This is a genomic window from Aeromonas sp. EERV15, from assembly GCF_900079845.1.
Classification (GTDB): Bacteria; Pseudomonadota; Gammaproteobacteria; order Enterobacterales; family Aeromonadaceae; genus Aeromonas; species Aeromonas sobria.
The window spans coordinates 343251-400921 of the sequence record NZ_FKKY02000001.1; the positions used below are offsets into that span (position 1 = coordinate 343251).

The 57671-nt window shown below is 58.9% G+C and carries 43 protein-coding genes, 8 tRNA genes and 2 riboswitches (2 of these 53 cut by a window edge); of the genes, 21 read left to right on the forward strand and 30 right to left on the reverse strand.

What is annotated here, in order from left to right; all coding sequences use genetic code 11:
- Positions 1-564: the 5' portion of a FlgO family outer membrane protein gene (locus BN4575_RS01565; protein ID WP_068976853.1), read on the reverse strand. 57 nt of this gene lie to the left of the window's left edge; the window shows 564 of its 621 coding nt (coding positions 1-564); its start codon is at positions 562-564; its stop codon lies beyond the left edge, outside the window.
- Positions 565-771: 207 nt separating this feature from the next.
- Here BN4575_RS01565 and BN4575_RS01570 point away from each other — a divergent pair, with 207 nt between their 5' ends.
- Together BN4575_RS01570 and BN4575_RS01575 are read left to right on the forward strand one after the other, a co-directional pair.
- Entirely contained in the window at positions 772-1926 is a 1155-nt protein-coding gene (locus tag BN4575_RS01570; protein WP_068976854.1) for a flagellar assembly protein FlgT, read from the forward strand.
- A gap of 50 nt (positions 1927-1976) precedes the next feature.
- A tRNA-Arg gene (locus BN4575_RS01575) sits at positions 1977-2053 on the forward strand.
- A 173-nt stretch (positions 2054-2226) separates the two neighbouring features.
- On the opposite strand, the gene BN4575_RS01580 is transcribed toward BN4575_RS01575, so the two are convergent.
- Together BN4575_RS01580 and BN4575_RS01585 are read right to left on the reverse strand one after the other, a co-directional pair.
- The gene (locus BN4575_RS01580) at positions 2227-2775 is read right to left on the reverse strand and encodes a cytochrome b/b6 domain-containing protein (protein WP_068976855.1); all 549 of its coding nucleotides are present in this window, start codon (positions 2773-2775) and stop codon (positions 2227-2229) included.
- A gap of 64 nt (positions 2776-2839) precedes the next feature.
- Positions 2840-3412 carry a hypothetical protein gene (locus tag BN4575_RS01585; RefSeq protein ID WP_068976856.1) on the reverse strand — a complete coding sequence of 191 codons (573 nt, stop codon included), beginning with the start codon at positions 3410-3412 and terminating at the stop codon, positions 2840-2842.
- A gap of 321 nt (positions 3413-3733) precedes the next feature.
- Here BN4575_RS01585 and BN4575_RS01590 point away from each other — a divergent pair, with 321 nt between their 5' ends.
- Both BN4575_RS01590 and BN4575_RS01595 read left to right on the forward strand, forming a co-directional pair.
- Positions 3734-5362 (forward strand): MCR-3-related phosphoethanolamine--lipid A transferase, encoded by a 1629-nt coding sequence (locus BN4575_RS01590; RefSeq protein ID WP_068976857.1) that lies wholly within the window; start codon positions 3734-3736, stop codon positions 5360-5362.
- Between the two features lie 145 nt (positions 5363-5507).
- On the forward strand, positions 5508-5888 hold the full coding sequence (locus BN4575_RS01595; protein ID WP_068976858.1) for a diacylglycerol kinase: 381 nt from the start codon (positions 5508-5510) through the stop codon (positions 5886-5888).
- 77 nt (positions 5889-5965) lie between these two features.
- Here the strand turns inward: BN4575_RS01595 and BN4575_RS01600 are convergent, their stop codons facing one another.
- The 15 genes from BN4575_RS01600 to BN4575_RS01675 form a co-directional block, all read right to left on the reverse strand.
- The gene (locus BN4575_RS01600; RefSeq protein WP_068976859.1) at positions 5966-6670 is read right to left on the reverse strand and encodes an AcvB/VirJ family lysyl-phosphatidylglycerol hydrolase; all 705 of its coding nucleotides are present in this window, start codon (positions 6668-6670) and stop codon (positions 5966-5968) included.
- 11 nt (positions 6671-6681) lie between these two features.
- Positions 6682-9231, reverse strand: a complete 2550-nt coding sequence (gene mprF / locus BN4575_RS01605; RefSeq protein ID WP_068976860.1) for a bifunctional lysylphosphatidylglycerol flippase/synthetase MprF — start codon at positions 9229-9231, stop codon at positions 6682-6684.
- A 153-nt stretch (positions 9232-9384) separates the two neighbouring features.
- Positions 9385-9567: a hypothetical protein gene (locus tag BN4575_RS01610; RefSeq protein ID WP_005359970.1), complete on the reverse strand. Its 183-nt coding sequence runs from the start codon at positions 9565-9567 to the stop codon at positions 9385-9387.
- Positions 9568-9621: 54 nt separating this feature from the next.
- Positions 9622-10947 carry a two-component system sensor histidine kinase RstB gene (gene rstB, locus BN4575_RS01615; RefSeq protein WP_068976861.1) on the reverse strand — a complete coding sequence of 442 codons (1326 nt, stop codon included), beginning with the start codon at positions 10945-10947 and terminating at the stop codon, positions 9622-9624.
- Positions 10948-10968: 21 nt separating this feature from the next.
- On the reverse strand, positions 10969-11679 hold the full coding sequence (gene rstA, locus BN4575_RS01620; RefSeq protein WP_068976862.1) for a two-component system response regulator RstA: 711 nt from the start codon (positions 11677-11679) through the stop codon (positions 10969-10971).
- Between the two features lie 160 nt (positions 11680-11839).
- The gene (yajD, locus tag BN4575_RS21095; protein WP_042021689.1) at positions 11840-12187 is read right to left on the reverse strand and encodes an HNH nuclease YajD; all 348 of its coding nucleotides are present in this window, start codon (positions 12185-12187) and stop codon (positions 11840-11842) included.
- A 140-nt stretch (positions 12188-12327) separates the two neighbouring features.
- A tRNA-Ala gene (locus tag BN4575_RS01630) sits at positions 12328-12403 on the reverse strand.
- A 34-nt stretch (positions 12404-12437) separates the two neighbouring features.
- Positions 12438-12513 (reverse strand) — tRNA-Ala (locus tag BN4575_RS01635).
- 48 nt (positions 12514-12561) lie between these two features.
- Positions 12562-12637, reverse strand: a tRNA-Ala gene (locus BN4575_RS01640).
- Positions 12638-12700: 63 nt separating this feature from the next.
- Positions 12701-12776 (reverse strand) — tRNA-Ala (locus tag BN4575_RS01645).
- Between the two features lie 27 nt (positions 12777-12803).
- Positions 12804-12879 (reverse strand) — tRNA-Ala (locus BN4575_RS01650).
- Positions 12880-13657: 778 nt separating this feature from the next.
- The gene (locus BN4575_RS01660) at positions 13658-15583 is read right to left on the reverse strand and encodes a glycoside hydrolase family 19 protein (protein ID WP_068976865.1); all 1926 of its coding nucleotides are present in this window, start codon (positions 15581-15583) and stop codon (positions 13658-13660) included.
- A gap of 78 nt (positions 15584-15661) precedes the next feature.
- The gene (locus BN4575_RS01665; RefSeq protein ID WP_068976866.1) at positions 15662-18283 is read right to left on the reverse strand and encodes a glycosyl hydrolase family 18 protein; all 2622 of its coding nucleotides are present in this window, start codon (positions 18281-18283) and stop codon (positions 15662-15664) included.
- 99 nt (positions 18284-18382) lie between these two features.
- A riboswitch (cyclic di-GMP riboswitch) is annotated at positions 18383-18470 on the reverse strand.
- Positions 18471-18977: 507 nt separating this feature from the next.
- Entirely contained in the window at positions 18978-21572 is a 2595-nt protein-coding gene (locus BN4575_RS01670; RefSeq protein WP_068976867.1) for a glycosyl hydrolase family 18 protein, read from the reverse strand.
- 105 nt (positions 21573-21677) lie between these two features.
- Positions 21678-21765: riboswitch (cyclic di-GMP riboswitch) on the reverse strand.
- Between the two features lie 233 nt (positions 21766-21998).
- Positions 21999-25454 (reverse strand): hybrid sensor histidine kinase/response regulator, encoded by a 3456-nt coding sequence (locus BN4575_RS01675; RefSeq protein WP_068976868.1) that lies wholly within the window; start codon positions 25452-25454, stop codon positions 21999-22001.
- Between the two features lie 215 nt (positions 25455-25669).
- On the opposite strand from BN4575_RS01675, the gene BN4575_RS01680 reads away from it, so the two are divergent.
- Genes BN4575_RS01680 through BN4575_RS01690 form a run of 3 tightly spaced genes read left to right on the forward strand, consistent with a single transcriptional unit; the run spans position 25670 to position 27660 of the window.
- Positions 25670-26218, forward strand: coding sequence for a DUF2975 domain-containing protein (locus tag BN4575_RS01680; protein ID WP_068976869.1), 549 nt, complete (start codon positions 25670-25672; stop codon positions 26216-26218).
- Between the two features lie 7 nt (positions 26219-26225).
- Complete coding sequence (locus BN4575_RS01685; protein ID WP_005348179.1) at positions 26226-26435, forward strand: helix-turn-helix domain-containing protein; 210 nt, start codon at positions 26226-26228, stop codon at positions 26433-26435.
- A gap of 7 nt (positions 26436-26442) precedes the next feature.
- Positions 26443-27660 carry a hypothetical protein gene (locus BN4575_RS01690; RefSeq protein WP_068976870.1) on the forward strand — a complete coding sequence of 406 codons (1218 nt, stop codon included), beginning with the start codon at positions 26443-26445 and terminating at the stop codon, positions 27658-27660.
- A gap of 77 nt (positions 27661-27737) precedes the next feature.
- On the opposite strand, the gene BN4575_RS01695 is transcribed toward BN4575_RS01690, so the two are convergent.
- The gene (locus BN4575_RS01695) at positions 27738-28892 is read right to left on the reverse strand and encodes a 3-phenylpropionate MFS transporter (protein ID WP_068976871.1); all 1155 of its coding nucleotides are present in this window, start codon (positions 28890-28892) and stop codon (positions 27738-27740) included.
- 290 nt (positions 28893-29182) lie between these two features.
- A complete protein-coding gene (locus BN4575_RS01700; RefSeq protein WP_068976872.1) occupies positions 29183-31288 on the reverse strand; it encodes a TonB-dependent hemoglobin/transferrin/lactoferrin family receptor in 2106 nt (701 codons plus the stop codon).
- 188 nt (positions 31289-31476) lie between these two features.
- On the opposite strand from BN4575_RS01700, the gene BN4575_RS01705 reads away from it, so the two are divergent.
- Genes BN4575_RS01705 through BN4575_RS01715 form a run of 3 tightly spaced genes read left to right on the forward strand, consistent with a single transcriptional unit; the run spans position 31477 to position 33449 of the window.
- Positions 31477-32448, forward strand: a complete 972-nt coding sequence (locus BN4575_RS01705; protein ID WP_068976873.1) for a ChaN family lipoprotein — start codon at positions 31477-31479, stop codon at positions 32446-32448.
- 25 nt (positions 32449-32473) lie between these two features.
- Complete coding sequence (locus tag BN4575_RS01710) at positions 32474-33028, forward strand: cysteine hydrolase family protein (RefSeq protein WP_068976874.1); 555 nt, start codon at positions 32474-32476, stop codon at positions 33026-33028.
- A 37-nt stretch (positions 33029-33065) separates the two neighbouring features.
- Complete coding sequence (locus BN4575_RS01715; RefSeq protein ID WP_068976875.1) at positions 33066-33449, forward strand: hypothetical protein; 384 nt, start codon at positions 33066-33068, stop codon at positions 33447-33449.
- 91 nt (positions 33450-33540) lie between these two features.
- On the opposite strand, the gene hutZ is transcribed toward BN4575_RS01715, so the two are convergent.
- A complete protein-coding gene (gene hutZ, locus BN4575_RS01720) occupies positions 33541-34098 on the reverse strand; it encodes a heme utilization protein HutZ (RefSeq protein WP_068976876.1) in 558 nt (185 codons plus the stop codon).
- Entirely contained in the window at positions 34095-34607 is a 513-nt protein-coding gene (gene hutX, locus BN4575_RS01725; protein ID WP_068976877.1) for a heme utilization cystosolic carrier protein HutX, read from the reverse strand. Before hutX ends, hutZ begins: the two co-directional genes overlap by 4 nt.
- Before the next feature lie 171 nt (positions 34608-34778).
- On the opposite strand from hutX, the gene BN4575_RS01730 reads away from it, so the two are divergent.
- From BN4575_RS01730 to pepE, 8 genes are all read left to right on the forward strand, one after another.
- Positions 34779-35630, forward strand: coding sequence for a heme/hemin ABC transporter substrate-binding protein (locus tag BN4575_RS01730; protein ID WP_068976878.1), 852 nt, complete (start codon positions 34779-34781; stop codon positions 35628-35630).
- Positions 35627-36670: a FecCD family ABC transporter permease gene (locus BN4575_RS01735; protein ID WP_068976879.1), complete on the forward strand. Its 1044-nt coding sequence runs from the start codon at positions 35627-35629 to the stop codon at positions 36668-36670. Before BN4575_RS01730 ends, BN4575_RS01735 begins: the two co-directional genes overlap by 4 nt.
- A gap of 11 nt (positions 36671-36681) precedes the next feature.
- On the forward strand, positions 36682-37494 hold the full coding sequence (locus BN4575_RS01740) for a heme ABC transporter ATP-binding protein (protein ID WP_068976880.1): 813 nt from the start codon (positions 36682-36684) through the stop codon (positions 37492-37494).
- A gap of 80 nt (positions 37495-37574) precedes the next feature.
- Positions 37575-38843, forward strand: a complete 1269-nt coding sequence (locus tag BN4575_RS01745) for an endonuclease/exonuclease/phosphatase family protein (protein WP_068976881.1) — start codon at positions 37575-37577, stop codon at positions 38841-38843.
- A 237-nt stretch (positions 38844-39080) separates the two neighbouring features.
- Complete coding sequence (locus BN4575_RS01755; protein ID WP_068976883.1) at positions 39081-40775, forward strand: sensor histidine kinase; 1695 nt, start codon at positions 39081-39083, stop codon at positions 40773-40775.
- Positions 40769-41506 (forward strand): two-component system response regulator BtsR, encoded by a 738-nt coding sequence (gene btsR / locus BN4575_RS01760; RefSeq protein WP_068976884.1) that lies wholly within the window; start codon positions 40769-40771, stop codon positions 41504-41506. The genes BN4575_RS01755 and btsR overlap by 7 nt, the downstream gene beginning before the upstream one ends.
- A 222-nt stretch (positions 41507-41728) precedes the next feature.
- A complete protein-coding gene (locus BN4575_RS01765; RefSeq protein WP_068976885.1) occupies positions 41729-43537 on the forward strand; it encodes a carbon starvation CstA family protein in 1809 nt (602 codons plus the stop codon).
- Positions 43538-43798: 261 nt separating this feature from the next.
- The gene (gene pepE / locus BN4575_RS01770; protein ID WP_068976886.1) at positions 43799-44536 is read left to right on the forward strand and encodes a dipeptidase PepE; all 738 of its coding nucleotides are present in this window, start codon (positions 43799-43801) and stop codon (positions 44534-44536) included.
- A 117-nt stretch (positions 44537-44653) separates the two neighbouring features.
- On the opposite strand, the gene BN4575_RS01775 is transcribed toward pepE, so the two are convergent.
- From BN4575_RS01775 to dnaB, 3 genes are all read right to left on the reverse strand, one after another.
- On the reverse strand, positions 44654-45073 hold the full coding sequence (locus tag BN4575_RS01775; RefSeq protein ID WP_068976887.1) for a secondary thiamine-phosphate synthase enzyme YjbQ: 420 nt from the start codon (positions 45071-45073) through the stop codon (positions 44654-44656).
- Entirely contained in the window at positions 45073-46146 is a 1074-nt protein-coding gene (gene alr, locus BN4575_RS01780; RefSeq protein ID WP_068976888.1) for an alanine racemase, read from the reverse strand. Before alr ends, BN4575_RS01775 begins: the two co-directional genes overlap by 1 nt.
- Before the next feature lie 196 nt (positions 46147-46342).
- Entirely contained in the window at positions 46343-47737 is a 1395-nt protein-coding gene (gene dnaB, locus BN4575_RS01785; protein WP_042021740.1) for a replicative DNA helicase, read from the reverse strand.
- A gap of 363 nt (positions 47738-48100) precedes the next feature.
- Between dnaB and BN4575_RS01790 the strand changes: the two genes are divergently transcribed.
- Positions 48101-48961 carry a Tim44 domain-containing protein gene (locus tag BN4575_RS01790; protein WP_068976889.1) on the forward strand — a complete coding sequence of 287 codons (861 nt, stop codon included), beginning with the start codon at positions 48101-48103 and terminating at the stop codon, positions 48959-48961.
- 178 nt (positions 48962-49139) lie between these two features.
- Here the strand turns inward: BN4575_RS01790 and BN4575_RS01795 are convergent, their stop codons facing one another.
- The 3 genes from BN4575_RS01795 to BN4575_RS01805 all read right to left on the reverse strand — a co-directional run bounded on the left by BN4575_RS01795 (position 49140) and on the right by BN4575_RS01805 (position 50997).
- Positions 49140-50414: an alpha/beta hydrolase gene (locus tag BN4575_RS01795; RefSeq protein ID WP_068976890.1), complete on the reverse strand. Its 1275-nt coding sequence runs from the start codon at positions 50412-50414 to the stop codon at positions 49140-49142.
- 427 nt (positions 50415-50841) lie between these two features.
- Positions 50842-50917: transfer RNA gene (locus BN4575_RS01800), tRNA-Asn, on the reverse strand.
- A 4-nt stretch (positions 50918-50921) separates the two neighbouring features.
- Positions 50922-50997, reverse strand: a tRNA-Phe gene (locus BN4575_RS01805).
- A gap of 264 nt (positions 50998-51261) precedes the next feature.
- On the opposite strand from BN4575_RS01805, the gene rraB reads away from it, so the two are divergent.
- On the forward strand, positions 51262-51597 hold the full coding sequence (rraB, locus tag BN4575_RS01810) for a ribonuclease E inhibitor RraB (protein WP_068976903.1): 336 nt from the start codon (positions 51262-51264) through the stop codon (positions 51595-51597).
- Positions 51598-51687: 90 nt separating this feature from the next.
- Here rraB and BN4575_RS01815 read toward each other — a convergent pair whose 3' ends face one another.
- The gene (locus BN4575_RS01815) at positions 51688-53643 is read right to left on the reverse strand and encodes a sensor domain-containing protein (RefSeq protein WP_068976904.1); all 1956 of its coding nucleotides are present in this window, start codon (positions 53641-53643) and stop codon (positions 51688-51690) included.
- A 184-nt stretch (positions 53644-53827) separates the two neighbouring features.
- Between BN4575_RS01815 and BN4575_RS01820 the strand changes: the two genes are divergently transcribed.
- Positions 53828-54322, forward strand: coding sequence for a hypothetical protein (locus BN4575_RS01820; RefSeq protein ID WP_068976891.1), 495 nt, complete (start codon positions 53828-53830; stop codon positions 54320-54322).
- A 70-nt stretch (positions 54323-54392) separates the two neighbouring features.
- Here BN4575_RS01820 and BN4575_RS01825 read toward each other — a convergent pair whose 3' ends face one another.
- Positions 54393-57671, reverse strand: the 3' portion of a protein-coding gene (locus BN4575_RS01825) for a VWA domain-containing protein (protein WP_068976892.1). The gene runs 1899 nt beyond the window's last position; only the last 3279 of its 5178 coding nucleotides appear in the window; its start codon lies off the right edge, out of view — the gene reads right to left on this strand; the stop codon is at positions 54393-54395.

Here is a 57671-nt window from a genome sequence, read left to right on the forward strand (position 1 = left end):
ATAACCGCGATTGATCGATGCCCGACCAAACGAGTTGTTGGCACCGAACAGATATTTTTGCGGGATCAGGCTCTGGGCCGTGGTCTCCACCATCTTGGTGCGCATGTCGATAACGCGGGCGTTGACCAGGATCCCCTTGTTATTGCGGCTGAAGGTACCGACCAGAATGCGGGAGATCGGCAAACGGGAAGAGAGCTCCTTGTAGTTGCGGCTCAGCACGAAGTCCCCCTGCGGCGTCACCTTGATGCTGCCGGTCAGCTTGAAGTCCACCACCACCTCGCCGCGGCGGTTGAGCTCGTAGATAAAGCTCTCTTCAATCTGTTGCCCCATCCAGTTGGTATCCTGCAGGGTATCGAGATCGACAAAGGAAGCCACTGCTATGGGTTCGGTCAGGGTAGTCAGCGATTTGCGCTCCATCAGCTGATCGGTCATGCGCGCCACCAGCCAGTTGAGCTCCATCCCCTGCGCCGCCTGGCGGGGGTCCCCCTGATCCCGATTGATAGGGTCGGAGCCGCACCCGGCCAATGCCAAGGCGAGCGCCAACGCCGTGATGAGTTTGTTCATGGATACCTTTCCTGTATCTGCACCTGACTTATTATCGGACGCGCCGGACAAAGCTTGAGCCGGGAATGAGGCATGATTCTTGCTTTTTAATGGTCATTGTCAGCGCCAGCGTGCGCTGCCACCCGGCAAGTGTTGTGAACCATGTCGGCCAGCGGGCGCCATTTCCTCAAAAATGGCGCGGCTGCCCGCCAACTCAAGGTATCTGTTATGAAATTACCGCTGCTGTTGACCCTGCTGCTGGCCAGCCTGAGCGCCCGCGCCGAGCTTATCGAAGCACAGGGCAGCGCCGCCATTCTGGGGGGCGATGAAGTCTATGCCCGCGAGCAGGCAACCCGCGATGCCCTGCGTCAGGCCTTGCTGGCAAGCGGTGCCGCCGTCTCCAGCGTCCAGCGTCTGGAAAATGGCAGCCTGCGCTCCGAGCAGATCCAGATCCGCTCCGGCGGCGACATTCGCCAATACCGGCTCAAGCGGGAAGAGGTGCGCAACGGCCGCATGTATATCACCCTGGTAGCCGACATTCAGGCCGAGCGCCAGATCTGCCAGACCCAGCACTTCGCCAAGGATTTGACACTGGTGCGGCTGCGGATGCGCTATCCGGATCAGGCCAGCTACGGCGCCATGGACGACATGCCGGAAAACCTCTCGCGACGGCTGTTCGAAACCCTCGCCAATGCGCCGCAAGGGGTCGCGGTGCGCCAGTGGCTGGATGAAAACCTGCGCATCGACCCGCTCCATCTGCAACAGGGGGATCGCAGTGCCCTCGAGGAGATCAAGGCGCTCAGCCTGCGTACCGACAGCCAGTATCTGGTGCTCGGCAGCATCGATGATCTCTCTATCGAGCCGCAGGGCAATAAGCTGACCAGCTGGTATGAGGATCCGGTGCGCAACTTTCGCATGCAGCTCTACCTGTTCGACGGCATCAATGGCAGCCTGATCAACCGCAAGGTCTACGAAGGGCGCGCCACCTGGACCTTTGGCAAGCGGGAGCAGGTGGGCAGCAGCAGCGGCCAGTTCTGGCAGTCAAGCTACGGCCAGGAGGTCAGCTACCAGTTGCAGCAAGCAGCTCAGGATCTGGTGGCCCAGCTCACCTGCGCCCCGGTCACCGCCCGGGTGGTCGGCCAGAACGAGCGCGGCCCCTACATCAATCTGGGGCGGCGCAACGGCGTCAAGCTCGGCGACCAGTTCCGCATCCAGCACAACGCCGACTTCATCGACCCCTACGGCAAGTCGCGCATGATGCGCAACCCGGCCGACGGCCTGTTCGAAGTGGTGCAGGTATTCGACGATGGCGCCATCATCAGCAGCCAGAACAAATATTCACCGTTTAACATCCAGAATGGGGATTTGGCAGTATTGGAATAAAAATCAAGGGTTTAAAAGGGAGTTGCTTCTTGTATAATGCCCGCCACAAGGCTCCCGTAGCTCAGTAGGATAGAGCGGTCCCCTCCTAAGGGACAGGCCACTGGTTCGACTCCAGTCGGGAGCACCATATAAAACAAGGGGTTAGCATCTTCATGGTGCTAACCCCTTGGTCGTTTGTGGCGCGGGGTACCACATGGGGTACCACAGGAAACATTCCATGCCACCCTCTTATACCTCTTGAGGCATCTCATCACCGTACCCGTCCGGTAATCCCCCAACTACGCAGTAAATGAAATGGATCTAACGATCGACAACATCTACTCCAGATGGCACACGTTTCTTGCCAGAAATCATCGCCCGGATTAAGTCGCCATGAGTCAAGCGGTCAATCGCAATGACAGCCACTACATGAACGAAAATCGCCACCTGCAGCGCTTTGGCAAAAAACTCATGGATACCTTCCATGACCTCATCACCAAACAGATGCTCATAGTTAGTCAGAATCCCAGTAACAGCAGTGCCAACCAAACAGGTCAGTAACAGGAGAATCATCAAGGATCCCATCGGGTTATGCCCTGCGTGATAGGGATGTTTCCCTTTCATGCTCGCTTGCACGTAACCCGTTACACGGGCTGGAGTGGGAAACCACTGAGTGAACTTCGCGTAATGAGATCCAATGAAACCCCACGCAATTCGGATCACCAACAATCCAGACAAGATATAGCCGACATAACGATGATTACGATGCCCCTCTTCGAGAATAAATAGATTGAGTACACATAATACGACCGTCGCCCAGTGAAAAAATCTGACGACAAGATCCCAAACTTTTATTTCATCATGTTTCATAACACTCTCCACACCATTGCAATGTGGCACAAACAACATTGAAGTCGCTTGTGCCACCATTAAATTATTCCGTGTCCAGATCTTGCTGTTCCGTGACTTTATTTTCCAGGGTTGATAGATATACGAGCAGCACGATTGCCGCCAACAAACTAAAAGAAGCTGAATATCTGCTCAATTCCAACCCACCGCTTTTTAGTGGTTTATCCAGAAAATCGCCCACTACAGCGCCTAATGGCCGAGTCATGATAAAAGCCGCCCAAAACAGCAAGGTGCGAGATACTGAGGTGAAAAAATAAGTTGCGACGATGGCCAGCAATATGGCACCAAACAGGATCATGCTACTGGTGTAACCAAATCCGCCATCATCAGCAACCCAATCACCTAATGCCGTGCCCAGGGTTTGGGAAAACATAATGGTGGTCCAATAAAGTGCGCTGCTGGCTGAAATTTGAGCGCTAACGGCGATAAAAAAGATAACTGCAACGATCCCGGTACTCAACAGATAGCCAAGATCCATCGACATGAAGACAGCATCACCACCGGTTTCCCCCAGCGTTGTTGCCAATATCTTGATAATCCAGAATGCCAGGGTGATCTCCGGCACTTTGCTGGCTGAAGAGCTGATACTGTGATGCATAGCCCACCCATCCGGTGGTTCGACAACGATCCGTCGCATAGAGCATGTCAGTGATTTCTTAAGAAATTCTTAAGCTCGATAAAATTCTGACAAAAAACCGCTTTTTAGCCAGATGAGAGTCCGCCAGACAACAATTTCCTCTTAATTTTTCCTTAAGGTTCAAGGGTTATTTTTCACTCATACTTCAGATTATTGATAAAGCTCATTATGCAACACGCCCTTACAAATATCGGGCTTTCTCTTCATCCTGCTCTGGTACTATCCCCACGCAGTAATGGAATACCCAAAATCAATGTTTGAAATGCCTCTCTGGGAGAAGTCATGCCTTCAGTTGTTAAAATAAGAGTTGTGCCATTTATTTTATTGTTGGCGTTGGTGTTTGCCTTTCTGCTCAATTGGCCAGTATTGCTCCACTTTTATGAGATCTTCACCAATATGGAGCACTTCAAGATAGGGTTCGCAATATCGATCCCCATCCTGCTGGTGGCTGCACTTAACTTCGTCTTTATGCCATTTTCAGTGCGCTATCTGCTCAAGCCGTTCTTCGCGTTTCTCTTCGTGGTTGGCTCTATCGTCAGCTACACCATGATGAAGTACCGCATTCTGTTTGATCAGAACATGATCCAGAACATCTTCGAGAGCAACCAGAGCGAAGCTCACTCCTATATCAGTTTGCCCATCGTTGCCTGGGTGCTGCTGGCCGGGGTGTTGCCCGCGGTGTTGCTCTTTTTTGTGAAAATTGAGTATCCGAAAAAGTGGTATGCAGGCCTCTTCCAGCGTGGACTCTCCATGCTGGGCTCACTGGCAATCGTCGGGATCATCGCCGCCTTCTACTATCAGGATTACGTCTCTGTCGGCCGCAATAACCAGACCCTCAACCGTGAAATCGTGCCTGCCAACTTTGTCTACAGCACCACCAAGTACCTCTACAAACGGTATCTGGCAGAGCCGGTTCCCTTTACCACGCTGGGAGATGATGCCAAGCGGGTGGCGGCGAATGAGGATAAGCCGACCCTGATGTTCCTGGTGGTGGGGGAGACCGCTCGCGGCAAGAACTTCTCGATGAACGGCTACGGGAAAGAGACCAATGCCTTTACCAGCAAGAGCGGTGGCGTGATCTCTTTCAATGATGTCCGCTCATGCGGCACTGCGACAGCTGTCTCTGTGCCCTGCATGTTCTCTAACATGGTGCGCAAGGAGTATGACGACAATCGTGCCCGCAACAGCGAGGGGTTGCTGGATGTGTTGCATAAAACCGGGGTCTCGGTGTTCTGGAAAGAGAACGACGGTGGCTGCAAAGGGGTATGCGATCGGGTGCCCAATATCGAGATCAAGCCCAAGGATCACCCGCAGTTCTGCGATAACAACACCTGTTATGACGAGGTGGTGCTGCAAAACCTCGATGATGAAGTCGCACAGATGAAAGGTGACAAGCTGGTTGGCTTCCACCTGATTGGGAGCCATGGCCCGACCTACTACAAGCGTTACCCCGACGCTCATCGTCAGTTCTTACCGGATTGCCCACGCAGCGACATCGAAAACTGCACAGATGAAGAGCTGGTCAATACCTACGACAACACCATCCGCTATACCGATTTCGTGATCGCAGAGCTGATTGCCAAACTGAAAACCTATGAAGAGAAGTACAACACGGCGCTGATCTATGTCTCTGACCATGGCGAATCACTGGGTGCGCTGGGGCTCTACCTGCACGGTACACCCTACAAATTCGCCCCCGATGACCAGACCCGGGTGCCGATGCAGGTCTGGATGTCTCCCGGTTTCTCCCGTGAGAAGGGGCTGGACATGGGCTGTTTGCAGCAAAAGGCCACCGATACCCGTTACTCCCACGACAACCTCTTTTCGTCCGTGCTGGGGATCTGGGATGTCAAAACAGCGGTCTATGATCAGGGGCTGGATATCTTCAGCCAATGCCGCACAGTGCAATAAACCCTGTATGGGGCGCTCATGCGCCCCTTTTTCATCCCCCTATTTGTTTAATTTGTCACGTAAACGCCCCTGCCAGGGTTCAGGTTTTCTATACAGCAGGGGCGTGTTCACCATGACGTGTTCACCATGAAAAGAGGAAAAGGAAATGGCAAAACCCGGTGCAACAGGGATCACTCGCATCATTCATGCAACCAACTACAGCATGAAAGGGCTCTCGTCGGCCTGGCAGCATGAAGCCGCTTTTCGCCAAGAACTACTGCTCATTTTGTTGCTGATGCCGCTGGCTTTTTTCGTTGGCGACGGCCTTAACCAGATCTTGCTGCTGATCGTCATCAGCTGGCTGGTGGTGATTGTGGAGATCCTCAACTCTGCCGTTGAAGCGGTGGTCGATCGAATTGGCGCCGAGCATCACGAACTCTCCGGCCGTGCCAAGGACATGGGCTCCGCTGCCGTTTTCATTGCACTGGCGCTCAATGCGCTGGTGTGGGGCGCGCTGACCGGGCGCAACCTGCTGGGGTGGTGGTAATCAGGCGTGGTTGGCAAGAGACGCCGGATAAACAGAGAGGGCGACCACTTGGCCGCCCTCTCTTTTTTAATTGCCACTCAGGGCGTGGTGAGGGACATGTGTTTGGTGATGGCCTGATAGAGCTGGGGGTAGTCATCTTCAAAATGGTGCCCCCCCGGTAGCGTGACGGTGGTGACATTGGCTTGGTTGAGGCGCGGACAAAGGCGGTCGCCGTCATCGTCATCGGCTCCTTGCAGGCAGATCATCGGCAGATCGCGGATGGTCTTCACCTGCGGTTCGGTCGGGTAGCTGCGGGCCTTGTGAGTCAGCATGTCGCTGACATGGATCTCGAAATCCGAGCTGGTGGAGGGAGATAGCATCACAGCCCCTTCCAGAGTCTGGCGATAGCGCTCCGGCAGTCGGTTGATGACGAAGGGGACTATCTCGGCACCAAACGAGAAGCCCACCAGCAGCCAGCGCGGGCGTTGCCAGCGAGCCTGGTAATCGTCGAGGATCCGCTCCAGATCGGCAGTCACCTGCTCCGGGGTTTTCTTCTTCCAGTAGTAGCTGAGGGAGCTCCAGCCCACCACCGGCATGCCGTGCAGTTGCAACTGGGCGCTTAACCCTTTGTCGAGGGCCGCCCAGCCGCCATCGCCGCTGAGAAACACCACCATGGGGGCGTCGAATGGCTGCTTGACCGGCAGTTCAATCAAACTCAGATCATCCTTGACCGGGGCAGCTTGCGCCGCAAATGACGAGATGGGCAGTACGAGACTGAGTAACAGCAATATCAAGGCTCTCATGGGCCATGCTCCTATTTCTTGATCAGCCCCAGCGGGCCGCGGCTAATCAGGGTGATCAGGTGAGTCAGGGTTCTTGGCAGTGCCAGCTTGCTGCTGCAGAGCAGATAGCGTGGCTCCCAGCTGGGCGAAAACTTCTCTTTGTAACGGCGAAGCCCCTGAAAGTTGTAAAAACGGCTGCCACGCATAAACAGGGTGTTGCCGAGGCGATCCCAGTAGCTGCCGAGCGGGTGGTCATTGAAACCGGACATGGGGGCCATCCCCAGATTGAAGTAGACATACCCCTGCTCCTTGCCCCACAACAGCAGCTCGACGAAGAGAAAATCCATGATGGGGGCGGTGCCGCTATCCAGGCTGTAGCGCATCAGGTCGATGGATAAGATCTCTTTGTTGTCGCTGACCCAGAGGTTGGCAAAGCCGACGATCTGCCCTTCGTGCCGCACCAGCGCCGCCGGGCTCAGGGTGAGGTAGTCGGGATCAAACCGGCCGACCGAGAAGCCCTTCTCTTTGCCCATCTTGCTCTGCATCCAGCTATCGGAGGCGGCTTGCAGCCTCGGCAGCAAGGGGGCAACGGCAGTGGCCTCCACCACTTCGAAGATCAGCCCCTCCCGTTTTCCCTTGGTGTGGCTCTGGCGCAGGTTGCGCAGCCGGCTGCCCGCCAGATCGAAGCTAGTCAGATCGACCATCGCCTCTTCGCCGAGCTTGAAGGGGATCAACCCCAGCTCCAGATAGAGGGGAAGGTAGCGGGCCGACACCTGATAGAAGACCGGGTTGGCGTCGTGCTCGTCGCAGCGCTCGCGAAATTGCCAGAGCAGCTCTTCAATCAGCTCGGGGCGACCGACCGGATCCCCCATCACAATCCAGCTGTTGCCCTCGATGCCATACATCAAAAAGGCGTCACCGGCGGGGTGGAACAGCAGGGATTTATCTTTCAGCTGGGCCAGATAGCCGTGGCCCCCGCCGTCCCGCACCACCAGCGCATGAGCGCGTGCCAGCGCTTCTTTATCCGGCTTGTTGCCCACGATACGCAGCGGCGCCAGCAACTGTGCAACCCCGACGACTGCCAGCACGGCCACCACGCTACCCATGGCGCGCAGGCCTCTGGCGGCACCGCCGTGAGGGGAGAAGTGGAACCAGAGGGCGTGGTCATACTCCACCTGACGGTAGGAAAAAAGCAGCAGCCACAGCGCCCCCAGCAGTACGGCACCGACCGAGACAAGCCAGCCTGGAGTGAACTGGGCATGCAGCAGGGATCCCTTGCGATAGAAGAGCGGGCGACAGGGCGTCATGATCAACAGAAAGCTGCCGAGCAGCAGGGTGGACTCCCAGCCTCCCCCCTTGAGCAGGGAGAAGGTCATTCCCAGCACCAGCAGCAACTGGCTGATGCGAAACGCGGCATCATGGCGGCGATAGAGGCTGCGGGCCAGCAGGATCAACAGCACCCCGCTCACGCTGCCGAGGACGTGGGAGAGCTCCAGCAGATGGAGTGGCAGCACCTGCAGCAGTGTTTCGATGCGGCTGCGCATGGTGGGGATCATCCCCGAGCAGAGCAGCAGGCTGCCGGCTGCAAAGGTGCCCAGGCTGATGAGGGCGGGCAGAAATTCGCGCACTGCGCTCATGATCCCCTGCAGCCGTTGCCAGCGCGCTTTCTGCTGCAGCATCTCCTGACTGGTAAAGAGCAGCAACGCGCAGAGGAAGGGGAGCACGTAGTAGATGCAGCGATAGAGCAGCAGCGAGGCGAGCAGCTTGTCGGTTGGCAGGTAGTTAGCCAGCAACATGCTCATGCTCGCTTCGAACACCCCGATCCCGCCCGGCACGTGGGCCAGTACCCCGAGGAAGCTGGCCAGCACGAAGGCACTGAGCAGCACAGGGTAGGGGACGCTATCTGCAGGCAACAGCACGAACAGTACGGCGGCGGCGGCCATCCAGTCGGCCAGCGCGACCAACAGCTGCAACAGACGAACCTTGAAGCCGGGCAGGATCAGGCTGTGTTCGCGCCAGGAGAGACGGTGTGTGGGCCAGCAGAGGTAGCAGGCCACCAACAGCAGAGCCATCATGCCCGCCAGCTTGAGCAGGGTGTCTGCCCATTGCGGCCAGTCAGGCAGCAACTGTGATACATCGCAGGTCAGTAGGGCGCCACCTCCCCACGCCAGCAGGCCGAGGAAGAAGGTGATGGAGCAGAACAGCACCACGCGGGCCACTTCTCCGGTGGCGAGCCCCAGTGCGGAGTAAAGGCGATAGCGTACCGAGGTGCCGGTCAGCAGGGCAAATCCCAGGGTGTTGGAGAAGGTGTAGGCGATAAAGGAGGTGATGCTGACCTGTTGCCAGGGAAGGCGCTTGCCCAGCGCATGGAGCGCCAGCATGTCATAGCTGCAGAGACAACCATAACTGAGCAGGGTCAGCAACAGGGCGCCCGCCAGTCGCGGCAGGGGTTGGGACCAGATGGCCAAACGAATATCGTGCCAGTGCCATGTCTGGGTCAGGTGATACAGCACGGTCAGTGCGGTGCCGAGCAGCAGCAAGCTGCACAAGGGGCCGAGCCATTTAAGCAGATGACGCCACATGCCATGTTCCTGTGGTCATTGACCGTTTCCCGCAAAGGGGGAGCCGGGTCGTGGATCCGGTTTGGACGAGGGAGGCGCTCGTCAGGAAAATTTCGTGAAGAGATGGAAAGGGAGGCGTCAGCCTCCCTTGGTGCTATCAAGTGACCAGTTGGATCACTTGGTTTTCGGCGCGACTTTGACGGCAGGGGTCTTGGCGTGGGTGGCTTTATGGTGTTTTTTCACCACCTTGGTCTGGGTCGTCTGCGGTGTGGCTGTCTTGGTCGGGGTGGCCGCCATGGTGAAACCGGAAGTGAGGGCGAAGACGGCTGCCAGGGTCAGGGGGATAATTTTTTTCATGTTCAATTTCCTTATTCGGGTTGATGTTATGGAGCGTTCTCCATGACAGTCATCCTATGACGGTTGCAGCGGCCCTTCAGTGAGCGGTTGGTGACGGTTTGTATCCAAATGTACAGGTAGGGTGAGGCAGAAGCGGGCGCCGTGGTCACTGGCCAGCAACGCCACATCCCCCCCGTGATGACGGGCAATGCTGCGCACGATGGCCAGCCCCAGTCCGGTGCCGCCGGTGCGACGATCCCGGCTCTGATCAAGGCGCACGAACGGCTCGAAGATCTGGGGCGCCAGCGCGGGATCGATCCCCGGTCCGTCGTCACTCACCTCCAGCAGATAGTTATCCTGCAACCGGGAGAGCGAGAGGGTGACCCGACTCTCGGCATAACGCAGGGCGTTGCCGATGAGGTTCTCCACGGCGCGCGTCAACAGCCGTTGATCGCCGCACCAGGGCATCTGGATGACCGGCAGTTGCAAAGCCAGTGCTTTCTCCGGGCGCAGTGCCTGCCAGTCTCCAAAGTGGAGCTCCGCCCACTCCACCAGTTCCAGCTCATCGAGCTTGAGTGGCAGCTCGGGCCGGTCCAGCCTGGCATAGGTGAGCATCTCATCGATAAGGGAGTCCAGCGCCCCCAGATCCCGCTCCAGCGCCTGCTGCTCCTGCTCGGCAGGCGCTGGAGCGAGCATGGCAAGCCGATAGCGCAACCGGACCAGCGGGGTGCGCAACTCGTGGGCGATGGCATCGGTGAGCTGCTTGCGGCTGGCGAGCATCGCTTGCAACTGGGCGGTCATCTGATCGAAGGTGCGGCCGACCCGGGCCAGGCTGCTGCCTTGCGGCAGGTTGGTACGACAGGAGAGATCCCCATCTCCCACCCGGCGCGCGATTTGCTCGAGCTGGAGCAAGCCGCGCCAGTGGGGGCGCAGCCAAAGCAGCAGTGGCAACCCGAGAGAAAGGCCGATCACCAGCAGCAGCCCCACATCGACCCAGTGGAGTTCGTGCAGATAGGAGAGATAGGGCACCGGGCCGACGATCAGCACCTGATCGGTATCGGGGACACGCTGCAGGAAGGTGTCATCCTCTTCGACGATGACGATGTTCCCTGCGGCCAGAAAGGCCTGATCCTCGCTGGCCAGTGGTTGGCGCGCCAGTTCGCCGACCTTGAGGGGCAGGGTAAACTGGCTGCTTTGCTCGGCCAGCCGATCGGGCCAGTGCTGTGGCGGAGTTCTCGCTAACTCGCTGGTCAACAGGCCAAGGGAACCTTGCATCATCCGCTCGAGGTAGCGGTCACCCGCCCGCTCGGCAGTCACCTGATAGACCACGCCCACCAGCAGGATGGCCAGGGTAAAACAGCCGATCAGCAACAGATAGAACTGGATAAAGAGACGGCGCATGGCGGTGCTCCCGAAAGAGGGTTATTCCCAGGCGTGGGGAACGAACAGATAGCCCTTCTGGCGGACCGTCTTGATCCGGGTCGGGTTGTTGGGGTCATCCCCGAGCTTGCGGCGCAGGCGGGAGATGGCCACATCCATGCTGCGATCCTGGCCGTCATACTCCCGACCGCGCAGGCTGCGAAAGAGGGTTTCCCGTCCCAATATTTGGCCTGCGTGGCAAGTGAGCTCCCACAACAGATCAAAGTCAGCGGTCGAGAGGGCAATGCTCTCGCCGTCGAGCCGCACATCCCGACCCGGTCCATCGACGTGCAACCGGCCAAATTGCAGTTGCTGAGGCACGTTGTTGGTAGCAACGGGTTGGGTTGATGTTTGCTGGTGCTGGCGAAACTGCACCCGCAGGCGGGCAAGCAGCACTGGCGGTGGGGTGGTTTTGAGGATGTAATCGTTGGCGCCAAGCTCCAGACTCAGGATCTGGTTCATGTCGCTGTCCAGCGAGGTGAGCATCACTATGGGGCCATCAAAGCGCGGCCGCAGATCCCGGCAGAGGGACATGCCATCCTGCCCCGGCAGCATGATATCGAGCAGCACCAGATCGGGCTGTTCGGCCTCGACCCGGGCCAGTGCCATATCCCCTCTGGGTTCGAGGATCACCTCCATATCGTGGCGACCAAGCCAGCGGCTGATGAGTTGGCCAATCTCGGGATCATCTTCAACAAAAAGAATGCGCTGCATAGAAAAGTTCCATTCGAAATGGATAAAGACACGATGACGGCCAGCATAACAATTAGGTCACCTAGCTCAACCATACGCCAGGAACATCTGCGTCCCTATTACACCACCCGCAGGGAGCTGACCCGCAAAGGGGTGTGAATCCATTCTGTCAGCAATCCCTCTACGACTTCTTATTCATCCGCGCTTTTAAATCAGCAAAGGGGTTATGGGTCGCACCACCGGCAGCGTTTTTGGCATCTTCGCCAGCAACGACCGTTGAGCCATATTGATAAGCTTCGGTGTATTTTGAATGCTCATGATCGTGACAGTACAGACAAAGCAGTTCCCAGTTACTGCCATCTTCAGGATTGTTGGTATGGTCGTGATCGATGTGATGAACCGTCAGTTCGCGAAGGTTAGAGTACACAAACTCCCGAGAGCAGCGTCCACATATCCAGGGATAGAGTTTCAGGGCTTTTTCACGGTAGCCGCTTTCCAGCTGCGCGTAGTGCTTAGAGATAATTGCCATAATTGATACCAGCCTACCTGAACATGTGAATGCAATATGGTACCACTGCTGCCACACCGCTCGGCTGGAGAAATAAAATTTTCGTACAACAAAAAGGCCACCGCGATGCGGTGGCCTTTTTGTTTCTTGTCACAAGAATTTGGTGGAGCTACGCGGGATCGAACCGCGGACCTCTTGCATGCCATGCAAGCGCTCTCCCAGCTGAGCTATAACCCCGATTTGTGTGAATGACCTGCAGTCATTCTGAATTTGGTGGAGCTACGCGGGATCGAACCGCGGACCTCTTGCATGCCATGCAAGCGCTCTCCCAGCTGAGCTATAACCCCAAATTCGGTACTGAATGAATGGTTCTGGCGGCCATTCATCCTAAATAGTGGTGGAGCTACGCGGGATCGAACCGCGGACCTCTTGCATGCCATGCAAGCGCTCTCCCAGCTGAGCTATAACCCCACAAAGGTCGGCCTGGGTGATACACACCGCATTGCCCTGGGCACTTCATTTCAATCAGGAACCTGGTGGAGCTACGCGGGATCGAACCGCGGACCTCTTGCATGCCATGCAAGCGCTCTCCCAGCTGAGCTATAACCCCTTTGATTCCAGATTGTTCGAGGATAATTGGTGGAGCTACGCGGGATCGAACCGCGGACCTCTTGCATGCCATGCAAGCGCTCTCCCAGCTGAGCTATAACCCCAACTCACCTCGGCGCTGACGAAGTTATCTCCGGCAACGGAGGCGGATGATAGGCATCGTGAGCTTTGCTGTCAACCCTAAAATAACTGCCATTGATTCGTTTAGTCAAAATTGCAGCAGTCCGCTGTTTTTACCAGCAAGGAGCATGCTATCTCTCTGTTTTATGTCACAAATCGGCTCAAACTTCGATCTCAAGCCACGATAGAGTGCCGTCCGTGAAGCAGGCCCTTTTCGGATGCAACGCTGCCGATCCCTTGCCTTTAGTGGCGGGCGCGCAAACAGACTCGCTCTCATCACCCCAATCAACCCTCTCCATGAACAAGAAACCCTTTCCATAAAGAATGTTGCACTTGAAAACCCTTTCTATGATTTTCGTAAATTTACAACATAAAAAGTTGATCCAGCTCACAGATAACCATAGGATCAAACCGTGACCCAGGTCACACACCATAACCATAAATGACAGAGCGATGAGGTAAACCATGTTTGAGAATCTGGCAGTCCTGTTCCGCCTCAAGGGCGCAACCACCAAGAGCGGCATTGTAGAGAAAGATGCCTATGCACCGTCCACCCGTGAATACTACTTTCGCTACGGCAAGTAAGCTGTGAAAGTATTTCACCAATAAAAGTAATAAAACTACATCACGCACATCCTATCGCAGCGCCATCCAGGAGCTGTCCTGTCCCGGCCAGAGAGAGTCCTCGGCCAAACCTGAACTCCACCAAACGAGAATGGGGCCCGCAGGCCCCATTTTTTATTGCATTGGCTCATTGCCGGATCACAGCTTGATCCAGGCATCGCTCCATGCGGTTCCCTTGCCTGGCTCATAAGCCCAGGCTGCACCGGAACACCAGCCGGTGTAGGGATGCGGTTTGCACTCGTAGCTGGCGCCGCCATTGCTCACGCGCTCGCCCGCTTTATAGGGAGTGCCCGCCTTGTAGGCCGGGTAGTCACCATCCGGTGGGGTTACGCCCCCCTCTTCCCCTTTGACCAGCAGGGCGTGGTTAGCACTGCGACTCAGGCTCCCTTCGTCGGTCACCGTCAGCTTGATAGCCAGCTTGGTATCAGCGGCCGGCTGGGGCAGGGTCAGCTCCAGCGTGACCTGATCCAGTGCCGGGGCGGAGGCGCCGGCAGGCAGGGTCCAGGCATACGCCAGCGGCTTGCCTTCCGGATCGCTGGAATGCTGCGCGGAGAGGGTGACCTTGCTGCCGCCTTCGGCTTGCGCCGGGCCAGTGATGCTGGCCACCGGTGGCAGGTTGGTACCGCCACCATTGTCTTCAATCACCACCTCTGGATAGAAATGCTGGATGCAGCGGGTGTAATCCCCCTCCTTGAAGGCGCTGAAACGGGTCTGGTAACCCACCAGCTTGCACGCATAGCTCTTGCCGCCGTTCGGGTTCTCGGCCACATAGCTCCAGTCCTGCTCCCAATAGATAGGCAGGGCACCGGCGCCTTCGTTGTCAAAGTACTTCATCCCTTTGCAACCCAGCACTTCGTCAGCCGGTACCGGCACGGCGAGGTAGTTGGCAAATTCGCGGTAGTAGTTGATACGGTTCTGGGACTGGGCATGCTCGGCATTGCCGCCACACTCAACGCCACCGTTGATGATCTGGGTAGTCACCCCGAAACCGGGTAGCAGACCGTTCTGCTTGTCATGGTCGTTCGGCTGCCAGGTACCGTCGATGACGTGCAACATGGAAGGCTTGGGCGGCTGCGGATAGGTGTAGAAGAACACCGCACTGGCGAGGTTCAACCAGCTGTCAGCCACCAGCTCCGGCTGGTCGAGCAGGGTGCGCACCGTGCCAAACATCGCCTCGGAGAAGGGGCCGTAGTTGTAGTTGTAAGAGAGCTGCTTGGCACCACGACCGAAATAGCTCTTGAACTCGCCATTATCGAAGGTGCCGCATGGCCACTGCTGACCCTGCCATACGCTGGGGCTGCACTCGGCGTTGTAGCCGCCACGCATCGCTTCGGTCCAGCCCATCTCACGGACATAGACCAACGCCTGACGCCATTCAGCTTCCGGACGCCAGCTCTCGTGGCCACCGGTCTCCTGGGCGAAGTGGGCAAACATGGTCGCGAGGGTCTTGCGACAGATAGCCTCGGCATCGCGACCATCGCTGTAGTTGCTGCACAGGGCCGGGAACTTGGCCGCCGCCTGCAACAGACCACGATAGCTGTACTCGGGGGCTCGCAGGGGGAACAGGTAGTTAAACTGGCTCTCGCTGAGCAGGCTCTCCACCAGCTTGACGTTATCCGGGTTGTCGGCTCGGCCCGCTTGCACCGCTTCCACCACCAGATTGTCGCGGGTGGCGATGGATGCCTTGACCGCGGCCATCCCGGGGAAGTCGGTCAACGTCTGCTCTTTGGCATCCAGCTCTGCCTGGCTCATATAAACAGGAGCGGTGCTGCCATCCGGCGGTGTAGGTGTTGGCGGAGTGGGCTTGTCATCACCGTCGCCATTGTCCGGCGGGGTCACTTCACCTTCGCCGATCAGCTTCCACGGGGTATCCCACTCGTCGGCGGCCGCCATGCCGGGGGTCTGGCCCGGGTTGACCCACCACTTGGCTTCAAATACCTGGCCGTTGTAGTTGACCTGGCTACCGCCCGGATAGGATTTGTTAATGTTGTATGCCTCAGCCGCCCACAGGTGGCCACTGAGCATCAATCCGGCAAGCAGAAGGGTGATGCGATTTTTTTTCATTATTATTGCTCTCTTAACTTTATTAGCAGACAAAAACGGGGTCTAAACAGACCCCGCCACAATCATAATGATGTCAACTTAACGGCAGCTTGCTGCACCAACATCAACCCAGACATCGTGCTTGCCCGGCTCATTACCTTGAGTCCACCACTTGGCCTTCCATTGACGACCGTTGTGATTGGTCAGTTCCCCGCCGTTGTAGACAACCGCGGCGTTCCAACCCAGCTCAACCTGGCTCTCCAGTGACCACTGATCCGCAGTGCGGCTCGGTTCATTGCCCTGGGTCCAGTACTTGGCACGCCATACCAGCTGGTTGTGGCTCACCTTGTCACCGCCGTTGTAGACCTTGCTGGTCTGCCATGCCGGGACGTTGGCCGCTTCCGGGTCGGTGGTATTGCATGAACCACCTTCCCCACCGTCACCGCCTTCATTGATCGGTGTAACGGTGAGACGGGTTGCCGCACTGGCGTCGAGTGCGCCATCGGAGACAGTCACAGAGAGGTCATAACCGGTTTCAACATCCACTGCAGGACCGGTGACCACCAGGGTGGCGCTGTTCTGGCCGGTGGCCGAGATACCGGCTGGTACTTGCCATTGGTAGATCAGCTCGTCGCCATTGGGGTCGGATGCCTTGGCGGTGATGCTCACCTGCTTGCCCTCTTCTACTTTGAAGCTGGCGGGCAGAGTGACCACCGGAGGCAGGTTGGGTTGCGGCGCCTTGTTGGTCACCACCACCTGATCCTTGGCACTCAATTGATGGTCATCGGTCACGCTCAGCTCGAATACCAGCGCGGTATCGGCGCTCACGGCATTCAGATCGACTCGCACCTTGGCTTGCGTGGTATCACCCAGCACAGCTTGCGGACCGGAGACCTGCTTCCAGCTGTAGGTCAGGGTGCCTTTTTCCGGATCGTGGGAGGCTGAACCATCCAGAGTCAGGGAGGCCGGGCCGGTCACAGTCACGTCGCTGCCCGCATTGGCGACCGGCGGCTTGTTGACTGGCGGGGTGATCCCCTCACCATGGCCGAGACCTTCATGCATGGCGTTGAGGATGTCGCCGTTGTCGGCATCGATCTCCCAGGAGAAGAGGCCACCCAGCTTGTTGGCCAGCACATATTGGCCTTTCGCCTTGACTGAACGCTCGTCGTCATAGGTGATCAGCTCGCCAGTGGAGGGCTTGAACAGGGTCGCCGCTTCGGCGGTCTCGTCGTAGTTGTATTCCCAACCCGCACCCATGTGGTTATTGACGACCTGGCGATAATCGATCACGCCATCTTCCCAGGTACCCTTGATCTTGCCAGTCGCGGTACCGGTGAAGGGATCGTTGCCCTGATAGCCGCTCACCCCTTTCCAGCCACGGCCATAAGCCGCCGCACCGACCACCAGTTTTTCGGAATCGACACCTTGTGCCAATAGCTGATTGACCGCTTCATTGGTGTTGTAACGCTTGTTGGCGGAGCCATTGGTCGCTTGATACAGGTTGGCCTGATGACCCAGCTGGGTATTGCTCCAGCCACCGTTGTAGTCGTAACTCATCACGAAGAGGTAATCCATGTACTGCTGGGCAGCCTTGTAATCCACATCTTCAATCTTGTCATAACCGGCACCGATGGCAGAGGTCAGCTCATAGGTGCGACCGGTCTCTGCTTCCAGCTCGTCGAGCATGGCGCGCAGCTCTTTCATGATCAGCACATAGGTAGCCCCATCCTTGGTCTTGTCACCCAGGTTGGGGTTGGCGCCGTCACCACCCGGAAACTCATAGTCGATATCGACGCCGTCAAAGAACTTCCAGGTCTGCAGGAACTCTTTGACCGAGGCAACGAACACATCACGCTTGGCTTTGTCATGCATAAAGAAGAAGGGATCGGAGAGAGTCCAACCACCAACAGACGGGAGAATTTTCAGGTCAGGATAGGCCTGCTTGAGGGCCATCAGGTTACCGAAGTTGCCCTTGTAGGGCTCATCCCAGGCACCCAGCGTACCTTGTGGTGCTTGTATCGCAGCCCAAGGATCGTGGATCGCAACCTTGAAATCTTCGCGACCGGCACAGGATTTTTGCAGCGCCTGGAAGCTCCCTTCGATCTCTTTGAGGCTGTCGTTGATGCCATCACCGCCGCAAATCGGGGTGAAGCCATAGAGGATATGGGTCAGGTTCTGTGCCGGGATCTTGTTTACCGGGAAATTTCGACCGTAAACGCCCCACTCAACGAAGTAGGTACCGACTACCTTGCCGGATTTGTTGGCATAGGGCTTGTTGTGTTCCTGCAGAGTCGGCTTGAGCGGAACAAGGTGACTACCATCGGTATCGGCAACCAGGATCTCTTTGGCATCAGACAGGGTGCAACCATCGCCGTTACACAGCGCGACCTGCATCTGATAGCGACCACCTTTGTTCACCTTGAAGGTGGCGGTACCGGCCGCTGAAGAGGGACCAGACCACACTTCCTTGCCATCCAGCAGCACTTTGGCGGTCTGGCCAATATCGCCACTCCAGATGTTCCAGGTAACGGTGACATCGGCGGCGTCTTTGCGGGTCACCAGTTGGTTGTATGCACTCGCGGAGGGGTTGACTTCGACGATGGCAAACTTGGTGGGGCCCCAACCAATGGCAGGCTTGCCCGGAGCGGCAGCATAAGCAGCAGATGAAGCGAGCAGGGTACTGACCACCATGGCCAGCAATGCGGGTTTTGGACTTAGCATATTGCTTTCCTTTACGTTATGGAAAAAACGAAAGGGCAACGCAACACGACAGGTAACACAAAAATGACCACCCCTTGGCAAAGGCAGTCTGCATAACACTGTGGTGGCCCCGCTATCCTAGGTCAACATGTCCCTTAGACCGGAAGCTTTGCGTCCCGACTTTTCAATCGGTTTGCCCTTATCACAACTTTATTCTTGGCGATAAATAATCGCTGATTGACTATATGGGTATTCAAGGGGTTAAGCAAATCCGACCATTGCCTTTTTCCCCGAAAAAAAACGTCACAAGCGTTTAATTTATAAGGATTAATTGTTTAAAAACAGATAATTGAAACATACACTTTGTTCACAACAACAGAGGCCATGGCTTGGGCATGGATCGAGCCATAAAATAAACCGATAAAAAACAATAACTAACAAAATTGTCATTTGTGAGATGCCGAATTGATAGTGGTTTTCTCACCGCCCTTTTGTCACCGGCCCCGCAAGCCCCTCCCCACCAGGTTGACCATTCAGATACGACAAAATTGTTCGTTTGACTTTACGCCGAGGCCGTAACGACCGCCCCCAACCCAAAAGTGGCGTGGTGGCCAACTGAATGTCAGAACGCAGTGGTGTAAAGAGGCGCTGGCACTGATTGCCAGACAAAAAAACGGGGCATGACTGGCATGCCCCGCGACCATTCAACTCTTGTTTATTTACAGCTGGCGGCCCCCACATCCTGCCAGACGTCGTGTTTGCCGGGCTCATTGCCCTTGGTCCAGTACTGCGCCTTCCACTGACGGCCGTTATAAGTGGTGATCTCGCCACCGTTGTAGGCCACATTGGCATCCCAACCCAGTTGCACCTTGCTCACCAGCAGCCACTGATCCGTGGTGCGGCTCGGCTCGTTGCCCTGAGTCCAGTACTTGGCCTGCCACACCAGCTGGTTGTGGCTCACCTTGTCACCGCTGTTATAGGTGCTTGCCGCTTTCCAGACTGGCCAGTTGGCCGCATCCGGATCAGTCGCCGTGCAACCACCGCCGCTGCTGGCCGGTTTGACCGTCAGACGGGTTGCCGCGCTGGCATCCAGCCCGCCGTCGGAGACGGTGACGCTCAGGTCATAGCCGGTGTCGCTGGTGACGCTCGGGCCAGTGACCACCAGGGTGGCGCTGTTCTGACCCGTTGCGGTGATGCCTGCCGGCACGCTCCACTGGTAGGTCAGCGGATCACCGTTCGGATCGGAGGCGGTCGCCTTGATGCTCACCTGCTTGCCCGCCTCCACAGAGGCCGTGGCAGGTAGACTCACCACCGGCGCCAGATTGGCTTGCGGCGCCTTGTTGGTGACAACAACCTGATCCTTGGCACTCAACAGCTGGTCATCGGTCACCGTCAGCTCGAACACCAGATTGATGTCGGCGGACACGGCGTCCAGCACCACACGGGCCTTGGCCTGAGTGGCATCAAGCAGAGCTGCCTGCGGGCCGGAGACCTGCTTCCAGCTGTAGCTGAGCGCGCTGTTTTCCGGGTCGTGTGAGGCCGACCCATCCAGCGTCACCTCGGTAGGGCCGGTCACCTTGAGGTCACTGCCTGCATTGGCCAGCGGCGGCTTGTGGGCTGGTGGAGTGGTTCCCTCGCCGTGACCCAGACCCTCGTGCATGGCATTGAGGATGTCGCCATTGTCGGCGTCGATCTCCCAGGAGAAGAGGCCACCGAGCTTGTTGGCCAGCACATACTGCCCCTTGGCCTTGACCGAGCGCTCGTTGTCATAGGTGATGAGATCGCCGGTCGCCGCCTTGAACAGATAGGGCGCCTCGGCCACTTCGTCGTAGCCCTTCTCCCAGCCCGCCCCCATCCGGTTGTTGACGATGTCGCGGTAATCCACCACCCCGTCCTCCCAGGTGCCTTTCACCTTGCCGGTCGCCTTGCCGGTGAAGGGGTTGTTGCCCTGATAACCACTCACGCCAGTCCAGCCACGGCCATACATGGCGGCACCGACCACCAGCTTGCCCGGTTCAACCCCCTGCGCCAGCAGCTGATTCACCGCCTTGTCGGTGGTGTACTTGGTATCGGGATCCCAGCTCGCCGCATAGAGGTTGGTCTGGTGACCCAGCTCGGTGTTGCTCCAGGCACCGTTGTAGTCGTAGGTCATCATGAAGATGTGGTCCATGTAGGGCTGGGCCGCCTTGTAGTCCACATCCTGGATCTTGTCGCCCCCCGCCCCGATGGCGGAAGTGAGCTCATACTGGCGACCGGTCTCGGCCTCCAGCTCGTCGAGCATGGCCCGCAGCTCCTTCATCAGGGCCACATAGGTGGCAACATCGCTCGGGCTGCCCAGTTTCGGGTTGGCGCCCTGTCCGCCCGGGTACTCCCAGTCGATATCCACACCGTCGAAGAACTTCCAGGTCTGCAGGAATTCTTTCACCGAGCCGACAAACACGTCGCGCTTGGTTTTGTCACCGAGGAAATAGAAGGGATCGGAGAGGGTCCAGCCGCCGACCGAGGGGAGGATCTTGAGGCTCGGATAAGCCTGCTTGAGCGCCATCAGGGCGCCAAAGTTGCCCTTGTAGGGCTCGTCATGAGCAGTGAGGTTGCCTTGCGGCATCTGGATGGCGGCCCAGGGATCGTGCATCGCCACCTTGAAGTCGGCCCGGCCTGCGCACGCCCGCTGCAGCGCCTGGAAGCTCCCTTCGATCTCCTTGAGGCTGTCGTTGAGGCCATCCCCGCCGCAGATGGGGGTGAAACCATAGAGGATATGGGTCAGGTTCTGGGCCGGGATCTTGTCCACCGTAAACTTGCGGCCATAGACCCCCCACTCCACATAGTAAGTCCCCACCACCTTGCCGGACTTGTTGGCGTAGGGCTTGTTGTTCTCCTGCAGCGGCGCCTTGAGTGGCGCCAGATGGCTGCCGTCGGTATCGGCAACCACGATCTCCTTGGCATCAGAGAGGGTACAGCCATCGGCGTTGCAGAGGGCTATCTGAGCCTGGTACCGCCCCCCTTTCTTCACCTTGAATTTAGCCGTTCCTGCAGCGGCAGAGGGGCCGGACCACATCTCCTTGCCATCAAACAGCACCTTGGCGGTCTGGCCAATATCGCCACTCCAGAGGTTCCAGCTCACTTCGACGTCAGCGGCATCCTTCCGCTTGACCAGATTGTTGTAGGCGCTGGCGGCTTGATCAACCTCCACAATAGCAAACTTGGTGGGGCCCGCGGCAATGGCAGGCTTGCCGGGGGGCGCAGCATAAACAGAAGTGGCACAACAGAGACCGACCGCGAGGGCCAGCATGGTAGGCTTTGGACTTAGCATTGTTATATTTCCCTATTTCGTTATGTAGGCAACGAAAAGGGCGACGCCCTGACAGGTAACCCAGACAGCAGTGCGGCCTCTTGGCAAAGGTGCACAACAACAACCTGTGGTGGCCCCGCTATCTCAAGTACGGCTCATCCCTGGACCGGAAGCTTTGCGTCCCGACCTTGCGATCGGTTTGCCCTTTAGCTACTTCATTCGCGATAAAAATAATCGCATCCCGACTATAGAGTGAGCGGATCAGGTGCGCTACTGTCGACTTTCACAACAAGTGGCTGACCAGAATGGCTATCGGTCGTTATCACACGAAATAGTGAAGGGATCATCGCCAATCCGGGGCCATGTATGACGAACCACCATGACGATGGCTGCCGCCATATTTGTGCGGTTTTGTGAGCCGGTTCACGGCTTGCCGCCCCGGGTCTGCTATCGCAGCAGCAGGCTGTTCATCAGTGCCCGCAGTTTGAGTGGTTTGACCGGTTTGCTGATGTAGCCATACCCCCGCTCGCGGATCTGCACCTGCAACTCGCTCTTGCGATCGGCGCTGATGATGATGCCTCCCAGCTCGTCGCCACACACCCGTTGCAGGGCAGCCAGCGCCTCCAGCCCGGTCTTGCCATCGTCGAGGTGATAATCGGAGAGCACCAGTCTTGGCACAAACCCCTCTGCCACCAGCGCCTCGGCTTCGGCCAGATCGACGGCACAGTGCACCTCGCAGCCCCAACGGCCGAGCAGGGTGCTCATGGCGGTCAGAATGTCCCGCTCGTTGTCGATGCAGAGCACGGCAACTCCTTCCAGCTGGCTGTCGCGCGCCACCGGCGCCGCCAGCTGATGGGCCGTGACCGGCCGGGTCGCCAGATTGAGGGTCACCGCAAAGACCGATCCCTTGCCCGGCCAGCTCTGCAATGTGAGCTGATGACCGAGCACCTGCGAGATGCCGCGGGCGATGGCAAGCCCCAGACCCAACCCCTGCTCCTTGGCGGTACGGGAGTGATCGAGGCGGGAGAACTCGTCGAAGATCGCCTCCTGCTTGTCCTGCGGGATGCCGGGGCCGTTGTCCCATACCTCGATACGGATCTTCTCCCCCATCCGGCGGCAACCGAGCAGCACCCGGCCCCCCGGGTTGTAGCGAAACGCATTGGTGAGAAAGTTCTGCAACACCCGACGCAGCAGCCGCACATCGCTGTGTACCGCGAGCTTGCTCTCCACCACAGAGAAGTGGATCCCTCCCGCCTGCGCCAGCACGCCAAACTCCGCCTTGAGGTTGTCGAGCAGATCGCGCAGGGCAAAGTCGAGCTTCTTGGCCTTGAACTTGCCCGCTTCGAGCCGCGAGATATCGAGCAGATCGGTAATGAGATCCTCGGTCGCCCCCAGCGCATCGTCGATATGGCGGGCGATGCGGGCCTGATCGCCAGATGCTGGCAGCATCTCCAACAGGGAGGAGGTAAACAGCTTGGCGGCATTGAGGGGCTGGGTCAGATCATGGCTGACCGCCGCCAGAAAACGGCTCTTGGATTGATTGGCCCGCTCCACCTGCTGGTTCACCAGCAGCAGCTGGCGGTTGAGTTCAGAGAGCTCACGGGTGCGCTCGGCCACCCGCGCCTCCAGATGTTCGTTCGCTTCGCGCAGCACCCGCTCCGCATCGCGAAACGGGGTGATGTCGGTAAAGGTCATGACAAAACCGCCGGCGGGCATGGGGTTGCCCTGCATCTCGATCACCCGCCCGTCCGGGCGCTCCCGCGCCGAGATATGGGCGCTGCCCCGCTTCATAAAGGCGACCCGCCGTGCCACATGATCCTCGATATCGCCGGGGCCACAGAGCCCTTGCTGGGCGTTGTAGCGGATGATCTCCTCGATGGGACGCCCTGCCTGAATAAGCCCCGGCGGATAGTGGAACAGCTCGATGTAACGGCGGTTCCAGGCCACCAGCCGAAGCTCCCGATCCACCACCGAGATCCCCTGCCCGATATGTTCGATCGCCCCCTGCAGCAAGCCGCGGTTGAAGCGAAACACGTCGGAGGCCTCATCGACGATGGTGGCGATCTCCTCGAGCTGCATATTGCGCCCTTGCAGGGCAGAGGCGAGCACCAGCCGTGCCGACGAGGTGCCAAATACCCCCGCCAGCAGCCGCTCGGTGTGGGCAATCAGCTCGGCCGAGGCTTGCATCTGGGGCGCCAGGGTGCCGCCCCGCTCACCGGCGAAGCGGCCAAAGGCGCGCTTGACCCGGCTCGAACCGACGAAGCGGGCCGCCAGCATCTCCAGCTCCTTGACCGAGACCCGCGCCTGATAGAGGGCGGCGGTATCGCGGCTCGGCTTGCCGACGAAGTTGGCCGCTTGCAACCGCTCGCTCACCGCCGGGCGCGACAGCAGCGAACCCACCACGTAGCCGAGCAGGTTGAGCACGAGACTCAGGAAGATGCACCAGGCGCCCAGGCTAAGATCGCGAAACGCGGGCCAGTCCGGCGGCGCCAGCAGCTCGGCCAGCGGTGAACCGGCCAGCAACCCGCTCTCCACCAGCAGGGTCACGAACCAGAGACTCACCCCGAGGAAGAGACCAAGATAGACCCCCTTGCGATTGCCGTGACGCCAGTAGAGACCGAGCAGCAGGGCCGGTGCAAACTGGGCCACCGCGCCAAACGAGAGATAGCCGATGCGGGAGAGACTGGTGAGATCGCCGAGCCAGAGGTAGAGCCCCCAGGCCGCCAGCAAGATCAGCAGAATGGCGCCGCGGCGCACCTGCAGCAGCAGCCGCACCAGCCGCTCGTCGCGTCCCTGCCGCCAGAAACGGCGCAGCAGCACCGGCAGCACCAGATCGTTGCTCACCATGATCGCCAGCGCGATGGTGCAGACGATTACCATGCCGGTGGCCGCCGAGGTGCCGCCGAGAAACGCCAGCATCGCCATGCCATCGAAACCGAGGGCCATCGGCAGACTGATCACATAGGTGTCGGAGGCCATGTCAGCCCCGACCCACTGTTTGCCCGCCAGTGCCAGCGGCCAGATAAAGAGCCCCATCACGAACAGGTAGAGCGGGAAGATCCAGCGCGCCCAGTGCAGATCCTGCCCCTGATTGTTCTCCACCACAGTCACATGAAACTGGCGCGGCAGGCAGATAACGGCGCACATCGCCAACACCGTGTAAATGGCAAGCTCCAGCAGGTTGCCGGGGCTCACCGCCACCACCTGCGCAAAGAAGTCGCGGGTCACCTGCTCGTGAGCTTCGCCGGGTTTGCTCAAAATCAGCCAGAGGGCGAAGCCCCCCACCGCGATAAAGGCCAGCAATTTGACCACCGACTCGAAAGCGATGGCCACCACCATCCCCCTGTGGTGCTCGGTGGCATCGAGATGGCGAGTACCGAACAGGATGCTGAACAACGCCAGCAGCAGAGTGACCCCGAGCGCCAGCTCACTGGTATTGCTGGTCGGGCTGATGCCGCCGCTGTTGACCATCAGCAGATCCAGCCCGGTGACGATGGCTTTGAGCTGCAACACCAGATAGGGGAGGATCCCCATGATGGCGATGAGGGCGATCACCATGGCGAGCCGCTGGGATTTGCCGTAACGGGCGGCGATAAAGTCGGCGATGGAGGTGATGTGCTCGCGCTTGGCCACCAGAATAAGGCGGGCCAGCAGCCGCCAGCCAAACAGAAAGACCAGCATGGGGCCAAGGTAGATGGGCACCGGCGACCAGGGGGATTCACTCGCCTGCCCCACGGTGCCGAAGAAGGTCCAGGAGGTGCAGTAGACTGCCAGCGACAGGCTGTATAGCAGCGGTTGCCCCTTGAGACGGTGCCGTTTGTGCTTGTCTGCCACGAAGGCGATCAGAAACAGCAGCCCCAGATAGGTGAGCGACAATCCGATCAGCAGCCATCCCTGGTGCATCGATAACTCCTTGTCCATGTTGAGTTTTTGTATACAACCTCGCCAGTCTAGAGAGGCAGCAGCCAAAAGTCATCCCCTTCGGAGAGATTGAAATTATCGTTTTTCAATAAGTTTTATCTTGACTGTATATCGTAAAACAATAAACATTGCCGGTGTAAATATTGATAAACGATAAACTTTACCTTTCAGATAAAACCATCACAGTGAGGAATGAGATGATCTCCAATAAACTCGAACGCTCGAGCATGCTGATCGAATGGCTGCTGCTGCTGGCACTGCTGGCGACCCCTTTGATCACCTTGCTGGAGGTGTGGACCCCCTTCGGTGGCGCCGATTTTCTGCAGGAGAAGCTCAACACCATCTTGAGCCGCCCCGGCATCAATCCTGCCGACTATCCCCTTCACTTCTCCACCCGGCTGCTCGGCACCCTGGTGCAGCTGTTGCCGGATCTGGTCTTTATGATGATGCTCTGGCAACTGCGTCAGCTGTTTCGCGGCTACCGCGCCGGTCTGCTCTTCACCTTCGAGCAGATCCGCCGCTATCGGCAGATCGGACTGCTGCTCTGTACAACCTTCCTGGTCGAATTGATCCTGACCCCCTTGCTGGATATGGTGCTCACCATGAGAGGCCCGGAAGTACTCGGTACCATAGCGCTGAGTACCTCCGATTTCCGGGTACTGCTGGCGGGACTGATCGTACTGGCGCTGGCACTGGTCATGCGCGAGGCCAAACTGCTGGCCGATGAACAGCAACTGACGGTGTGAGGATCCTATGCCCATTATCATCCGACTCGATGCCCTCCTGGCCGAGCGCAAAATGACCGCCCGCGAGCTGGCCCAGCGCATCGACATCACCGAGGCCAACCTCTCGATCCTCAAAAATGGCCACGCCAAGGCGGTGCGCTTCTCCACTCTGGAGGCCATCTGCCGTGAACTCAATTGCCAGCCCGGCGATCTGCTGGGCTACGAGCAGGAGCGCTAACCCTCTTATGAGTCGTCATATCACCCTGTTTGCCCTGTGGCTGCTGCCGCTGTGGGCCTGCGCTGGCAATGACGCGAACGGCCCCCGCTACCATATCGAGCAGGGCGCCAGCGCCAATGTGCTGCAAGTGCGCCTCACCATGCAGGGCAAGCCCCCTTTTACCCTGCTCCCCGCCCGCCAGTTGCCGGGCAGTGCCGCGCCGGTTTCCCCCGCGCTGATCTGCCTTGCAGACAACCAGCCGGTTGCCCTCAACCAGCCCTTCTCTTGCAAAGAGATCGGCTGGCAGATCACGCTCACACCGGCTCCGACAGTGGGTGCTGATGCCTCGGCCCAACAGTCGCTTCTGTTCGCACCCAATCAGTGGCTATTGACCGAGTGGGGTAACTTTGTGCGCCAGATGGGGAGTCGCCAAGGAAAGGTTTGTCTGCCGGATGGCAGCTGCCAACCACTGCCGGATGTCAACCAGCCGCCGCTGATCCTGCCGTTTGGTCTGGACACAGTGCCCGTCACCAAGCCGGATCCGCGGCTGGTGCTGAGCCATGACGAGACCGCCAACCAGTTCGATCTGCCGGCCTTGCAGCAGCAACTGAATGAGATCATCGACTATCTGGCCTTCCAGCTCGATGTGGATCCGCCCACTCACCCGTGGCAACTGGTGTGGCTGGGGCGGGATGTGGCGACCCGCTCCCTTGGCGGCGCAGCCGGAGATCAGGTGTTTGTCGCCAACTACCCCACCGAGGCTGGCAAGCCGACGCCACAGGCCCCCTTGCGCCTGCTGCGCACCTCGGCCCACGAGGCGGTGCATATCCTCAGCGCTCGCCGTACTGCTCCACAGCCCACCTGGGTCAACGAGAGCCTCGCCGAATACCTTGCCATCAAAGCGCTGCGCCGCTTTCGGCTGCATCAGGTCACAGCGGTCAACGAGCTGGCCGAGCGGGGCAAACTGCTACCCCATAGCGAGAGCGGCCTCTATCGGGCGGCTCGCGAGGTGCTGGCGGGCGATCACTCCTACTACCCGCTCTTTTACGTCAAGGGGAGCGCCTTCTGGGAAGCGCTGGAGCGGGAGCTGCAGCACAATGACGTGACGCTGGCGCAACTGCTGCCCCAACTGGGCTGGCTGCCGGATGGCCGCTTTGATGCTGCATCCAATGAGCTGCTTGCCGGCACCATCGGCTCGGATACCTGGCGCCGTCTCAGCCGCCTCTATCTTGGCGAGCAGCAGTAACGCCGCAAACTGCAACAACGAAAAAGGGAGAGCCGTGGCTCTCCCTTTTGTTAGGTGATGATTCAAATAGACAAATATCAGGCTGGAGCACTCTCCTGCGCAGACGGCGCAAAGGGGTGCAGCCGCAGGAAGAACACCGGCAAGACCACCAGCACCATCAGGAAGAAGATGCCGCCGCCGAGAGGCTCGAACAGCACGCCGCAAAGTGCCATCAGGGCCGCCACCGTCATGCCGAGGCCAAGGGCCGCATAGAGCGCCTGGGTCGGGATCAACTGTTCGGCCGGTAGCTGGCGGGTCATGAAGCGCACAGCCCCCAGATGGCTCATGCCAAAGGTGACCGAGTGGAGCAGTTGCCCCAGCACCAGTACCCACAACTCGGTCGAGGCCCCCAGCAATACCCAGCGCACCACACAACCGATGGCACCGGCGATAAAGAGGCTCTGGGCGCCAAAGCGCTGCAAGAACCGCTTGTCAGCGGCGAACATGCAGATCTCCGCTACCACCCCGAGCGCCCAGAGATAGCCGATGATGGTGCCGCTATACCCTTGCGCCTTCCAGTAGATGGCGCTGAAACCGTAATAGGCGGCGTGGCTCCCCTGCAGCAGAGCGGTCAGCAGCAGGAAACGGCGCACCGGCGCGCTGCGCAGGGTTGCCAGCAGGGAGGCTTTGGCCCGCTCGCCCTGACTATCCTGTGGTGCGGGATAGAGCGGCAACCAGCTGAGCAGCAGCATCAGCACCAGCCCCGCCACCATGGTGTGCAAAATCCAGTCACTACCGAAGTTGCCCACCAGCGCCCCCACCAGGGTAGAGGCGACGATAAAGGCAAAGGAACCGCATAGCCGCACCTTGCCGTAATCGAGGTGAGCCTGCACCACCATGCGGGTCGCCAGCGCCTCCCCCACCGGCATCAGGGTCGGATAGATAAAATTCGCCAGCAGGGTCAAGCCCACCAGCCACCAGAGGTTATGACTGAGATAGAAGCCGAGAAACGCCAGCAGACTGAGCAGGGAGAGCAACCGGGTAACCGGCAGCAGATGGCCCGCCCCCTTGATCTGCCCCATCACCATCAGGTTGCCGGCAAAGCGGATCGCCATCCCCGCCCCCAGCAGGAGACCAATCATCTCGGCGCTGACGCCCACCCCCTCCAGCCAGAGCGACCAGAATGGCAAGTAAGCACCGTAGACAAAATAGAATGCGCCGAAAAAGAGCGCTAACCAAGAGAACGCGGGCATAGATCCTCTGCAACCGGATGACGGGAGCAGAATGATAACCCATCCGCCCCCACAGATCCCGATGGAAACCCCGCTAAGAAAACGAAAAAACTTCAACAAAATTGAACTATTACCGAAGGTACAGGGTCTACTTGGTAACACCTCCTCCTGGTTAGTGTTGCAATCCTTCCACCCGCCCATGGCGGGTTTCTTTTTTTAGGCAAACATCTGCTCTGCTCCATCGTCACAACATGGCGGCGACAAAAAAGGGGCCGAAGCCCCTTTGATCATCTGCGTCTGTTGTTTGCTCTTTAGAATACGTATTTGACCCGTGCACTCAGGTTGCGGCCCGGTTCGGTCATCATGCTGTTATCGGAGCCCTCGGCACGACCGGCGATGCGCTCGTAGCTGGTGTACTCCTTGTCAAACAGGTTGAAGACCCCGACGTTGAGCTGCAGGTCGGTCATCGGGTTGAACTGGGCGTACATATCCACCACACCCCAACCGGCGCTCTTCACGTAATCCTTGCCTTTGCTGTCTTTACGGACTTTGTCCATGTCGTCAGCAAAGCGCAGGGCTGTGTTGAAGTTCCATTGGGCCTGTTCCAGACGCACACCGACGGAGCCGTTCAGCGGGCTCAGGCTGTTGATGTAGTTGCCATCCCCATCCTTGCCTTCGATGTAGGCGAGGTTGCCCCAGACATTGACGATGTCGTTGAGCCAGTAATCCGCCTTGGCTTCGACCCCTTTGGTAGTCGCCTTGCTCAGGTTCTGGTACTGGTAGACGGCGGTGCGCCCCTCTTTGCCCACTTCCACCATCTCGATGAAATCTTCGAACTTGTTGTAGAAGCTGGCTACTTCATAGCTGAAGCCGTTGCTGCTGCCACGCACGCCGAGATCGATGCCGTCGCTGCTCTCCGGATTGAGGTTCGGGTTGGGCTCTATGCGATAGCCGTACGCCTGATGGTTCAGGGTGGAGAAGGCGCTGTCATACATGGGAGCCTTGAAGCCGTGGCTGTACTGGGCGAACAGGTTGGCCGCCTCGTGGGCTTTGAACACCAGACCCAGCTTTGGTGACAACTCCCCTTCGGAGAACTTGTGCAGCTTGTCGCCTGTGTAGGCCGGATCCTTGTCCGGAGTCATCCGGTAGTAGTCATAACGGGCACCCGGGGTCAGCACCCAGCGCTCGCCAAACTTGATCTCGTCAAAGGCCCACAGGGCGCTGCGCTCGCTGGTGGTAGCCGGGAAACTCAGCTCGTTGTAGCCGACAAAATCACCGGGGGTCGTCGGCCCCTTGTAACGGGTACGTTCGTTGTCGGTGTGCTCGTATTCAGCCCCCCAGGCCAGGCGATGGTTGGCGACCGCCTTGTGGAACTGCAGCTGGGCGCCGATGTTCTTCTGATCGAACACGTTGTGATCCAGCGAGTTTTTGGTCACATAGGGGTTGCCGGGGCTGACCGGATACTTGGATGAGGCGTACTGATCCAGCGTCTGCTTGGTGCGGGCGAAGTAAACCTTGCTATCCATCCGATCGGCCCAGCCTTGATTGAGCGCGATGCCGTGATCCAGCACCACTGAGAGGTTGTCGGTCTGCTTGTCGGTGATGGGCTGATCAAAGACACGGGCAGTACCGGTACCGACCTTGTTGAGCTTGACCGCATCCGGCTCCTCGCCATCGGTCAGGTAGTCAACGGTCAGCTTGAGGAACTGCTCATCGGAGAGGTTCCACTTGCTCTTGAGCAGCAAGGCTTGGGTACCGATATCGAAGTCGTTCTTGGTGGAGTCGAAATTCTGGGTCACACCGCCATCGCGCCAGGTGTAGCGCAGCAGGTTCTCCACTTCACCAGTGCGCAGGGCGCCGGTAAAGCCCGCCATCTTCTGGTGGCTGCTGGAGGCGTAACCGCTGGTCACGTCCAGATAACTATCCTTGCCCTTGAGGAAATCGCTGGCATCCTTGGTGGTGATGGCAATCACGCCACCCAGCGCATCGGAGCCGTAGGCGGCAGAAGCGGGCCCCTTTGCCACTTCTACCTGCTTGATCATGTCGGTATCGAAGTAGCTCTGGCCAACACCGCCCTTGCTGTAAGCATCGTTCTGGCGCACACCGTCGCGCACCACCTTGACCCGGTTTTCCCCCATGCCGCGGATGATGAAGGTCTGCGCATCACCCTGACCGCCGAGCACGGTCACACCGGGTTCGTAGCGGAACAGGTCGGCGACGTTGGTGACGACCTGCTCTTCAATCTGCTTGGCGGTGATCACCGAGATGGGGCCGGAGACATCTTCCAGTTTTTGCTCCATCCGTGAGCCGCTGACGACCACGACTTCATCCGCCTTCTGGGTGGCAGCAAAGACCTGGGAGGAGAGACCGGCCGCCACGGCGAGGGCAACCAGAGAGAGTGCGTTATGATGGGTCACAGCGAATCCTTATTGAGAACTGTTATCAAACAGGCCGCATCTTACTTACCCCTCGCCAAAGATCAATAAAAAGAATCATTATCATTTAAAAAATGAAAGGTTGGTTTTAAACTGCCTGCCATTGCGATTCCAAACCTGTTTTCTGCCCAGCGATGCTGCGCATCCGGGCCTATCTGCCGTGAGATCCCATGATGAAACGACTTCCCCTGCTCGCCCTGCCGTTGCTGCTGGCAGCCTGTGCCACCCCCACCCAGCCGACCGTGTCATCACAACTACAGACGCTCTATGACTATCGGCTGAGCAGCGCGGGAGACGCTGACCTGACGCTGGAGCAGGCGATCGCTCGCATTGCCGACGCCGACATCATTCTGGTGGGCGAGCTGCACACCCATCCCGCCGTACACCTGTTGCAGTCCCAATTGCTGAGTGGGCTCTACACCGCCGATCAGCAGCACGGGCGGCCATTGGCCCTCTCCATGGAGCAGTTCAGCCGCGCCGATCAGGGCACGCTGGATGCCTATCTCGCCAACAAGATTGGCGAAGCGGCATTGATCCGTGAAGGCAACGCCTGGCCCAACTACCCCAGCGACTACCGCCCGCTGGTGGAATTTGCCAAGGCACACCGGATGCCGGTGATCGCCGCCAACGCCCCCAAGCCACTGGTGAGCTGTGTCGGTCAGGAGGGGCCTGAGTGGCTCGACAAGCTGCCGGTCACTCGCCGCAGCCAGCTGGCCCGCCAACTGACCCTGGGTGATGACCCCTATCGCCAGAAGTTCATGGCTTCGATGCATCACGGCGATGCCGACAGCAACGCCCGCCGCTTCGCCGCCCAGACCAGTTGGGACGACACCATGGCCGAGAGCATGGTGGATTACCTCGCCATGCACCCGGGCCAGCAGATCATGCACATTGCAGGCAACTTCCATGTCGAAGGGGGGCTTGGACTGGCCAGTCGCATCGCCAGTCGCAATCCGTCACTCAAAGTCGCGCTGGTGGTTCCCCGGATAGATGAGACCTCTGTTGCAGATCGCGCAACCGATGTGCGGGTTAGCCTGATGCCGCTGCCACAGCGCTGGCAAAGCGATGCGGAAATGAAGCAAGATATGAGTGCGCTGCATCAATCCCGCAGTCGTGACTGTAGCCAGTGGCTACAACCCTAATTTTCCAGGATACGGCGGGTAAAATATGGATGTATTACTGATCATCGATGTGCAGCAAGGGGTCATGAAAGCGACCAACTACCAGCAACAGCAAGTGCTGGCCAATATCAACCGGACTGCGGCCCATGTCAGACAGCAACAGGGACGCGTCATCTATATCCAACATGACTCGCCACCCGGCACCGAACTGGAGCCCGGCACGCCGGGTTGGCAGCTCCATTCTGAACTGCAACCCGCCAAGGGAGATAGCCGGGTGCGCAAGACGGCGAGCGACAGCTTCCTCGATACCGAGCTAGCCTTCCTGCTAGCCGAGCAGCCGGTCGATCGGCTCATTATCTGTGGCTGTGCCACCGATTTTTGTGTCGATACCACGGTACGCAGTGCTGCTACCCATGGCTTCGAGGTGCTGGTATTGAGCGATGGCCACTCCACCGCCGATCGCCCGCACCTGAGCGCCGCCCTGATTGTCGAGCATCATCACTGGATGTGGCGCCACCTCAGCCTGCCGGAGGGACGACGTGTGACCCTGCTCACCACCGACGAGCTGCTGGCAGTCACTCCTGCCCTGCAGCCATGTTAATCTACTAATCTTGCTGCATTTTTCACTGGAGTCTGTCGTGCGTTTGTTGCCCGCTAGCCTGTTGTTGCTGTTTCCGCTGCTCAATGGTTGCAGCAACCTGCCGGGGCAAGCCTATGATGGCCCCGAACCACTGTTTCTGACTCACATCAACGAGGAGGGAAGCAAGCGGTTTACCTTCGAAGCCGCGCCCAACGATACTTTGCCGCGCGGCCTATCTGCGGTCCAGAGCCAGCGATTGCTGGAACAACGGGAGGCGCTACAAGAGAACTTGCTGACCGAGACCCTGGCGAGCAAACAATATTGCCGGGAAGGGTACATAGTGCTGAGCCAGAGCTCATGGAAAGTTCGGGGCGAGTGCAACGAGACGGCAATTGATGCGGATCGCCGCACCTTTCCCAACAAGGCCTCCTGGCAAGATTGAGCAAGCCAGACGACGAGATAGCGCAATAAAAACGGGCAGCCAAGTGGCTGCCCGTTTTGTTATGGCTGCTGTCGTGATCGACAGGATATCGTCAGACCGGTGCATCGGCCGGACTGGTAAGCTCGGCACCGGTGTCGATGCGCTTGTGCCCTTCCACCAGATGGACGAAATCCACCAGCTCGTCACCGGAGACCGCGAACGCCTGTCCGAAGCCCTTGACGAACAGCCCCTGCTCCGGCTTGAGGCGGAACAGTTTGAAATCCTTGAGGTTGGAGAGACCCTTGATGATCTCGCCAAAACGCCCTTCCAGTGCTGCCACCGCCTTGCTCCAGCGGTCGTCGTCACGGGCCACTACTTCGGCCACCGCATCGAAGGTCAAGCGCTTGCGGGCAAACAGCTCACGGGCACCGCTCTCATCCTCGATCAGCATCAGGGATACCCGGGGCACCTGTTGCAGGTTGCGGGCGTGGCGGGCGATCTCGGAGATCAGCACATAGTAGCCATCTTCCTGCAGCACGAAGGGAGCGTAACTGGCGTTGGGATTGCCTTCGCCATCGACGGTGGCGAGCTGCAGGGTACGGCAGCTGTCGCGAAACTCACGGATCTCCGGTTGCAGACGGTTCTGCAGACGTTCCTGACGTTCACTCATGCTTTGACTTCCTCTTGAGACTGTTGGCGCAGGGCCATAAAACGGGTGACCTGATCGGCCAGCAGCTGACGTTTCTCGTCACGACCCAGATAGACCTTGAAGATGCAGCGACCAGAGTGACCGAAGAACTGGAAGGAGTGCCCCTCCTTGCCCATGAACAATTTGCTGACCAGCGCAATCCCCGCCACGTTGTCGAGCTTGAGGTGGCCATGCAGCTCGCCGTCACGGCCCATCAGGTTGTAGTAGCCGCGCGCATCCTTGCCTTTCGGGAAGGGGGCTTTTACCTCGAAGATGGAACCATCAGATTCAACGATGGTGGTGACATGACCCCAATCGGCCAGATCTTCCAGCAGCGGTTGGGCTCGCTCGGCAGGCAGCAGGGTCACCAGCTCGGCGGGCAGATGGCGAACCACCTCCCATTCGCTGATGGCAAGCTGGGCCGCCAGGGTGGACGGATGAGCGCCGGGATCCTGCTCCAGCAGCGCGTGAATGCGTTGTGCAATGCTCATGTTTTCTCCCTCGACGAGACACCTTTGTCCCGCTCTTTATCATGGTCGCTACTCTAATAAAGCACTGACACCAATGCAATTGATAATTGCTATCATTATCAGTGCAATTTATTCAAAGCCTTGATATTCTCCGCGGCACACCCGTTACATTCACCCTTTTCGGAGGTTAGCATGGGCCGTCGTTTTGCCCTCGCCATCACCCTGCTCTGCAGTTCACTGCACCCCTTCTCTGCCGTTGCCGCCGACGGAGAGAAAGAGCGTATCGTCAGTATCGGCCCCGCCACCACAGAACTCATTCTGGCCCTTGGTGGTGAATCGAGCCTAATCGCCACCGACGTCAGCAGCCCCTTACCAAAAGGATTGCCCAAGGTGGGCTATCACCGGGCCCTCGCCGCCGAAGGGATCCTGAGTCTCTCCCCCACCCGACTGGTAGGCAGCGACGAGATGGGCCCGGCCCCGACCCTGGATCAGCTGCGCCGCGCCGGGGTCGAGGTTGAAGTGCTGGATACCGCGCCGACCATCGCCAACCTCAACCAGCGTATCGACACCCTCTCCAGCCTGCTGGGCGACAAAGCGGCTGGCGATCGTCTGAAGGCGAAGATCCAGGCCCAGACCGATCAGCTGGCGGCGCAAGCCAAACAGAACAAGCCGCTCAAGGTCGCCTTCCTGCTGCTGCACAAAGGGCAACCCACCAGCATCGCCGGGGGTGACACCACTGCCAGCGCGCTGGTCTCGCTGGCAGGGGGCATCAATCCGGCCGCCGAATTGCGCAACTACAAACCGGTATCCGCCGAATCCCTCATCGAGATGCAGCCCGATCTGGTGCTGGTCAGCGGTCGTGACTGGCAGCAATATGCCGATCCGGCCAAGGTGCTGGCAGAGGTGCCCGCACTTGCCGCCACCCCGGCTGGCAAGCGCAACGCCATTCACGCCATCGACGGTCACGCCCTGCAAGGGGGCCTGAGCCTCAACTCCCTGCAACAGGCGAACCAGATCGCCCAGTGGATCAAACAGGGGTCATGATGCGCTTGCCCCTCTCCTGGCTGCTGGCCTTCACCACGGCCGCACTGGCGCTATTGCTGCTCGGTTCGCTGGCAACCGGCCCCATGACGCTCACCCTGGGCGAGAGTCTGCGGGCGCTGTTTGCCGGGCAGGAGAGCGGGATTGAGGCGCACAAACTGCTGATCGTGCAAGGGATCCGTCTGCCCAGAACCCTGCTTTGCATCGCGGTGGGGGGCATTCTCGGGCTCTGTGGCGCCGTGATGCAGGGGCTGTTTCGCAACCCCCTGGCCGACCCCGGCATCATAGGTGTCTCCGGCGGTGCCGCACTGGGGGCAGCGCTTGCCATAGTGCTGCTGGCCCCTCTTGCACCACAATATGGCCAACAGTTGCAAGCCACCATCGGGGTTGGCCTGCTGCCGCTGCTCGCCTTTCTCGGCGGCGCGCTCACCACCACCCTGGTCTATCTGCTCGGCACCCGCGAGGGGGGCACCTCGGTCACCGTCATGCTGCTGGCCGGGGTCGCCATCACGGCGCTCTCCGGCGCGGTGATCGGCCTGCTCACCTATCTGGCGGACGATCAGATGCTGCGCAACCTGAGCCTGTGGCAAATGGGAACGCTGGCGGCAGGCAAACCGGCCGATGTGGCGCTGGCCCTGCTCACCCTGGCGGCGCTGCTGTGGCTCTTTATGCGCGATGCCAATCCCCTCAACGCCCTGCTACTGGGTGAAGGGGAAGCCCGTCATCTGGGGGTCAATGTGCAGTCCCTCAAGCGCCGCCTCATTCTGCTCACCGCAGCAGGCGTCGGGGTGGCGGTGGCGGTATCGGGGATGATCGGTTTCGTCGGACTGGTAGTGCCCCATCTGGTGCGCCTGCTGGCAGGCCCCAACCATGTCCGGTTGCTGCCGCTCTCGGCCCTGCTTGGCGCCGCCCTGCTGCTGGCGGCCGACATGCTGGCACGCACCCTGCTGGCCCCGGCCGAACTGCCAGTGGGCATTATCACCGCCTTGATCGGCGCCCCCTTCTTTATCTGGCTGCTGGTAACCGGCCGCCGCGCCCTTTGATACGGACTGTTATGCAACCACTCTCATCCTCACTCTCCTCCCCCCTGTTGACCTGCTCCCGGCTCAGCCTGCGCCGTGGCCAGCGCCAGATCCTGGATGGGCTCGATCTCAGCCTTGAGAGCGGCACCCTCACCGCCCTGCTTGGCCCCAATGGGGCAGGCAAGAGCTCGCTGCTCAAGTGCCTGACCGGCGAGCTGGAATATGAGGGCACCATCACCCTGTTTGGCGAAAATCGCCAGCAGTGGAGCGGCAAGCAGCTGGCCCACCGGCTCGGGGTATTGCCGCAGAGCTCGTCCCTCAACTTCCCCTTCCTCTGCGAAGAGGTGGTGGCCATGGGGCGCTTGCCTCACAGTGAACCGGCAACCCGGCGTGACGAGATCGTGGCGGCAGCCATGACCCATGCCGGGGTCGAGCATCTGGCCAAACGGCTCTATCCGGGACTCTCCGGCGGCGAGCGGCAGCGGGTGCAGTTTGCCCGGGTGCTGGCGCAGATCTGGCAGGCCCCCTCCCCAACCGATCAGGCCGAGCAACCCCGCTTGCTGCTGCTCGACGAGCCCACCTCGGCACTGGATCTGAAATACCAGCATCAGCTGCTCACCATGGCGCGCGCCCTGGCCAGCCGCAATACTGCTGTGCTGGTGGTGCTGCACGACCTCAATCTGGCGGCGCGCTATGCCGATCGGCTGGTGATGCTGGAGCGGGGCAAGCTGATGGCCGACGGCACACCTGCCGAGGTACTGACCCCTGAGCTTATCGCACGCTTATATGATTACCCGGCCCAGGTGATCCACCACCCCGAGAGCGGCCTGCCGATGGTGGTGTAGTCATTCTTTCTGATGCGAGATGCTCGCTCGGGCCACCGCGACCCTATAATGGCAGCCTGTTAACCGACGCAGGTGTCACCATGATTCGCTTTGCCACGTTTAATGTCGCTTTTGACCGCACTGCCGCCGGTATGCTGACCGGTGAGCTGGCACTGACCCGTACCGCGCAGGATGCGCTGCTGGCCCGCCTCGCCGAAGGGAGCCTGAGTGGCCCAGAAGAAACCAAAGCCAAGAATGTGCAGCAGATCCGCAATGTCGCTGAGATCATCCAGCGCACTCGGCCAGATGTGTTCCTGCTCAACGAATTCGACAACGATGGCAAAGGCGAGAGCACCGCCGATCTGAAAGCCTTCAACGACAACTATCTGGCTCACGCCCAGCACGCAGAGGTGACGGCCATCAGCTATCCGGTGATGCAGAACTTCGCCACCAACACCGGCCTGATGAGCGGTTATGACCTCAATCTGGATGGCAAGGTCAACAGCGGCCCCGACGATGCCTGGGGCTTTGGCAACTACCACGGCCAGTACGCCTTTGCGGTGATGTCCAAATATCCGATTGATACCAAGCAGATCCGTACCTTCCAGAAGTTCAAGTGGAAGGATATGCCGGGCGAGCAGAACCCCATCATCGATGACTGCAATAACCCCAAGGCCAAGATCCCTGCCAGCCGCCAGTGTGGCGATGCCTGGTATGACGATGCGGCCTGGCAGCAGTTCCCGCTCTCCTCCAAGAACCACGCCGATGTGCCGGTGCTGATCAAAACCGACAAGGGTGAAGAGGTTATTCACTTCCTGATCTCCCACCCAACCCCCCCGATCTTCGGCAATGCGGCACGCCACAACGTCAAGCACAACCGCGCCGAAATCGCCTTCTGGAACGACTACGTCAAGGGTCTTGGCTACATGACCGATGACAAGGGCACCAAAGGTGGACTGACCAAAAACGCCAAGTTCGTTATCGCTGGCGATCTCAACGCCGACCCGCAAACCGGCGACGGCGATCTGACCGCCATCCAGGCGCTGCAGGATAACGCCCTGATGAACCAGGCCGTCACCAATGGCACCTTGATCCCGGTGAGCGAAGGGGGTCCCGAGTGCCTGGCCACTCAGCCGCAACTCTGTTCACGTAATAACAATCGCCCTAACCCGGAGCGGATCACCAGCAGCAGCGGCTTGCAGCTGGATCACGTGATCCCCTCCGCCAACCTCAATGCGGTCAAGAGTGGCATCTTCTGGCCTGCCAGCTTCGAGGCCGGTTATCACCTGGTCTATGATGCGAAACTAGGCATCGCCAAGGGGGTCAGCTCGGATCACCGTCTGGTCTGGGTCGATTTCAAACTCGATTGAGCCATGCGCTGACTGCCAATTCGGGGGCCTCTTGGCCCCCTTTTTGTTGCCGCAATAGGCCCCTCGCAGCCGCCACCATACTGATTAACCAGACAGTTAGCGCCAGCCATTCCGTCAGATGATTCTGCAAATCGTGCGCTACGCCACCATTCCGATAACCCTGCCTTGCAAGGGGGTATGAGGTTTGCTCATACTCCGCGTCCATTAAATGACCAACTATTACCGGGGCAATGAGCCGTGGCATTTGAACAATTCACTCTGGTGATCTCGCTGTTCCAGCAGCTCTGTGTCTATCTGGTGATCGCCTGGCTGCTCTCCAAAACGCCGCTGTTCATGCCGCTCACTCAGGTGACCCTGAGCTGGCCCCACAAGATCCTCTGCTACCTCATCTTCTCCGGCTTCTGCGTCATGGGTACCTATTTTGGCCTGAGGGTCGAGGACTCCATCGCCAATACCCGCGCCATCGGTGCCGTGCTGGGGGGCATAGTTGGCGGCCCGGCCGTGGGGCTGCTGGTGGGGCTCACCGGCGGCATCCATCGCTATTCGCTGGGGGGCTTTACCGCGCTGGCCTGCACCTTCTCCACCATCGCCGAGGGGCTGCTCGGCGGGCTGGTACACCGCCACTTCGTCGCCCGCCACCGGCTCGATCTGCTGTTCAGCCCCTGGGTAGTGGGGTCAGTGGCCCTGGTTGCCGAGCTGATGCAGATGGGGATCATCCTGCTGGTGGCCCGCCCGTTTGACGACGCCATCCACCTTATCGAGAACATCATCGCTCCCATGCTGGTGGCCAATACCCTGGGGGCCGCCATGTTCATGCGGATGATCCTCGATCACCGCGCCATGCTGGAGAAGTACTCGGTCGCCTTCTCCGCCCGCGCCCTCAAGATCGCCGAGCGGGCGATGCGGGTGCTGGACAAGGGGTTCACTCAGCAGGCGTGCCAGCAGATGGCGCGCATTCTCTACGAGGAGACCGGGGTGGGCGCCGTAGCCATCACCGATCGGGAGAAGCTGCTCGCCTTTATTGGCATCGGCGAGGATCACCACCTGCCGGGCACCGCCATCAACTCCCGGCACACCTTCAAGGCGATCCAGCACAACGAGGTGGTCTATGCCGACGGCAACCTCATCCCCTACAGCTGCACCCTCCACCCCGGCTGCAAGCTCGGCTCCTCGCTGGTCATTCCGCTGCGGGGGGAAGAGGGATCCGTGGTGGGCACCATCAAGCTCTACGAACCCAAGCGCAAATTCTTCTCCTCCATCAACCGCACCCTGGGAGAGGGGATTGCCCGGCTGCTCTCCGGCCAGATCCTGGCGGGCAAATACAACGAGCAGAAGCGGCTGCTGGCCCAGTCGGAGATCAAGCTGTTGCAGGCGCAGATCAACCCGCACTTTCTGTTCAACGCCCTCAATACCCTGTCGGCGGTGATCCGGCGCGATCCCGAGAGCGCCCGCACCCTGGTGCACAACCTCTCCACCTTCTTTCGCAAGAACCTCAAACGGCAAGGGGACGAGGTGACCCTGGCCGACGAGCTGGAGCATGTGAACGCCTACCTGCATATCGAGCAGGCCCGTTTCGCCGAGCACCTGAGCGTGCAGATCGACATTCCCGAGTCGCTGCTGGAGTACCAGCTGCCCACCTTCTCACTGCAACCCATCGTCGAGAACGCGGTCAAGCACGGCATCTCCCAGATGTTCGAGCCCGGCCTGCTGACCCTGACCGCCCGGGTTGAGGCCCAGCGGGTGGTGCTGGAGGTGTGCGACAACGCCGGGCTCTATCAGACGAAACAGGAGGGGAGCGGCCTTGGCATGAACATAGTGGATCGGCGCATCAAGGCCCGTTACGGCGCCGAGTACGGGGTCGCCATCGACTGCGACCCCCATCAATCAACCCGGGTGAGGATCACCCTTCCCCTGCAGGAGAGCCCATGCTGACCGCCCTGATCGTTGACGATGAACCCCTCGCCCGCGAGGAGCTGCGCCTGCTGCTGGAGCAGGCGGGCAATATCCGCCTGCTGGGAGAGTGCGCCCACGCCATGGAGGCGCTGCCCGCCATCCATCGCCTCAAACCCGACCTGCTGTTTCTCGACATCCAGATGCCGCGCATCAACGGGCTGGAGCTGGTGAGCATGCTGGACCCGGACTTGCGCCCCCACATCGTCTTTATCACCGCCTACGACGAGTTTGCCTTGCGCGCCTTTGAGGAGAACGCCCTCGACTACCTGCTCAAACCGGTCACGGCAGAGCGGATGAACCGGGCGCTGGAGCGCATCCACCGGCTGCTCTCTCCCAAAGGCGAATTAGCTGGCCAGCCGCTGCCGGACCCGACCCGCATCGCCCAGCCCCTGCGCAGCATCCCCTGCAGCGGCCACAACCGCATTCTGCTGCTGCCCCTTGGCGAGGTGGAGTTCATCCACAGCGATCTCACCGGCAACCGGGTGATCAGCGGCCAGCAGCAGGGCACCACAGAGCTGACCCTGCGCACCCTGGAAGAGAAAACCGGCTTCGTGCGCTGTCACCGCCAGTACCTGCTCAACCCGGGCCAGATCCGCGAAATCCTGCTGCTGGAGGGCGGACTGGCGGAGGTAGTGACTCAGGGCGGCCACAAGGTGCCGGTGAGCCGCCGCTACCTCAAACCCCTTAAAGAGATGCTCGATATCCCCTGATGGTGCGGTACGGGACGCTTCACCCCGCTCCTGCCCTGCCAGCCACCACTCACCTGCTTACCACGGCCGTCGGCCCCCCCGCCAAACCACTCGGGGTCGCTTTTCTGCCACTCGCGGGCAGAACCCGGCCACTGACCTTTTCTTCGCTCCCCTTTCCCCACCGCATGGGTAGAGTGCAGCCTGAGCCCGGCCAGACTGGCCACAGGAAAAGGAAACTCCCCCATGCAACACGCAATCACCTTCGTCATTGCGGCCCTCTGCATCCTCGCCATCGCGTATCGCCTCTACGGCGTATTTTTCGTGCGCAAGGTGCTGATGGCCGACGACAAGCTCGTCACCCCCTCCCACCAGCTGGAAGATGGCAAGAACTATGTGCCGACCAACAAGTGGGTCAACTTCGGTCAACACTTTGCCGCCATCGCCGCTGCCGGTCCGCTGGTGGGCCCGGTGCTGGCCGCCCAGTACGGCTACCTGCCGAGCTTTCTCTGGCTGCTGATCGGCTGCGTCATCGGCGGCGCGGTGCACGACACCGTGGTGCTGTTCGCCTCCATGAAGCATCAGGGCAAGTCCCTCTCCGAGGTGGCGAAGGCCGAACTTGGCCCCATCGCCGGCTGGTGCACCGGTCTGGCGATGCTGTTCATCATCACCATCACCATGGCCGGTCTCTCCATGGTGGTGGTACACGCGCTGGAGCGTAACGCCTGGGGCGTGTTCGCGGTGTTCATGACCATCCCCATCTCCATGGTGGTGGGAATTTGGCACAAGCTGACCGGCAACCTGCAAGCCGCCTCCTGGGTCGGCTTTGCCGCCGTGCTGGCCTGCGTCTTCTTCGGCCCCTATGTGCAGGAGAGCGCCTTCGGTGCCTGGCTGACCCTGCGTGCCGAGACCATCAGTCTGGCGCTGCCGATCTACGCCTTCTTCGCCACCGCGCTGCCGGTCTGGCTGCTGCTCACCCCGCGCGGCTACATCTCCAGCTTTATGAAGATCGGCGTGTTCGGCGCCCTGGTGATCGGCGTGATCTGCATCAACCCGGAGATCCAGTTCCCCGCCATGACCCAGTTTGTCCACGGCGGTGGTCCGGTATTGGGCGGCCCGGTCTGGCCCTTTATCTCCATCACTATCGCCTGTGGCGCAATCTCCGGCTTCCACGCCTTTATCGGCTCTGGCACCACCCCGAAACTGGTGGACAAGTGGAACGACATCCTGCCGGTCGCCTTCGGTGCCATGCTGGCCGAGTGCGTGGTGGGCGTGATGGCGCTGATCGCCGCCACTGCCCTGCACCCGGCGGACTACTTCGCCATCAACGCCACCCCGGAGGCCTTCGCCAAACTGGGGATGCAGGTGGTGGACTTGCCGTTCCTCTCCCAGGAGATCGGCATGGACCTGAACGGCCGCACCGGCGGCGCCGTCACCCTGGCGGTGGGCATGTCCTACATCTTCACCAAGGTGCCCTGGTTCAGTAACCTCGCCTCCTACTTCTTCCAGTTCGTGGTGATGTTCGAAGCGGTCTTTATCCTGACGGCCGTTGACTCCGGCACCCGGGTCTCCCGCTACCTGATCCAGGACTTCTTCGGCGAGTTCTACCCGCCTCTCAAGCGCATCGACTGGATGCCGGGTGCCATCGGGGCCAGCGTGCTCGCCTGCGTGATGTGGGGGTATCTGCTGATGTCCGGCGATATCGGCTCGGTGTGGGCGCTGTTCGGGGTCTCGAACCAGCTGATGGCCTCGGTGGGCCTGATTATCGGTGCCACCATCATCTTGCGGCTGGCCAGCAAGCGCCGCTACATGCTGACCTGCCTCATTCCGCTGGCCTACCTGTTCGTCACCGTCAACTACGCCGGTTACTGGATGATGAGCAACGTCTACTTCAACGCCGCGGCCAAGGGCTACAACCCGATGAACGGCATCATCTCCCTCATCATGCTGGTGCTGGGGATGCTGATCCTGCTCTCCGCCCTGCGCAAATGGAGCGAGCTGTGGAAGCTGCGTCAGCAGCCCTCCTACAAGGTGGTTGAAGCGACCGCCTCCTGATGGGCGAGTGGCTTTCCCCCTGACATGACCCCGCTGCGGCGGGGTCTTTTATTGGCGATGACTGGCGCGTTGACCACGGCTCATTAATCCACCGTTTGGCATTGGGTTATCCATCCATAACTCATCCATGGCCGTTGAATGGGCCTCGCGATCACAGAACCGCCACGCCAATGGTGGTAGCATGCCCGCTCTTGCCATCCGGCCGCACGGCGGCTCCGGTGGCCCTCCCTCCTCCGCTTTCACTTTTTGAGGAACGATTTGATGGAACTGCTTCTGCTTAGCAACGGTAAAGCCAACGAATTTCCGGGTCTGCTCGGCTGGGCCCGCGACCGGGTTCAAAGCCTGCTCGCGCGCAAACAGGTCAAGCGCATCCTGCTCATCCCCTACGCGGTGATCCGCAGCGACTGGGATGCCCGTGCCAACGAGCTGCAGGAGAATCTGGGAGTCGATGCCATCAGCATCCACCACTTCGATGATCCGGTTGATGCCATCAATCAGGCCGACGCCATCTTTATCAGCGGCGGCAATACCTGGCGCCTCAACCAGATGCTGCACGAAAACGGCCTGATCGTGCCGATCCAGCGTGCCGTGCGCGAGCGGGGCGTCCCCTATGTGGGCTGGAGCGCCGGTTGCAACGTGGCGACCCCGAGCATCCGTACCACCAACGACATGCCGGTTTCCAGCGCCGCCGTGCTGCCGGCGCTGGGCCTGTTCCCACTGCAGATCAACCCGCACTATCTGGACGCCAGCATCAGCGGCCACATGGGCGAGACCCGCGACGAGCGTCTGGCCGAGTTCTGCGCCATCAACCCGAGCGAGCACGTGGTGGCCCTGCGCGAAGCGAGTCTGCTGCAAATCACCGGAGAAAACGGCAGCGAGCGTCTGGAGTACTGGAGCGCCCGCGAGCAGGACTTCAAGATCTTCAAACACGGTCAGGAGCCGCAAGCCTTTATGGACGCAGCCCCGCTGGCCAAGCTGACCCCCTTCAAGGTCGGCTGAGCCAAGCAGAGCGCCGTGCCACTTGCCAGCGGATAGCTCGCGAAAGCGCAAAAAAAGAGGGATGGCTCAATGCCATCCCTCTTTTTTATCGTCATCTTTCAGCTGGTTGCAGCCTGATTACTCCCCCTGCAGGGTCACCAGCACCTTGCGGGCGCCACCATCGACGCGATGCTCGCCAAGCCAGATCCCCTGCCAGGTGCCGAGCGCCAGCTGACCATCGAGGATCGGCAGTTGCAGGCTCACCCCGAGCAGGGAGGATTTGATGTGGGCGGGCATGTCATCCGCCCCCTCATAGGTGTGGCGATAGTAGGGGGCGTCTTCCGGCGCCAGCCGGTGCAGATGGGCCTCCATATCGCTGCGCACGCTGGGGTCGCAGTTCTCATTGAGAGTGAGCGAGGCGGAGGTGTGTTGCAGCAGCAGGTGCGCCATGCCAATCCGGTAATCCGCCAGCATTGGCAGCTTGGCCACCAGCTCGTCCGTCACCAGATGAAAGCCCCGCGAACGGGGCTTCAGAGTCAGCAGGCACTGCTGCCACATCAGACGTACTCCATAAAGACGCGGGAGGTGAGTTTGGTGATGAGCTCGTAGGGGATGGTGCCAATCTCGTCGGCCACCCGCTCCACCGGCAACCCCTCGCCCCACAGTACCGCCTCGTCGCCGGCCTTGTCGGTGGCGCCGGGCCCAAGATCCACCGTGCTCATATCCATGGAGACACGCCCCACCAGCGGCACGATGCGGCCGTTGATCAGCACGGAAGTGCCATTGGGCGCCATGCGCGGATAACCGTCACCGTAGCCGATGGCGATCACCCCGAGCCGGGTATCGCGATCCGACACCCAGTTGGCGCCATAACCCACCGGCTCGCCCGCCTTGTGATCCCGCACCGCAATCAGCTGGGTCTTCAAGGTCATCACCGGCTGCAGGTCATAATCGGCCGCCACCGTGTTGGGGAATGGCGACACGCCATAGAGGATGACACCGGGGCGAACCCAGTCGCAGTGGGAGTCTGGCCAGGCCAGAATGCCCGCCGAGTTGGCCATGGCCCGTTCGCCCGCCAGCGGTGTGGTCAACTTGCTGAACAAATCGATCTGCTCGCGGGTGGTGGGCTGCTCCAGCTCATCCGAGCGGCTGAAGTGGGTCATGATGTTGAACGGCTGCACCACGTTCTTGCACTTGCCGAGTCGTTCGATAAAGGCGGGCATCTCGTCGGCCCGCACCCCGAGGCGGTGCATGCCGGTGTCGAGCTTGAGCCAGGCCACCACGGGGGCTGGCAGCTCGACTTGCTCCAGCGCTTCGAGCTGCTCCCAGGTGTGAACCGCCGTCTGCAGATTGTTGGCCGCCAGCACCGGCAGGTCGTCGGCGGAGAAGAAGCCCTCCAGCAGCACGATGGGTTTGACCACGGCGCAGGAGCGCAGCATCAGCGCCTCTTCGATCCGGGCCACTGCGTAGGCATCCGCATCCACCAGGGTGCGGGCGACCGGCAGCAGTCCGTGGCCATAGGCGTTAGCCTTGACCACAGCGATGATCTTGCAAGCGGGAGCGTGGCGCTTGACCACGGCGAGGTTGTGGCGCAAGGCCGCAGTGTTGATTTGGGCAGTAGCCGCTTTCATGGTTTTCCCTTACGAGGGCACAAATGGTCTCCCCCTCATCGGGCCGAAGACCGCCACTCACTTATCGTCGTCGAAGGCCGGACCGGCATAATTGTCGAACCGGGAAAACAGGCCCTGACGGTTGGCCACTATCTACGTTGGCTAGCGGTCAGGGCAGTTGCAGTGATGGCTAAGCCGCCATCACCTTGGGTTTACATCAATAGTCGTCATCAAACGCCGGGCCGGCATAGTTGTCGAACCGGGAGAACTGCCCCTGGAAGGTGAGGCGCACTCTTCCTATCGGGCCGTTACGCTGTTTGCCGATGATGATCTCGGCAATCCCCTTGTCCGGGCTGTCATCGTGATAGACCTCATCACGATAGATAAACATGATCAAGTCCGCATCCTGCTCGATGGAGCCCGATTCACGAAGATCCGAGTTGACCGGACGCTTGTCGGCACGCTGTTCCAGGCTTCGGTTCAACTGGGAGAGCGCCACCACCGGGCACTGCAGCTCTTTCGCCAATGCCTTGAGGGAGCGGGAGATCTCGCCGATCTCCAGCGTCCGGTTATCAGACAACGCCGGGACTCGCATCAGCTGCAAGTAGTCGATCATGATCATCGAGAGGCCACCGTGCTCACGGGCAATCCGGCGGGCGCGCGAGCGCACATCGGTCGGCGTCAGGCCGGAGGCGTCATCGATATACATCTTGCCCTTCTCGAGCAGCAAGCCCATGGTGGAAGAGAGCCGCCCCCAATCCTCATCATCGAGTTGACCGGTCCGCACCTTGGTCTGATCGATACGACCGACCGAGGCGAGCATACGCATGATGATCTGCTCGGAGGGCATCTCCAGCGAGAAGATGAGCACTGGTTTGTCGGCGGTGAGGGCCGCATGTTCGCACAGGTTCATGGCAAAAGTGGTCTTGCCCATGGAGGGACGGGCCGCCACGATAATCAAATCCGAACGTTGCAAACCGGCGGTCATCTTGTCGAGATCGCCATAACCGCTCGATACCCCGGTCACCCCGTTGTGGGGGGTCTTGAACAGCTCTTCAATCTTGTCGACGGTCTGCTCGAGAATGACCTTGAGGGGCTGAGGCCCTTCATTGGCGCTGGTGCGCTGCTCGGCAATCTTGAATACCTTGCTCTCGGCCAGGTCGAGCAGGTCACCTGAAGTGCGCCCTTGGGGCTCGTAGCCGGCTTCGACTATCTCGTTGGCGACCGAGATCATCTCCCGTACTACCGCCCGCTCACGCACGATCTCGGCGTAAGCGTTGATATTGGCGGCGCTCGGGGTGTTCTTGGCGATCTCCACCAGATAGGCGAAGCCACCTGACTCCTCCAGCTGTTCGGAGCGCTCCAGCTCCTCCTGCAGAGTGATGAGATCAATGGGGTTGCCCACATTGGAGAGGCGAGTCATGGCCTGGAAGATCAACCGGTGCGGACGGCTGTAGAAATCCTTGTCGATCACCCGCTCTGCGACCCGATCCCAGGCGTCGTTATCCAGCATCAAACCGCCCAGAACGGACTGCTCGGCCTCAAAAGAGTGGGGAGGAACTTTCAGCTGTTGTGTCTTGGCGTCTTTTTTCGCCGTCACTTGCTCTGCCATACACATAAAAACCGCAGCGGGAAGGGGACGGGAATTTTACAAAAGAAAGCCAGAGACGGCGAGCCCTATCTGGCGGCTCATACCATCATAAAGGGCCAAATGAGGGCTTGTTCCTCTTTAGCGGTTTTGATTTTGCTACGCATTTTGCGCGCCTTGCGACTCAATCGTCTGTTTTTCATGCTGCGTGTTCCCTATCGTTGACGCCAACCCCAAACGATCTCGTTCATGAATAATTCATGCCAATGGTGATATTGATCAATACAGGCTGCGACACATTTAGGGACAGGCAGCCTGCAATGCGCCTTGCTGAGCTTGCCAAAGCAGAGCATGCCCCACCCACAGACGAGAGTGAAAAGAGTCAAAATGAAAAAGATGCTGACCCTGTTTGCCATGATCCTGGCCATTGGCCTGGGGGCACCTCACGCCGAAGCCAAGAAATTTGGTGGCGGCAAATCCTTTGGTAAAAGTTACAAAACTGCGCCGGCCCAACCAGCGGCTAAACCGGTCGACAACAAGAATCCGACCCTGGGCGCCCAGACTCCGCCGAAAAAGAGCGGCATGATGGGTGGCCTGCTGGGTGGCCTGTTGGCCGGTGGTCTGTTTGCCTACCTGCTGGGCAGCGGTGCCTTTGAAGGTCTGCAAGGCATGGATATGCTGCTGATCGCCGCACTGGCGCTGGGTGCCGTGTTCCTGCTGCGCGCCTTGCGCCGGGGCAAGGTCGCGACGCCACAGCCGCAGCAGGCAGCCTATGCGGGTTATCAGCCACCGCAATCCGCTGCCCCGCAGCAGTTCGAGCAGAGCAACAGCGCACCGCAAGCCACCGGCTTTGCTGACAGCGATGTGCCGTTCCGCTTGCCGCCCGGCTTTGACATGAACGGCTTTTTGGCCGGGGCCCGCGATCACTATCGCACCCTGCAAGAAGCCTGGAACAAGAACGATCTGGAAAAAGTACGCGAGTACGTGAGTCCGGAGCTGTTTGAACAGCTCAAAGCCGAGCGCGCCGAACTGACTGGCGACCAGCATACCGAAGTGATGTATGTGGATACCCAACTGGTACGTGCTGACTATGGCAGCGACTGGGCCCAGGTGAGCGTACGCTTCAGCGGCCGCTACATGGACCGCCAGGAGCAGGTCGAGGATGACATCAAAGAGGTATGGCACCTCGAGCGTAATCTGGCCAAAGATAATGCACCTTGGCATATCGCAGGTATCGAGCAGCTGTAAGGCTTAACGCCCATCGGTCTGTAATAACGCAAGAGGCGGCCAATCGGCCGCCTCTTCTCATTTCATCCCCGCTGATGTGTATCGTCGATTGTGGCTACCCGCCAGATGGTGTGCGCCCAATGGCAAAAGGCTGTCATCTCATGACCACAGCCCCTGCCTGGCACATTCGAGCCGCGCCTCAGCGATCCCGGTTCAGGGCGATCAGTCGATCGAGCACCACCTCACCATCGGCACGCAAGCCGTTGTGCTCATATTCATTGGTGATCCAGGCACGGCTGCAGCCAAGGCCCCGCAGGGTTTCCCGGCTGTAGTCAAACTCCACATACATATCCTCGGCATAGACGGCGCAGGCCACCGGTACCTTGTTGCGAGCAAGTTGGGCAGGGTCATAGAGCGCCCCCCAGTCCGCCTTGTTGGCCAGCAGATGAGCCGCCTCTTTCAAGGGGAGCAACTCGCGGAATTGCTCGAACATCCAGGGGAAGATCATCTCGCCGGTGAAGGAAAAATCCTTGCCCGCCGTCCAGTTCACCGCCGGGAACTCCCCTCTGACCCGCGCAGCAGCCCAGCGGGTTGCCTCTCCTTCGGCGTAGATGGCCTCGTGCAGGATGGCAAACAGCGGGTTGGTATTGAATGGCTGCATGCTCTGCACCTGATAGAGGAAGGCCGGGTTCAGCTTGTCGCCCATAAATGCCCCCTCCAGCAGATAGTAAAGATCATCAAACGCACCGCTGGCCCCCAGATCGAGTCCTTGCTGCTGCAACTGCTCCACCGTCAACCGCTGACCGTTGGGCAGCCGTACATCATGCAGCTGGAGGTGGTTGGCCAGCCGGTTAGCGATGGCCTGGGCGTGGGGAAAACGGGCGAAGAAGGCGCGATTCTTGTCTGCCACTCGCTGATAGGTAGCGCGATAAACCTCCTCTGCGCTGCGACCGATAGGAGCAATACCGCCGGTGATATAGACCTCCCGCAAACTGTCGGGATAGAGCGAGAGATAGGTGAGGCAGCAGAACCCGCCAAAGCTCTGACCCAACAGACTCCAGCGATGCTTGGGGCTGAGCTCCTGTCGAATGAACTCGGCATCCTGCACTATGCTGTCGGCGCGAAAGTGGCTGAGATAATCCGCCTGCTCAACGGGGGTCATCTTGGCCAGCACATGGGCGTGAATGGGGCTCGACATGCCAGTGCCACGCTGATCGAGCAGCAATACTCTGAACTCCTGCAACGCCCGCTTGAGCCAGCCACTGTTGGCGGTCGGACGCGGCGCGCCAAACCCAGGCCCCCCTTGTAAAAACAGCAGCCAGGGCAGCGACTCATCGAGCTTGTCTTTGCGACAGAGGGTACGGGCAAACAGGGTGATGCTGTCACCATCCGGATCATCATGATCGAGGGGGACGGTAAAAAAGTGCGGCTCGCAGTGGATGCCGTCCAGTACATAGCGCAAGGGGCTGTTCATCAGGGATCTCTCCGTCAGGATGGGAACATCTCTCACCCCATCATAACCTTGGCCAAAAGCGGGGTCACTCCGGTTTTTCAAAATATTAACAAGGGTTTAAACACCAACATGGGGCCTGACAAACTGCGGTTCGCGGCTGCTGAATTAATTGTTCTCGGGAGATATTGACGCCATGCAGCCATTCAACAAAGATGGCCTGCCTGAACAGGAGTTCAGGTGTTCAGGCCATAAAACGGATAAGGGAATGTGATGAAGCCAAAGTGGGTCAGGGCCAGAAAGAGAGAGAAAAAAGCATGCCCAGGCAGCATGTTGCAAACAGGTATGTTGCTGTTCAGCGCCACTTGCGGGGCGACCCTGTTTTTAGCTGCCTGCAACGGGAATTAACAGATGAAAAAAAGCCCGCTCGATTGAGCGGGCTTTTCGAATTTGGCTCCTCCTACTGGACTTGAACCAGTGACATACGGATTAACAGTCCGCCGTTCTACCGACTGAACTAAGGAGGAATTTTGGTGCCCAGAGACGGAATCGAACCGCCGACACGGGGATTTTCAATCCCCTGCTCTACCGACTGAGCTATCTGGGCAACGGCGCGCATTAAACCCTTTCTGCGGTACGGTGTCAACAAGATGCCACGATAAAAAATGCGTTCGCTCAACAACTGAACGTCAAGGCCATTTATTCACCAAAACCTTATCATTTCACAGCCTTAGCTGTGGTTGCGCGGCATATATACGCTGCCAATCTCATGGAAAATAGCAGCTCTGTCGCTCAGCCGCATTGAGCCAAATCCACTCTGCGAGTATGCTTTGCCGCAATGATACCGCCTGGAGGCAACATGAGTCTGAATATGCAAGAGTGGCGCGACGAAGCCGCCGAGATCGTTAACGAACTGCTGGCCGATGGTAGCAATCCTGACGCAGATTACGAAATTGAGCACCACTTCGCCTGCCAGGACTTCGACCGTCTGGAAAAAGCCGCGGTTGACCTGTTCAAGGCTGGTTTTGAAGTGACTGATGCCGAAGAGATGGAGCTGGATGACGGCGCAACTATCTTCTGCTTCGACGCCACCATCGAGTGCAAGCTGAATGTCGATGCTATCGTTGCCGATATCGCCAAGATGCTGCCTATCCTCGAAAAATACGGGGTGGATTACGATGGCTGGGGCACCTACTTCCAGGATTGATCCGCTGCTGCAATAAACAATGAGGCCACCTTATCGGTGGCCTCATTGTTTTTCACCCTTGAGGTTGCGCACCTCATCACGGCGAACCTCTCACTCCAGATAACTGGCTGCAAACTCGGCAGGTGGCAGCGGGCGGCTAAACAGATAGCCCTGCAACCGATCACAGCCCGCCTCGGTCAGCCACTGCTGCTGCTCTGGCGTCTCCACCCCTTCGGCAGTGATGCAGATCCCCAACTCGTGGCCCAAACCGATCACCGAACGCACGATGGCGGTGGTCGCCGTATTGCTCGCCAGCCCCTGCGTGAAGCTGCGATCCAGCTTTAGAGTCGCCACCTGCAAACGTGGCAGATAGGCCAGCGAGCAGTAACCGGTACCGAAATCATCGATGGCCAGCTGAAAACCCGCGGCGATCAGGTTGTCGAGGTTGGTCTCAATCTCGTCGGCATTTTCCATCAACACCCCCTCGGTGATCTCCAGCTCCAGCTGACTAGCCTTGAGCCCATGCAGGGCGATACAAGCGGATACCCGCTCACAAAGCGCAGGATCGCGAAACTGCAAAGGAGATAGATTGATGGAGAGCACCATCTCTGGCTGGATGTTTTGCCACTGCGCCAACTGGGCACAACCCTGCTCCAGCATCAGCTGACCCAGCTGACCAATCACCCCCATCTCTTCCGCCAGCGGAATAAACTCCTCGGGGGAGATCATGCCAAGCTCGGGATGAGGCCAGCGGCAAAGCAACTCGGCACCATGCAGCCGGTGAGTGCGAGTGCAGATGATGGGCTGATAGACGGCAACCAACTGGGCGGACTTGATGGCCAGCGGCAACTGGGCGGTGATCAGCTGACGCCGCTTGAGCCGGGCATGCAGCGCGGGATCAAACAAAGTGCAGTACTGCTGCTGCCGCTTGCCCTGGGCCAGCGCCGCCTCGGCATGGCTGAGCAACCGTTCGGCATCGCTTGCCTTCCCCTGCGCCAATCCCAGAAATACTGGGATCTGGATACGATGCTCTTCCACCTGATAGTGCTCCATCAACTGCTGCTGCAGATGCTGGATCCAGTCTTGAAGCGGTTCATTCAAGTCTGGCAGTAACAGACTGAAATCATCGGCAGCCACCCGGCAAAGCAGGGAACGCGGTGGAACCAACTGCTGCAACCGCTTGGCTACCTGGCTGAGCAGGCGATCGGCAATCCGGATCCCGAAGCGATCATTGATCTCGCGAAAATGGTGCAGATCGACCAGCACCAGGGTGGCGTTGCGTCCCCCCAGATGACGGCAGGTCTGCAAGAAACGGGATAGTTTGAGTAGCCCGGTCAGGCTGTCGTAGTGCTGCTCCTGTTGCAACTGGGCCTGAGTGGTTCGCAGGCCGGTGATATCACGGCCCAGCGTCAAGACCCCGAGGGAGTGGCCATCACCATCAGGCACATCGACCCGGGTGATCTCCATGTGCCGCCCCTGCCCTCTGGCATCCAGCAGACAACACTCGCCATTACCCATCCCCTGCGGCGCTGCCAGCCGGAACGGCAGCTGCTGACCAAGCACCTCATCCACCCCCTGACCGATAAAGTCGAGGAATGCCTGATTGCACTCCAGCAACACGCCATCGTGATCATCAAAACGGATCAGATCAGGAATGGCATCGAGCAGAAAACGCTGCAGTAGCTGCTGCTGTTTGACTGTCTGTTCGAGGTTTTTACGCTGGGCAATTTCGTTGACCACCCCAAACACCGCATATGCCTCTCCCTGGGGGTTATAAAGCGGCACCTTGTGGATCTCGACCCAACAGGTATTGCCGCCACTCTTGCAGTGCAACTGCTGATAGAGCAAGGGGACTCTACCTGCCAGCACCTGCTCATCCTCGCCGCGAAAGACATCCCCCCAAGGCATATCCGCATCCGTCTTGCCGACCACCTCGGCAGAGGATTCCATTTGCGCCTCAAGCACAAACATCCGATTGGCGAACAGATAGCGCCCATGGCTATCCCGACAAAAGATACTCATAGGTAATTGGTCGATGATCTGCTGCAGCAGATCTGGAGTGAGCATGTGGGTCACGGCGGCGCTTATGGAGGAATTTCGAGCAAATCTATGATAGCAAACCTGTTTTGTAAAGCGCCCCGATCCCCTCCCATGACATCCGTTTCAGGATGCTTGCTGACAGAGGTTGTCGCTCCGGCGATAATAGATGCCGGTTGGCCTATGGCCAGGTGATATGGACGAGAGAGAGACAATGAAAAAAATAATGGGAAGTGCGCTGGCGCTGCTGCTGGCTGGTTGTGCAGGTGACAATAACGGCGGTGAAGAGTATCGCTACAACCCGCCGATTGCCAAGGCAACCAACAACACTCAGGAGATGGCGATCCCGGTAGATCTGGTGTGGGCACGTGCCGAGAAGTGGTTCACTGATCACGGCCTCACCATCGAAAACAGCCAGCGTGGTGCCGGCCTGATGACCGCCAACGTCAACCAGTCAGCCGATGGGCTGGAGTGGCTCGATTGCGGTACTATGGGTTCCAAAGTTGCACTGGGCAACCCGAACCTGCAGATCAACCTGATCATCACCCAAAGCGGCAATAGCAGCGTGGCCACCGTCAACGTCAAGGGCAACACCGAGCTGTTCTTCGTTGAATCCTCGGGCGAGCGGGTAGCCGCCCCTTCCATCAAACCGGTCTGCGTCTCCCGCGGTTCTCTGGAGCAAAGTCTGTTTGCCACCCTCGGCAACTGATATTCCCGGCATCGAGATATAAAAAAAGCGGCAGATTGCTCTGCCGCTTTTTTATTGCCCCGAGTTGGGCTTACTTGTCGATATCAAGCAAGTGGTTTTGCAACATATAGTTGATGACCTGTTCTGATGCACTAGAGGTTGAAGAATCATAAACTTGATTCGAATCCCCAGTAATTTTTTCGAACGTTGTCTTCAAAAGTACGATCTCCTGACTCACAACCGAACTTCCCTCAGAAGCTCGAACCTGGATATGTACATCAGTTCCGGATTCGAACACAGAAAGCAGCTTGGTTAAATCAGCTTCCTGTTTGGTTCCATCATGGTCGAGCAAATCGGACAGATCCAGCTTATCTGATTTCGCGATATTGACATCCTTGAACTCATTAACTTTATACCAGCCATAGCCATAGTCATAGCTATCACCATAGTCTGTCGTGGTATCGCGATGCTCCACATGGAAATCGGTGATGTAGTCGATGGCATGGGAAGGCGTATTATTGCTGACAGCCCCCCGTTCAAGGTCATCCCCCTGCTGCCAAAGGAAGGTATCGGCCCCCTCCTCACCGCGCAGGTAGTCACTCCCGGCCCCACCCAGGATCACATCATCACCACTGCCACCACGGATGAAGTCTCGGTCCTTTCCACCATCCAGATAGTCGTTACCTGATCCCCCAAAGAGCAAGTCCACACCATCTTCGCCAAACAGGAAATCATTGCCCTGAGCGCCTTGCGCCACATCCCCCCAAGCCACAGAGGCTTTGGCAGAGATCAGGTCACCATCCTCACGGGCAACACCAGCGGCAGGCTGAAGGGTAATGGTGGCAACATCAGCTTTGACAAAATCAATTGCACTGCTGAAATCAACAAGATTGCTGCCGCTATCTCCCAGATACACCACATCATTGCCACGCCCACCTTCGACATGATCATTACCACCATAGGTATACACGGTATCGGCACTGTCTTTTTTGATGACTACACCGGCAGTACCATCCTGATAAGTACCAGGTTGAGAGTAGTGGATGCCATTTATTTCGATGGCCGTATGGGCAGCTACGGAAGGCCTATCGCTACTCAAATATACTGAGTCATTCTGATCGCCGGTCTTGATCGCGTTACCATCGGGCACAACGTTCAACGTAACATTCGCGTTAACGCTGTCACCATCCCGGTCAACCACAGAGAAACCGATGGTTTCCTGATAGCCCATCGCAGCCTTGCTCGCGGCCTGATAGCGATAACTGCCATCATCCAAATCGATCACCAACTTGCCACCTGCCGCTGTCGTGATAGTCAGCTCGTGAGTAGTGCTGTTGTAGCTGGCTTTACTCCCCAAATTACTCGGCGTGGCACTGCCACCATCCCAGCTATACACCACCTTGTCGACAGTCACCGAGGACAAACGACCACCATCAGCACCGATACCGGCGCTCACAGAACCCACCGTCAGCAGATTACCGATCACGCTCGGTGCTACAGTCTCCTGTAGCTGCGACGCCAACTCAGACTCTTTCTCTGCAACGAAGGCATCCACAGACTTACTGGCATCAGCCCCATTGAAAGCAATCGGTTCCAGTGCCGAGATTGTTGCCCCCTCGCCTATCCCCACCGCATAGGCTGTGATTTTGTTGCTTTTCAGGAACGACTCCCAGCCGTCCTGTTCGTCCGAGTCAATGCCAGTATCACGAGATGGCTTGTTTGGCTCACCGTCCGACAAGAAGTAGGCCACATTCTTCGCCCCAGCTATTGCACCGGTTTGCGTGAATGCCGCCTTAGCTTTCTCAAGAGCATCGTCATAGTTGGTATTACCACGATAATCCAACCCATTGATAACCTGCTTAGCTATGGCAGCATCCACCCAGGTCACAGTCTTGATACTCGCACTATCAGAGAAGGTCACCAGCTGGACACGCACATCCCCCAACTCCTGATAGCGATCCAACAGCTTGATGAGTGCTTGCTGTGCCATCTCGAAACGAGTCAGACCGTTACCACCGGATGGGCGTTCCCCCATACTGGTCGACACATCAAGCACCAGCATCAGATTGGTCGGTTGGGCAGTCATTTTCAGCACAGCCGAGCCATCAGTTACCACCGGTTTGTCATCCTCAACCTGAATAGTCAACGTGCCGGTACCGGTTACCTTCCCATCGCTGGCTTCTACACCGACATTGATCGCCAAACGCCCTTCCACATTGTCTGCATTGACATGATCCAGCGGCTTGAACAGATTGACGTTGTAATTGCCCTGCTTGTCGATGGTGACCGTCACGGCAGTCGGGCCGTTATTACCCACCTTACCAGTCAACATCAAGCCATCAGTCGAGACACTCCACTTGATCGGGCTACCACCGGAAGTGAAGCTCTCTGTCGGCGCGACCAGTTTAACTGATTGGATGGTATCGCCATTAGCATCGCTGATTGCCAACTTGCCAGAAACCGAGATGTCATTTGTACTATCCAGATTCGTACTTTGACCACGGAAGTCGGTGGTATCCACTAAGCCACTGGCCAGGCCTTCTTCGGAGACGGCAACCGACGCAGCAGTAATCACCGGGGCCACGTTGGCAGCCAGTACCTGAACCGGCAGGAAAACCTCACTGTAAACGGTATCCAACACCTTGCCAGTGGAGGTCACTTCGGTTGCCGTTGCTTTGACCACCAGATTGTAGTTACCCGGGTCATTCACCTTCAATTGCAATGTCGACAGACTCCAGCCACTAACCAAAGCCTTACCAGTAGCATCCACGGTAATACTGTGGTTAGCCGCATCTTTCAACACGGCATCCTTCGGCAGACCACTAATCTCGACCGTCAGGGTTTCGGAACCGTCAATGTCCACGAGGGCGGAGTTGATGGCACTGAGCTTGATGAATGAGTCTTCGTAACCTTTATTGTCCACCGCCTGGAACTTGATGTTATCCAAAATTGCACCGTACGAATCAGAATCATTCGACTCGAATATCAGGCGGTATTTTGCTGTGGTGTCTACTGGCAGACCCACGAGTTGATTCAGCTTCCAACTGTCATCTGTCGGATTAAAGTTGTACAACACGCGCTCAGTACCGCCAACCGGCACGCCATTGGCATCCAGCTGAACGAACTTGACCGTCAACGCACTGGAAGATATCGAACTGGTACGCGCAGCAATATCGAACCCCAACTGGTAGAAACGCCCCCCTTCACAGTTGAAGTCAGCATAAAGCGTCTTCACTCCCGATTTTCCTTCGATCTCCATCACCTGATTGTTACTGCTACCACCACCCACATAAACCGATTCTTTGCCAACCTCGATACGGTTTCCGCCATCAGCCGTTTTCCAGATACCAATGGTTCCTGCGCCTTGTAC

Excerpts from the sequence above, each read along its gene's own strand:
- BN4575_RS01570 (WP_068976854.1), top strand. The coding sequence starts at position 772 with ATGAAATTACCGCTGCTGTTGACCCTGCTGCTGGCCAGCCTGAGCGCC.
- BN4575_RS01580 (WP_068976855.1), bottom strand. The coding sequence starts at position 2,775 with ATGAAACATGATGAAATAAAAGTTTGGGATCTTGTCGTCAGATTTTTT.
- BN4575_RS01585 (WP_068976856.1), bottom strand. The coding sequence starts at position 3,412 with ATGCATCACAGTATCAGCTCTTCAGCCAGCAAAGTGCCGGAGATCACC.
- BN4575_RS01590 (WP_068976857.1), top strand. The coding sequence starts at position 3,734 with ATGCCTTCAGTTGTTAAAATAAGAGTTGTGCCATTTATTTTATTGTTG.
- BN4575_RS01595 (WP_068976858.1), top strand. The coding sequence starts at position 5,508 with ATGGCAAAACCCGGTGCAACAGGGATCACTCGCATCATTCATGCAACC.
- BN4575_RS01600 (WP_068976859.1), bottom strand. The coding sequence starts at position 6,670 with ATGAGAGCCTTGATATTGCTGTTACTCAGTCTCGTACTGCCCATCTCG.
- mprF (WP_068976860.1), bottom strand. The coding sequence starts at position 9,231 with ATGTGGCGTCATCTGCTTAAATGGCTCGGCCCCTTGTGCAGCTTGCTG.
- BN4575_RS01610 (WP_005359970.1), bottom strand. The coding sequence starts at position 9,567 with ATGAAAAAAATTATCCCCCTGACCCTGGCAGCCGTCTTCGCCCTCACT.
- rstB (WP_068976861.1), bottom strand. The coding sequence starts at position 10,947 with ATGCGCCGTCTCTTTATCCAGTTCTATCTGTTGCTGATCGGCTGTTTT.
- rstA (WP_068976862.1), bottom strand. The coding sequence starts at position 11,679 with ATGCAGCGCATTCTTTTTGTTGAAGATGATCCCGAGATTGGCCAACTC.
- yajD (WP_042021689.1), bottom strand. The coding sequence starts at position 12,187 with ATGGCAATTATCTCTAAGCACTACGCGCAGCTGGAAAGCGGCTACCGT.
- BN4575_RS01660 (WP_068976865.1), bottom strand. The coding sequence starts at position 15,583 with ATGAAAAAAAATCGCATCACCCTTCTGCTTGCCGGATTGATGCTCAGT.
- BN4575_RS01665 (WP_068976866.1), bottom strand. The coding sequence starts at position 18,283 with ATGCTAAGTCCAAAACCCGCATTGCTGGCCATGGTGGTCAGTACCCTG.
- BN4575_RS01670 (WP_068976867.1), bottom strand. The coding sequence starts at position 21,572 with ATGCTAAGTCCAAAGCCTACCATGCTGGCCCTCGCGGTCGGTCTCTGT.
- BN4575_RS01675 (WP_068976868.1), bottom strand. The coding sequence starts at position 25,454 with ATGCACCAGGGATGGCTGCTGATCGGATTGTCGCTCACCTATCTGGGG.
- BN4575_RS01680 (WP_068976869.1), top strand. The coding sequence starts at position 25,670 with ATGATCTCCAATAAACTCGAACGCTCGAGCATGCTGATCGAATGGCTG.
- BN4575_RS01685 (WP_005348179.1), top strand. The coding sequence starts at position 26,226 with ATGCCCATTATCATCCGACTCGATGCCCTCCTGGCCGAGCGCAAAATG.
- BN4575_RS01690 (WP_068976870.1), top strand. The coding sequence starts at position 26,443 with ATGAGTCGTCATATCACCCTGTTTGCCCTGTGGCTGCTGCCGCTGTGG.
- BN4575_RS01695 (WP_068976871.1), bottom strand. The coding sequence starts at position 28,892 with ATGCCCGCGTTCTCTTGGTTAGCGCTCTTTTTCGGCGCATTCTATTTT.
- BN4575_RS01705 (WP_068976873.1), top strand. The coding sequence starts at position 31,477 with ATGATGAAACGACTTCCCCTGCTCGCCCTGCCGTTGCTGCTGGCAGCC.
- BN4575_RS01710 (WP_068976874.1), top strand. The coding sequence starts at position 32,474 with ATGGATGTATTACTGATCATCGATGTGCAGCAAGGGGTCATGAAAGCG.
- hutZ (WP_068976876.1), bottom strand. The coding sequence starts at position 34,098 with ATGAGTGAACGTCAGGAACGTCTGCAGAACCGTCTGCAACCGGAGATC.
- hutX (WP_068976877.1), bottom strand. The coding sequence starts at position 34,607 with ATGAGCATTGCACAACGCATTCACGCGCTGCTGGAGCAGGATCCCGGC.
- BN4575_RS01730 (WP_068976878.1), top strand. The coding sequence starts at position 34,779 with ATGGGCCGTCGTTTTGCCCTCGCCATCACCCTGCTCTGCAGTTCACTG.
- BN4575_RS01735 (WP_068976879.1), top strand. The coding sequence starts at position 35,627 with ATGATGCGCTTGCCCCTCTCCTGGCTGCTGGCCTTCACCACGGCCGCA.
- BN4575_RS01740 (WP_068976880.1), top strand. The coding sequence starts at position 36,682 with ATGCAACCACTCTCATCCTCACTCTCCTCCCCCCTGTTGACCTGCTCC.
- BN4575_RS01745 (WP_068976881.1), top strand. The coding sequence starts at position 37,575 with ATGATTCGCTTTGCCACGTTTAATGTCGCTTTTGACCGCACTGCCGCC.
- btsR (WP_068976884.1), top strand. The coding sequence starts at position 40,769 with ATGCTGACCGCCCTGATCGTTGACGATGAACCCCTCGCCCGCGAGGAG.
- BN4575_RS01765 (WP_068976885.1), top strand. The coding sequence starts at position 41,729 with ATGCAACACGCAATCACCTTCGTCATTGCGGCCCTCTGCATCCTCGCC.
- pepE (WP_068976886.1), top strand. The coding sequence starts at position 43,799 with ATGGAACTGCTTCTGCTTAGCAACGGTAAAGCCAACGAATTTCCGGGT.
- BN4575_RS01775 (WP_068976887.1), bottom strand. The coding sequence starts at position 45,073 with ATGTGGCAGCAGTGCCTGCTGACTCTGAAGCCCCGTTCGCGGGGCTTT.
- alr (WP_068976888.1), bottom strand. The coding sequence starts at position 46,146 with ATGAAAGCGGCTACTGCCCAAATCAACACTGCGGCCTTGCGCCACAAC.
- dnaB (WP_042021740.1), bottom strand. The coding sequence starts at position 47,737 with ATGGCAGAGCAAGTGACGGCGAAAAAAGACGCCAAGACACAACAGCTG.
- BN4575_RS01790 (WP_068976889.1), top strand. The coding sequence starts at position 48,101 with ATGAAAAAGATGCTGACCCTGTTTGCCATGATCCTGGCCATTGGCCTG.
- BN4575_RS01795 (WP_068976890.1), bottom strand. The coding sequence starts at position 50,414 with ATGAACAGCCCCTTGCGCTATGTACTGGACGGCATCCACTGCGAGCCG.
- rraB (WP_068976903.1), top strand. The coding sequence starts at position 51,262 with ATGCAAGAGTGGCGCGACGAAGCCGCCGAGATCGTTAACGAACTGCTG.
- BN4575_RS01815 (WP_068976904.1), bottom strand. The coding sequence starts at position 53,643 with ATGCTCACTCCAGATCTGCTGCAGCAGATCATCGACCAATTACCTATG.
- BN4575_RS01820 (WP_068976891.1), top strand. The coding sequence starts at position 53,828 with ATGAAAAAAATAATGGGAAGTGCGCTGGCGCTGCTGCTGGCTGGTTGT.